This window comes from Dorea ammoniilytica (assembly GCF_025567415.1).
Taxonomy (GTDB): Bacteria; Bacillota; Clostridia; order Lachnospirales; family Lachnospiraceae; genus Claveliimonas; species Claveliimonas ammoniilytica.
Genome location: NZ_JAOQJV010000013.1, coordinates 1 through 57671 on the forward strand (window position 1 = coordinate 1; position 57671 = coordinate 57671).

Consider the following 57671-nt stretch of genomic DNA (forward strand, 5'->3'; position numbering starts at 1 on the left):
CTCTACCGTATCAGCAGCCGTAACAATTCCGATCATCCTGACACTGTGTACAAACCTTGGACTGAATCCGGTACCATACTGGTTCATCACGGTAATGGGTTACAATGCAGAGTTCCTGCTTCCTGTAAGTGTGCGTGCTATCACAGTAGGTAGTGGACTGGATGCAAGCAAGCAGATGAGATATGGTATTCCATTCGTAATTGTAAGAGCACTGCTTGCAATTATCCTTGGTTATATCTTCCTGAAATTCTGGCCAATGTTCGGACACCTGTCATACATGTAAGATATTAAAATCAGAGACAATGCATCATGTAGTTCTAAATGAACAATAAGCAATTAAAATAGTCTCCGGAAATCCCCGGTCTTTCGAAAGAAAGGTCGGGGATTTCTCTGTCTGAAGATAGAGCGTATCAACGTGCGGCATGGTATAATAAAAAATAATTGTGATGGAAAAGGGGATGGCTTATGAAGCAGTTATATACCAGATGGGGAAAGAAGATAGATCCGGAACATGTACTTTCAGAGTATCCGCGACCGTTGCTTGTCAGAGATTCATATATCAATCTGAACGGATATTGGGAGTATGCATTTACGGATGCTTTTCAGAAGCCGGAGAAATACGATGGAAAGATATTGGTGCCATTTTCACCGGAAGCAGTACTGTCAGGAGTGAATCGTCAATTGCAGCCGGAGGAATATCTGTGGTACAAGCGTACCATAGATGTGAATGAAGTACAGTTGAAGAAGCATCGTCTGATTCTTCACTTTGGAGCAGTGGACCAGGCATGTGTTGTGTATGTGAATGGACATCAGACTGGCAGACATACGGGAGGATATCTTCCGTTTGAACTGGATATTACCGATGCTGTGCATGATGGGGCAAATGAACTTACAGTAGCTGTGAAAGATCGCAGTGATACATCTTATCACGCCAAAGGAAAGCAAAAATTAAAAGCAGGTGGCATGTTTTATACGGCTCAGAGCGGTATCTGGCAGACCGTATGGATGGAATACGTACCGGAAGTATATATAACAGAACTGGAAGGAATACCAGATATAGATCGGAACGTGGTAAGAATCTGTGTTCACGCGTCTGAACCAGAGCAGAAGTGTCGGATTACAGTGCATAAAGCGGCGATTTATCCAGAGGCAATGAAATGTGCAGAAGATGTTTCCAGCCTGTTTGAAATACCTGAGACGGTGATAACAGAAACTAAAGGGAACACAAGTGCATGGATTGAGATACCTGTTCCGGATGTCAGATTATGGACATGTGAAGAACCGTATCTGTATTATTACAAAGTAACAATGGGTGAAGATCAGATAATCAGTTATTTCGCTATGCAGAAGTTTTCACTGGAGCCGGATGCAGAGACAGAAGGGTTTCCACGTATCTGTCTGAATGGAAAAGAACAGTTTCAGAATGGTGTGCTGGATCAGGGATATTGGCCGGAGGGATTGTATACACCACCGTGTGATGAGGCATTTATCTTTGATATTACAGAAATGAAAAAGACTGGATTTAACATGGTACGCAAGCATATTAAGATCGAACCGCAGAGATGGTATTATCATTGTGACCGCCTTGGCATTGTAGTATGGCAGGATATGGTAAATGGCGGGGAACGATATAAGCACTGGTTTGTGACTTACCTGGCAACGGTAATGTCGTGGCTTAAGATTCCGATGAGAGACATTTATCCGAGTCTGCTTTCCAGAAAGAATAAGGCCGGACGTCTGGAGTTTGTCCGGGAAATGCGTGAGACGGTGTATGTACTGAAAGGACATCCGAGCATCGCATCCTGGGTAATCTTTAATGAAGGCTGGGGACAGTTCCAGACGGAGGATATGACAAGGCTTCTGCGTGAAATGGATCCGGATCGTCTGATTGATCAGGCGAGCGGGTGGTTTGATCAGGGTGGCGGAGATTTCTCAAGCCTGCATAATTATTTCTTTGGGCTATTTATTCGTCCGGAAAGAAAGCGCGCATCAGCATTATCGGAATACGGAGGATACAGTTATCCGGTAAGCGGACATACGGCGTGTGAAAAACAATACGGATATGGAGCATGTAAGACCAGAGAAGAGCTAAATAAACGCTGTACAGAACGGGCAGATAAGATGCGGGAACTGATTCCAGAAGGACTTTGTGCCAGCGTTTATACGCAGTGGTCAGATATCGAAGAAGAAGTGAATGGAGTCTATACCTATGACAGGAAAATAAGGAAGATTGATCGGGTATAAAATTTCGGATATCAGATTTTAGAAAAATCAAATAAATTTATATTTGCTGTAACGAAATGCCGTGTGCGGAGTCTTATTGGCAAAGGGGGTGAGGAGATGCAATTTGAAGAAATATATGCGCGATATTATAAAGAAGTGTATTATTATCTGCTGTCATTGGATGGAAACAGAGAAACTGCGGAAGAACTGACGCAGGAAACATTCTTTCGTGCAATGAAAGCCATTCATAAGTTTAAAGGGGAATGCCAGTTGGGAACATGGCTGTGTCAGATTGCAAAACATACTTACTTTTCCTGGAAGAAAAAACATAGGCGTGAAGTCATAAGCGATAGTCCGAAAGAGCTGGAAGAGGACAGGCTTAGGAGTAATCAGTTAGAGAGAGCGTTGGATGAGCAGGTGGGGAGACGGCAGGAATCCATGGAAATCTACCGGATACTGCACGACCTGGAAGAGCCATATAAAGAAGTGTTTACTCTGCGGGTATTAGGAGAATTGTCATACCGTGAAATCGGTGAGGTGTTCGGACGAAAAGAAGGCTGGGCGAGGGTGACATTTCACAGGGCAAAGACTAAGATTCAGCAGTTGATGCAGAAAGGCGGACGGTGAATATGAAGAAGGAATGTGCGATTGTACAGGATCTGTTGGCGTTATATGAAGATGACTGCCTGCAGGAAGAGAGCAGAAAAATGGTGGAGGATCATATTGCAGAGTGCCAGGAGTGCAGATGGGTCTATGAAGCGTGTGAAAAAATGCAGGATATACAGGTGCAGGCCCAGACAGAATCAGATCTTCAGATACAGAAAAGTGCGTCTCAAATTATGAAAAAAATAAAAAGACGAACAACATTGAAAGCAGTTATCGGTATCGTATTGATTGTGGCAGTTATAATCGGTGGACATGTTTTTTGCAACCATATAACGGATAGCGAGTGGGGGTATTCAGAAATGCTCTATGGTATTGCGTCCGACGATGTAGAAGTAGCACAATTGTATCAGCTTGCAGGTGGTGATATATATTGTGTATTAAAGAGCAGTAAGAGTATTGGAATACAATCCATGACAGGGCTTCAGGATCCGTCAGAGTTAAGCGATCAGAATGAAGAACAGACGCTGGAATATCGGATGCGAGGAAGAACTTTCTGGGAGACTGTCTCTGTACCGGAGATTAAGCAGAGTACCATCATATTTCCGGTCAGATTAGAAGGAATATCAGAAGAAACCAAGCAGGAGTATACCTGTTATGCTAAACAGGTTGCATTTTATGGTAAGACAATGTCGGATAAAAAGGTGATCTGGAATGAAGGCCAGGATATTGCAAAAGCACCGGATGAAATTGAATACCGTGCAATTCGTGCATATCTGGAGAATGGCAATGTGGAAAAGGCATATGCAGAATGCGAGAGCCTGGGCTGGGACAGTGCCAAAATTATCGCAGAAATCGGGAAACAGACATCACAGGATGGAATATACGAGGACGCAGGTGTACCGATACTGGTGAATGAAGAATAGATTTGAAAGAAGCAGTCCGCAGGTGAAATAAAGAAGATTCACCTGCGGACTCTTCCGATTATTCTAAAATCTCTGTCACGCGTTCGACAGAAAGATCCAGAAGATCTGCTACCTGATCGACACTGTGAAGCTTATGGTATAACTTGCGGACAGTGTCTGCAAGATCTTGAGCATGTGTTTCAGCAGAAACTTTATTTGTAATTTGTTCAGTCAATTCTCCGGTAAGCTGTTCGGTTAATTCTTTGGTTAGCTTTTTAGTGATATCTCGCTCCCAAATGTCACAATCTAAGACAAGACCATCTTCCATCATATCGTTCAGACCTCCTTCCTGGAATTCTGGATAATGAGCATATAAATGTTGATATAACTTGTAGAGCAAACGCTGGAGACGTATGGCATCGGCAGATGTGATATTTCCAGATAAACGATTGCTTTCAATTAAGCTAAGTATATCATTTAAAATCAGATTATGCAAGGCTTCTGTATTCTCTTTGGTGCGTTTCTCTCTGATAGAATCCCGCAGAGAAAGCATCATAAAGGGAGCCAGAACGATCATTTTGTTATTATTAAGGTATGCGAGGTCGTGTTCAAGCAGCTTAAATACAGGGACGGTATAGAGAAACGTACCCTGATTTCCAAAATCAAGAGTGATTGACTTGGAGTCTGGGAGTCCTTTGTGGGCATAAAGCTGTAAAATACGCGGAGAGGGGAATATCAGGTGATCAGGATCTCTGCGGTTGTCCAGAGCATATTTGTAGCCATAATCAAAAACACGGAATTCAATCTCGTCATCCTGATACATTTGTGCTTCTATATGATAGATATAAATGTGATCGATGGTGAGTATGGTATCAGCAATTGTGCGGTTCAGGTCATCATCGGTGTGTTCGGTCCAGTGGTAGAGAACAGGAGCGTTAGTAGAAACCATAAAACGGTAAACTTTTTTCTTTAAAATTGATACGCGCGTTATGTTGCCAGTATAGCACTAAAAAACAAAAAGTCAATAGAAAATGTAAACTAAAATTCATTGTCTCAATCAGGGACATGTGTTAAAATAAGGCTAGCATTATAAGATTATAGCTTAATCATTTTGACAGAAGAGCAGGAGGTCAGTATGGAATTTCAGAAAGTTATAGAATCAAGGCGCAGCATTAGAAAGTATGACGCAGAAAAGAAAGTGTCAGAGGAACAGATCAGGGAAATGATTCAGGCAGCAATTTATGCGCCATCATGGAAGAACAGCCAGACAGCAAGATATTATTGTGTACTTTCTCAGGATATGTTTGAAAAGGTACGTACTGAGTGCCTGCCGGAATTTAATGCCAATAATGTGGAGGGAGCTTCTGCGTTGATTGTTACAGCAGTGGTTAAGAATCGCTCCGGTTATGAAAGAAGTGGAGAGCCAACGAATGAACTTGGCAATGGCTGGGGCGTCTATGATCTTGGCCTGGCGAATGAAAATCTGCTGTTGAAAGCGGCTGAGATGGGAATTGGAACGCTGGTTATGGGAATCCGCGATGAGAAGAAGCTGCATGAAATTTTGAGTATCCCGGAGGAGCAGATGGTAGTATCTGTGATCGGTGTTGGATATGGAACTGTATCACCAGATATGCCAAAGAGAAAGTCTGTGGAAGATGTGGCGGTGATTTGCTAATGAAGGAGAATAAGAACATGGCTATGTTGAAGGGGAAAACAGTAGTTCTTGGTGTAACAGGAGGTATTGCAGCATATAAGAGTGCGGCACTTACAAGCCTTCTTGTAAAAGCAGGAGCGCAGGTACAGGTAATCATGACAGAACACGCCAGACAGTTTATTGCTCCGCTGACGTTTGAGTCACTTACAGGGAGAAGATGTTTGACGGATACGTTTGACAGGAATCACGAATATAGTACGGAGCATGTAGAATTGGCTAAAGAGGCTGATGTAGTGATGATCGCGCCGGCTACGGCGAATATTATTGCGAAGATTGCACATGGTATGGCTGACGATATGCTGACTACAACTATTCTTGCCTGTGATTGTCCTAAGATTGTAGCACCGGCTATGAATACTCGCATGTATGAGAATCCGGTGACGCAGGATAATATACGTAAACTGGAAGAATATGGTATGACGATTGCATATCCGACAAGCGGACATCTTGCTTGCGGAGACATCGGTAAGGGAAAGATGCTGGAGCCAGAAGAATTATTTCAGTATATTCTGATGGCCTGTGCGTTTGAAAAAGATATGGCAGGGAAGCGTGTGCTGGTAACAGCTGGCGCAACACAGGAAGCATTGGATCCGGTACGCTATATCACCAATCATTCATCCGGTAAGATGGGATATAGTCTTGCAAAGATCAGTGCACTCAGAGGTGCGGAGGTTGTGTTGGTCAGTGGACATACGGCTCTTGCGGCACCGCTTTTTGCGGAACGGGTTAGCGTGACCAGTGCAGAAGATATGTTTCAGGCAGTTACAGAGAGAAGCGAGTGGGCAGATATTATTATCAAGGCAGCGGCGGTAGCGGATTACAGACCTGCAACTGTCAGCTCGGAAAAGATCAAGAAGTCGGATGATCAGATGTCTATCGGATTGGAACGGACACAGGATATACTTGGGTATCTCGGGGCGCACAAGAGGGATGGACAGTTTTTGTGTGGTTTTGCTATGGAAACGCAGGATCTGTTGGAGAATGCATCCCAAAAGTTAAAGAAGAAAAATGCAGATATGATCGTGGCCAATAATCTGAAGGTGACAGGAGCCGGATTTGCGGGAGATACGAATGTGGTAACGCTGATAACTGAGAATGGCGCAGAAGAGCAGGAACTCATGTCAAAAGAAGAAGTGGCAGGCGTGATACTTGATAAGATTATGGAAAAGATAGGATAGACGGGCGGCAGCGGAGCTGCTGCCGGATGGGAAGATATTCAGTCCCGCCCAGACTATTCGTAAAATCTGCCATCTAATGATGTCAGACGCAGCTACTAGCTGAATAACTGTCTGTTGAACTAAAAAAGGCTGCGTGGTTACGCAGTCTTTTAGCAATCTGGAGATTGAATGTGAACACGATTCGGGGGATGCATGAATATCATGCATTTGTGTTCATGAACAATATATCATGATATATGGTAATGGTATATATCCTTTTGCTACAGAAAATATCATTTTAATTGTGCCTCGAGCACAATTTTGATAAAATAGAAGCGATAGGATAAAAAGTGTATGATTTTATGGCGGTAAAATTGAATTTATTGACAGAAAGGGTAAGATATGGCGGTTGCATTGGAAGAACTGTATCGGGAAGTTGAGCCGATGTATGATATGCACCTGGTTACAAAGAGCTGTTTCCATAAGGTGATTGGATGGACGCACATTGTAGAAAATCCGGAGTTTATCGAATTGCTGCATGGCGATGAACTGATATTCAGTGCGGGGATTCAGTATACGTCTGAGGAATGGCTGATGGATTTTGTGCAGAGATTGATTGAGGCCGGGACAGGAGGACTGGTATTGTCGCTTCATGAAGGCAGCTGCTATCCGCAGAGGATTGTGGATTATTGTAATAGGAAAAAGTTTCCATTATTTTCAAGTGGATGGAAGACACCCTATCTTGATGTAATGCGCATATTTGCATCTATTCTTCTGGAGAATGAACAGCGGGATACGAATTTGAATGAGGCACTTAAGAATGCAATCTATTATCCTGAGCATGAGGCGGCATATTTGCATCATTTTGAGCATAATGGATTTTATCGTAATATGCATTACATTATGGCAATCCTGAGCTGTCATGCTTACCGGGAGGGGGAAGAGAATAAGCGCCTTCAGGAACTGGCAAAGCAGCTTCAGTATTCGGATTTCCGAGGCGTTGTCGTGACAGATGAGGACAGGCTTCTGATCATGGTAGCAGATAAGACAGTAAAGCAGGTTCGGCGTATATTCCAGAAGATCTGTAAGCAGGATATGCAGGTCTATGTGGGAATTGGCGATGTGGTAATGCGCCTGCAGGATCTGGAAGACAGCTACGAACATGCGATGGTGGCATATCAGCTGACAAAGACAGCGATTGCGACAAATCTGCTGGTATACGATGAACTGGGCGTATATAAAGTACTGTCAGATCTGAGACATGAAGACACCGGAGAAGCATTTATCAGAGAGGTGCTGGGTGAGCTGATAGACTATGATGAAAAAGAAAGCACAGATTATCTGGATATATTAAAAGCATTTTTTGAAAATGAATGCAGCATTGTGCATACGGCACAGGCAATGTACTGCCATAAGAATACGATGAATTATAAAATGAATAAAGTAAAAGAAATTCTGGGATACGATATAATGAGCAACGAGAATCGTACGAGGATTATGGTGGCATTGTATTTTATGAAAATGCGAGGATAGGAGGACATTATGAATAAAATGGTATCAGAGAGAAACAGAAAACTTGCTGAGAAGGTCATCAGGGGACTGGAATCCAGAAATATGGAAGGTTACTATGCGGAGACGAAGGAAGAAGCGCTTAAGATTGCACTTGCGCTGATCCCGGCTGGCAGCGGCGTTGGCTGGGGAGGATCTGTATCGATAGCAGATATCGGGCTGAAGGATGCGGTCTGTTCCGGCGATTATACGGTGTATAACAGAGATGCATGTAGTACGCCGGAAGAGAAAAGAAGCGTAGAACTTCAGTGCCTTGGGTGCGATTATTTTCTCAGCAGTACAAACGCTATTACAGAAGATGGAATACTGGTTAATATCGATGGTAAAGGCAATCGTGTGGCAGCGATTACCTGGGGGCCGGAACATGTGCTGATGATTGTTGGGATGAATAAAGTAGTTAAGGATTTGGATGATGCATGGGCGAGAGCGCGTAACCTGGCGGCACCAGTCAACGCACAGCGATTTGATATTCAGACACCGTGTAAGAAGACAGGTTCCTGCGCAGACTGCAAATCACCGGATACAATTTGCAGCCAGTTTCTGGTAACCCGTTATTCCAAGGCACCGAAACGAATCAAGGTGATTCTGGTGAATGATAATCTGGGATATTGATCAGAAGATGTATACAGGTGGTATGTAAGAATATAGAACTATGTGAAAAATACTGTATGAAAGGAAAAGACGATGGAAAAGAAATATGATGTAGCGGCCATGGGTGAGCTGTTGATAGATTTTGCAATGAATGGACAGAGTGAACAGGGAAATAACTGTTTTGAGGCATGCCCGGGAGGGGCGCCGTGTAATGTGCTTGCCATGCTTGGAAAGCTTGGCAGAAAGACAGCATTCCTTGGTAAAGTCGGAGAAGATCAGTTTGGAAAATTACTGAAAGAAACAATAGAAGAGGTGGGAGTAGATACGACAGGACTTCGGATGGATCAAGAGATTCCGACCACGCTTGCATTTGTACATACTTTCCCGGATGGAGATCGCGATTTTTCTTTCTACAGAAAGCCGGGAGCGGATATGATGCTCCGGGAAGAAGAAGTCGATTATGATGTGATCCGTCAGGCAAAGATTTTTCATTTTGGAACATTATCGATGACAGATGAGCCGGTCAGGAGCGCAACAAAAAAAGCATTAGAAGTGGCAAAAGAGGCTGGATGCTTGATTTCACTGGATCCGAATCTCAGACCACCGCTGTGGAAGTCTCTGGATGAAGCAAAGAAGATGATGGAATATGGGTTCCGATATTGTGATATATTGAAGATTTCCGATAATGAGATTCAGTTTGTGTCCGGGAAAGAAGATTATGATGAAGGAATCCAGTATCTGCAGGAGAAGTATCATATCCCGCTTATTTTCCTTACAATGGGTAAAGATGGAAGCCGTGCATACTATAAGGGTATGCGTGTAGAAAAGGCAGGATACCGGGTGGATACCGTGGAAACGACAGGTGCCGGAGATACATTCTGTGGAAGTGCATTGAATGGTGTGCTGGAAAGAGGCATTGATAATCTGACCGAGAAGGATCTGACCGAAATCCTTGATTTTGCGAATGCTGCAGCAGCGATCGTAACTACTAAAAAAGGTGCAATCCGATCCATGCCGGAGCAAGAAGAGGTCGAAGAAATGTTGACGAAATAGAAAAAGAATGGTATAATATATGAGTGTCTCGGGAAGAGCACTCATATATTGTATGGCGCCATAGCCAAGTGGTAAGGCAAAGGTCTGCAACACCTCTATCACCAGTTCAAATCTGGTTGGCGCCTTTTGAAAAAAGCTTCAGGAAGTACCTGAGGCTTTTTTTTGTGCGCCGGGCGGTTAAGTTCTTGATTTTCTCATTAAATAAAACCGACTGCAGATTGCTCTGCAGTCGGTTCATATAAGGAATGAATTAATTTCTTATTTGTCTTTTTTCGGTGGATATTCCAGACCAATACGTTTTGCCTGATTTTCCGGATCCCAGAAGAAGTTCCACTCTACGAAGTTTTTGATTCTTGCTGTATCTGCAGGTGTCCATGTTACCAGATCTCCCTTATCATACATAGCATCAATCTCTTCTTTTGTATATCCGAAGCTTTCGAGTACTTCGCGGTTGTGCTCACCGAAGCAAGGAGCAGCAGCAACGATCTGTGAAGGATGTTTCTTGAAGATGTTGGTAAGTCCGATACCTTTCATCTTACCGAAGCACTGATCTTCCCATTCAACGATGTTCTCACGTGCTTCGTACTGAGGATCGTTCTCGATATCAGCCGGTCCATATGCTCTCTGGCATGGGATAGCAGCTTTGTTGAAGATTTCTTCCAGTTCATCACATGTACGCTCAGCACAGAATTTTGCACACAGCTCATCTGCCTGTTTTCCACGTGGGTCAAACAGAGGGAATCCGGTACAGTTCTTCGGAATTCCTTTTGTGATACCAGGTTTGCCCATTCCGATGATCGGGTATCCACGTTTTACAGGTCCCTGTCCAACGATAGCTACGAACATAGCACCGCCGTCCTTGGTGTCGTAGAATGAGAAGCATGAAGCCATATCACTCTTATTACCTGTACGATATGGAACCGGCTCGCCCTGTTTCGGGTAACCTTTGTTGAACCAGTTTGCCGGGTAGTTGTCCAGCAGACGGAACATGGTATCGTACTGAGCTACGTCACAAGAATCTCCTTCGCCTGTGTTCTGTGCTCCGATATATCCTGCCATAGCAGCAATACAAGCATTGTAAGCTGTAATGTAGTCAGAAAGGTAAGGATTAACTTTCAACGGTCCTGATGTAGGAGATACACCGTTCATGTACATATATCCACCCATTGCCTGTCCGGATACGTCGTAAGACGGTTTATCTTTCGATGGTCCGAACTGTCCGTAACCAGATACGTGAACGATAGACAGCTTCTTGTTGTGCTCCCAGCAAACTTTGTCTGTCAGACCACGTTTAGCATAGGAACCCGGACGTCCGGCTTCAATCCAGATATCTGCCCATTCGATACATTTCAGGAAGATTTTCTGTCCTGATTTTTTAGCCATGTTGATTGTGATAGAATACTCATTACGATGATTCTGAGACCATGCAAGAGTACCTCTTGTCTGGCATGCAATAGAAGGTGCCTCTGCCTGAAGTACTTTAGCACCCATTTCAGCCATCAGAGAACCGGCAAAAGGTCCGGCGATATTAGTACCAGTAACGAATACCTTTACGCCCTGAAGAACACCAAATGTTGGGTATTCGTCAAATTTCTGAGTTAATTTGTTGTTAATCTCTTTCATGTTATTCATCCTTTCTTAAATTAATTGCATTAAGTGCATAATTAATTCTTAGTTATCTCCCTGAGGATACTTAGCCTGCAGTTTCTCGCCGCCCTTGATTGCGCCAGATACGCACAGGAACAGGGCGATAGCAACAAACATGTAAACAATCCATGTGATGCCGTATCCAACGATTCCCTGAATAATAGATGTCAGTACGGAACCGAATGCAGCACCGATCAGGAAGAACAGGTTAGCAAATGCATAGATAGCACCGTATTCTTTGGTTCCGAATACTTTAGACATAAGTACTGACGGAAGTACCTTAGGCAGGAACATTGCAATTGCGAAGAAGATAGAATATCCAAATGCGATTGCAGTAGTACCGGTTACAGAATATGCATATAAGCTTGCAAGTCCGATGATTACCAGAACAGCTGCGCCAAGAACTGTCTTGCGGATACCAATCTTATCCATCAGTGCACCACCTGCTACCATACCGATGATAGATACGATAGAGTATACAGAGAGGATTGTTCCCTGAAGTGATCCGCCGTCCTGAGCAACTGAAGTTACAAAGTTAGGTACATGTGTAGTTACACCGGCTGAAAGGATACCAGTGAACATTACAACACCGATTATGCAGCGCCATGCACCAGATTTGGTAGCAGTCTTCTTAGATACACCGATCCATGCGTTGGAATTCTGTGTAGCTTCTTTTTCCTTTTCTTTGCTGTCACCTGTACGATATGGCTCTGTTCCGTACTCTGCCGGTGAACGTTTTACCAGGAAGAGAGCGGTAAGAATCATAACTACAGCAACAACACCAGCGGAGAACAGCATAGCTGTCTTCCAGCCTGTACCGCTTGCAGAGATGAAGCGGGAAATTACAGGAGCCCATACAGCTCCGCCGAGTCCGCCGCCTGCGTAAGCGATAGACATCATAGTAGCACGCTTGTCTTCAAACCATGCTGTAACCAGCATAGAGATCGGAAGCTGTGTAAGACCGGCCATAAAGATGTTAGACAGCGCAAATACCAGATAGAACTGCCAGATGGCTGTGCAGAGTGTTGCTACAAACCAACAGATACATGTACCGGCTGTAACGATAACCATAGTGATTTTCATATTTTTCTTCTGATACATTCCTGCGATGACCATAGCGCCGATGGCACTTGCAAAGGATGCGATCAGGTTAACCATTGACCAGCTAGTTGTGCTGAATCCAAGGTTTTCACATACCGGAGCCATATACAGTGAGAAACAGTTGCTCATGATTCCAGTAGGTATAAATGACATGATAAAGGCTGCAGCTAAGACTCCCCAGCCTTTGAATTTTTTATTCTCCATGTTTTTCCCCTTTCGTACTTGAAGAAGAACACGTGTCCGCATGCCGTTTCAAATAGTCCTCGACCAGTTGACTGCGGACGACCTTGCCACTCTCATTCCGTGGGATGTGGTCAATGTGTTCGAATGATTTTGGTATTTTATATGGAGGCAGATAATTCAGTGCAAATTTGATCAGCGTTTTATCACTGACGAGTTCTGTTGTTTCGACAAAGGCATGAATGCGATGTCCCCATTCTTTGTCAGGAAGTCCGACGACAACAGCGTCATTTACTTTTTTATGTTTCTTTAGGACAGATTCAATCTCAGCAGCGAAGACATTCTCGCCACCAGTGACGATCATATCACTGCGTCTGTCTTTGAAATAAAGATACCCTTCATTATCTACGTATCCGATGTCACCCACACTGCGAAAGCCATTTTCATCACTTTCCAGAGGGGTTATATTCTTATATGTAACTTTTGGTTTGTTCGGCCCCCAGGACATGAAAATCTCCCCAGTTTCGCCGATTGGAAGATTGTGACCTTCGCTGTCGCGGATCGCAATTTCTCCGCATGGCATTCGACCTACACTACCCTCGTGAGCCAGCCACTCATCGCCCCGGATAGATGTCATACCGACACATTCTGTCATAGAGTAAATCTCATAGATCTTTTCCGGGGGAAGGATGTCAAACCACTTCCGTTTTAAGTCTGCGGAACAGACGCCACCGGTGTGACAGAATACTTCGAGGCTCTGCAGATCCTCCGGGTTGAAATCCGGAAGACGGATAATTCTCTGCATGAGAGTAGGAACCATCTGTACATATTCGATTTTATATTTTTTGATCAATGCTACAATTGCTTTTGCGTCAAAGCAGGAAGGAATATATAATGTATTGCCACAATATAATCCGTTAAATGCTACAGAATGCGGTGCACCATGAAATAATGGACCGGCAAGTAACTGGCGCATTTCAAAACGCATACCGGAGATTGCAAACCAGGTTTTGAGACCTTCATCGCTTTCACCGGCTGCCATATCCTGCTCGATAACTTTTGTCTTGCCAGAAGTACCACCTGAGCAGTTAGCAAGATTTGGAACCGCCATAATGTCCGGAGGCATATGCTCCGGGTAATCTTCGCTGATCGTCTTGAGTTCGGAAGAACTGAGACTTAAGCATCCTTCTGGTTTCCAACGATTGGTGATAACCAGTGATGGAGATACACATTCGCATATTTCTATCATATTTTTGCGGGGTACTCGCGGAGAAACCGGTACATAGCATCCACCTGCCTTCCAGATTCCAAAAGCAAGAGCAATGTGGGTGGGAATGTTGGGCAGAGCGACAATGACGCTCTTGCCCGGCTTGATTCCCTGTTCCAGCAGATACCACGCGATACGATTGGAGAGCACTTCGAGAGAATGCCAGGTCATGACAGACTCTTTGTTCTCCGGATTAATATATACGATGGCCGGAGCATCCGGTTTGACTCTTGCTATATTAGCTAATTGTACTCCCGGTGTAAAAAAACTGCTTTCGCCAGTATTAAATATATTAAAGTGCTTGGTACTCACAATGACGTCTCCTTTGTGTATCTGCTTAAATTCAAATTTGGCTTAATTCAGCTTAGCCTGCTGTGTTGTGTGGAACATATCCACCGTCTACCTGCAGTGTAACACCTGTGATATACTGTGCTGCGCTTGAAGACAGGAACAGGATCGCATTTGCAATTTCCTGTGGTGCTCCAATATATCCAAGAGGAATCTGTTTTGCAAGGTTCTTCTTAGCGAATGGAGGAACTGTTGCAAGCAGGTTGGTATCGATAACACCAGGAGCTACTGCGTTGCAGCGGATTCCGGCGTATGCCTGCTCCCAAGCCATAGACTTAGTGAAAGCAATAACACCACCCTTAGAAGCTGGGTATGGGCATCCGCATCCTGCACCGTAGATACCGGCAACGGATGCTGTGTTAACGATACATCCTTTTGTCTTCTTAAGGTACTTGATAGCGTATTTTGTAAGGTTGAACATTCCCTTAAGGTTAACGTTCATGACGTAATCCCACTGAGACTGTTTCATCTTGTGGATCGGTAAACTGCTGTCTACACCAGCGTTGTTAACCAGAACATCCAGACGACCCCATTTTTCTTCAATCTCAGCGTAGAGTGCCTGAGCTGCTTTGTAATCGCAAAGGTCGATTGTGTTTGACGCAAAGTCGTAATCAGGATTGATGGCTTTCAGCTCTTCTGTCTGTTTTGTTAAATCCTCACCTGGTTTTCCTAAGAAGTATACTTTAGCTCCGGTTGCAAGGAATGATTTAACGGTTGCATAACCAATACCTGTGCTTCCGCCTGTTACTAATACAACTTTTCCTTCGAATTCTTTTTCAAACATTTGAATGAATCCCCTTTCTTTTTCTTGATATTCTCTTTGGTTTTTTGTTGTTTTCCGAAAGTTTCCCGTTCCTTCGAAAATTTACTACCGATACGTCATATCAATGACTGATAATATTTTAACAGCAAAACCAGGCTTTAAACGGTATCAGAGTGTAAATTTTATTCAGAACAAACGGACAAAAAATTAACATTTATAATCAAAGCGGGTGACAAAGTGAAAAAAGATAAATCTATCTGTAGAAAATGGTTAAAATATCGGAAATAAAAGAGAAAGGCTTGGTTATAATTAACAAATAACGAAAACCTTTCTCAAATAATTGACTTTGTTAAAGAAATTACTTTTTTTCTTTATTATGTGTCGTGCTTGATGCAAAATATGCTTTTGGCATCTGATCTGTGATGATTCCGAGAAAATTCATCATATAACAGAAGCAGAGCTGGATACGGTCTGCCGAATCATTCATGGCTTCGTGCAGCAGTCCGTCCATAGATTCATTGGCAATTTCAGCCGACAGACCTTTAAGATATACAACCGGAGGCTGAGACGGAACAGTCAGCTGCTCACATTTCATGTAAGGATTAGCGATCATATATACATAAGTGGAACTGTTCATACGTGCTTCTGCAATTTCCAGGGGAGTCCCTTTGGATGGCAGAAAACGGTAACGGTGAAATGGACCGAGATTGATCAGCGTATTGGGTCTCAAGTTATATTCCAGACCGTTGATCAATGCTTTTCCCTTGCCGGAGCGGACAAGAATAAATGTCTGATCCCGGTTGTTGGCATAAGAGGTGGGAGTCTGATAACGGCTCACATGTGCCTGAATCGTATCAGGCAGGACATTATTTACAAAGTAGTCATGGGCGCCGGAAAAAACGGCGCGCCCGGGAGTCTTTGGCTCATCAGGGTCAACAGACTGTGGTGTATCTTTCTGCATAGTTTATCGCCTTCCTGTGTATAGTTTGAGTGTAATCTTATAGGTCAGACGCAGATGCTGGCTATTTACCGGCTTTTTGAGGGAGCTTTCTGGCTTTGCGGAATTCTCCCGGAGATATGCCGTTTATATTATAAAATACCCGCGCCATAGTGCGGTCTGAGCCGAAGCCGGATTCGATAGCAATATCTACTGTCGGCAGTGAAGTTGTAGTGAGCAGTGCTTCAGCATAACGCACGCGGAACTGGGACAGCACCTGTTTGTAACTGGAATTCAGACGGTTCTTAAACTGGACACGCAGAATATTCTCTGAAGTGTACAGCTCTTTAGTAAGAGTTTCGGCGTCAATAGGATCTGTCATGTTCTCGTACAGATAGCTGATCGCGGAGATCAGAGTTTCGTTCATAATAGTAGTGCGGTATACAGGGTGATGCTTTCCGTCGCTGAGCGTCCTTTTCATATAAGTCTGCGGTGTCATACCGATCAGAGATTTGAAACGGCGGAAGAATGTAATCTCCATATTAAATCCTGATATCGAGGATATGTAATCAAACGGAAGACTGTCATAGAGAAAATACGACATTGCATGCGCAATCCGCAGCCGGTTCAGATATTGATTAAAATTCAGACCTGTTGCAACAAGGAGTGCATGATTCAGGGCTGATTCGCTGATAGATGGCGCAATTGCTTTCACTACATCTGCACAGGTCAGTGCAGTTGTGCTGTGCACTGCAATATACAGACTGACCTTGCGGCTCAGCGGCAGGTTGCTGAATTTGTAATGGGACTTCATACTTTTGGCAAACCGGTTATATAAAAGTTCAATTCTGCGAAGATAGGAACTTCGAATAATTGCAGAGCCGTGAGAATGTCTTTTGGAAAGCTTCCGATATTGATGGAATAAGTGGACAATCTCTTTTACCTCATCACCATCAGGACCGATTACCGGAAGATTATTGACGATCTCAAGTTCTCTGGTTGGAGCAATATTGCTAAATGAGTAATAGCTCAGAAGCTGGTAGTCGTAAGGACAGATCCAAAGTACGAGATTATTTCCAAAATCAGGACAGACAGTGAGTACCTGAGAGCACTGGATCCAGGATACGCAACCAGGTTCGATGGAAAATTCTTCTCCGTTGATCACAAAATTACCATGTCCTTCTTTTACCAATATAAAGTAACTGTCGTATTCCATCACCGGAAACATCTCGCTGGTTATGGTGTGCTCCTGTAATGTGAGATATTTGTCAGGACCGCAGAATATGCCGTCGCGCGGTGTCTCACATAAAGGGCGGATTCTGTTTTTCAATATGGCTCACTCCCTCGAAAATTGTACAAAAAATACAAACATTTATACAAACATTTGATTTAAGACTATCACATAATAAAATCGAAGTCAACGGAGAATGTCAAAACTTTGACAGGACAAAAAATGAAAATTTACAACATGTCGAAAAAGAGGTAAAAAAAGATTGCAGACACTGAAAAAAGCATCTGCAATCTTAATAAAAGTATGAGGGAAATATGTTTTATTAAATCTCGTATCCGGCGAAGTATCCTTCATGAAGAGCTTTACTTGCAAGACCTGTTCTTACAGCATCTCCGATAACTCTTACTTCCGGTACGAACTTCTTCAGTTCTTCAGAGAATGGATCGTAATTTCTGGAGCCCATTCCGACTACGATATGGTCGAAACCTCTCAGCCATTCTTCTCTTCCGTCTGTTGTGTACTGGATCTTAACATCGTGATCAGTAACTTCCAGAACCTTAGCGTTAACATAGCTCTTAACACCTGATCTGTGAAGGCTGTCCATCAGTACATTACGGTTCGGCAGACATACATTTGTCATAAGCTGTGGCATCATTTCTACCAGAGTTACTTCTACATCACCGATGCTTCCTGTTTTTACAAAGGAAGCCGGACGAGCGTCTGTCATCAGCATTTCAGCTGTCTCGCAGGCAACTTCTCCACCACCGAGGATACATACAGTTCCCTTCGGTACAGTCACCTTACGGCTCAGGATATCATGAGTAGTAGTTACAGGGTAATCGGTCAAACCTTTGATGAATGGTGGAACAAACGGTCTTGCACCGGTAGCTACGATAACTGCATCAGGAGCAAATTCCTTAATATCATCTACAGTAGCTTCTTTGTTGAATTCAAATGTAACACCTGCTTTGTTAGCACGGTATGTAAGGTGTGATAACCATTTACACATTTCCTGCTTACCAGGAGTAACAACAGCCAGTGCAAGCTGTCCGCCGACCTGACAATTCTTCTCCCATACAGTTACGTGATGTCCACGCTCTGCTGCGATTACGGCTGCGTACATTCCGCCAGGACCTGCTCCGACAACCAGTACGTTCTTCGGAGTATCAACCGGGTTAAATGGATAATCGTATTCGTGACCAACCAATGGGTTGATGTGACACTGACATACCGGATGCTGTGGATCCTTAGGAGTTACACAACGTCCGCCGCATGAAGCACATGGTGTGATGTCATCAAAACGGTTCTCACGGGCTTTGTTCGGAAGATCAGGATCTGCAAGTAACGGACGTCCGAGAGAAACACCGTCTACCAGTCCACGCTCTACGATATCTGCAGCATAGCGGATGTCGTTGATCTTACCAACAACGAATACAGGGATATTAACAACTTTCTTAATCTCAGAAGCTTCGTATACGTTACGTCCGATCTTCTTGCTGTGTGATGGGATGATATCCTGCATATCTTCGTACTGAACACCACCGGATACTTCTAACATATTAACGCCGGCTGCCTCGAACTTCGGAGCAAGGTATAACATTTCTTCCAGACTGTTACCACCTTCGATACGCTCTGAACCAGAGATACGAAGGATGATCGGGAAGTCTTCGCTTACGTTTTTACGACATTCTTCAATGATCTCAAGGATCAGACGAGCACGGTTATCGATTGTTCCGCCGTATTCATCCATACGTTTGTTACGCAGTGGAGAAAGGAATGCACCTGGAAGCATGTAAGCATGTGCTGCGTGTAATGCGATACCGCCGCATCCTGCTTCTTCTGCACGGCGTGCAGCTTTTCCATACTGTTTGATGATCTTCTGGATCTCTTTAATAGTAGCCGGTCTTGAAACATCACCATTTGCATTTGTATTTATAGATGGTCCGATCGGAGTAATACCTTTCATAGCGCAGATAGATTCCGGACCCGGGTGAATGATCTGTGGGATCAGTTCGCTTCCTGCATCTTTTACACGAGTTGCGAATCTCTTGAACTGAGGAACCAGAGAGTCCTTATCAAGAGCAGTAGTCTTTCCAATATACCAATATTTGTGGTCAACAGTTACAGCGTCGATTACTACGTATCCTGCGCCGCCTTCTGCACGACGGACGAAGATGTCTGCCAACTGTTTTGGTACAGTTCCGTTAGTTGCTTCATAATGCATGCTCATTGGAGCCATTGCAATACGGTTTTTTAAAGTTGTTCTTCCAAGCTGAAGAGGCTGGAAGATCTTTGCATCTTTCATATCTGTGATCATTTTGTTCCCTCCTGAACATATCGAAAATTTATCTGTTGAGCATAGTATAAACGAATCTCGAAGACGGTGTTTCACATTTTTTTGTTAAATAATCTACATTTTTCGAAAAAATCATGACAATTCACTTCTGCAAATGCAGACAAAAAATGCAAAAACACTACAAGCATAAAAAAGAAAAAATGATTAATTAGAAAAATGTGATAGGAAAAATTGATTTTTTGTACATTGCTTGTGCACTATATTTGGGAATTTGTTCCGACACATAGTATGTGCTCGTGTTAAAATTTAGACAAGCTTTTAAAGGGAAGGTAAAGCTAGAGATACTATTTACTACCGTATAACGAACAGCTTCCGATTATATATTCAGACAAGTGATTCCCGTACCGGTCTGGATCGTATGGCGGAACGATGACTCCTGTTAACCTAGTTAACCTATTTAATAATGAAAGAAAAGAGGACGATTTCAAAATGAGTTATGATGCATTGTTTTCTCCAATTAAATTGAGAGGTCTTGAACTGAAGAACAGAATTGTACTTCCTGGTATGAATACCAAGATGGTTAAGGACAAACATCACGTAGCAGATGATATGATTCAGTACCACGCAGCACGTGCAGCAGGTGGATGCGGACTGAACATTGTAGAGCTGGTATCTATTTGTAAAGAATGTCATGCGTATTTATATTTCGGACTGTATAGTGAAGCAGACAGAGATGAACTGAAGAAAGTAACTGAAGCAATCCATGAAAATGGTGGTAAGGCAGCTGTTCAGATCTGGCACGGAGGATTCGTACCGGCTGACTTCTTTGACAAGACAAACGTAGAAGAGACACCGGATACAGTTACAGTAGAGCGTATCCATGAGATCATTAAGCAGTTCGGAGAGTCTGCTAAACTGGCTGTAGAAGCTGGATTTGATGCACTGGAGTTCCATGGAGCACATACATATCTTCCACACGAATTTATGAATCCGTCTCTGAACAACCGTACAGATGAGTATGGTAACCAGAGCCTGGAGAATCGTTGCCGCTTCAATCTGGAAGTTATCCGCGAGATGCGTGCTAACATGCCAGAGGATATGCCACTGCTTATGCGTCTGGATGCAGTAGATGAGTTACTTCCTAAGAATACAACTGTAGAAGAGACTATCCAGTTCGTTAACTGGGCAGAAGAAGCAGGTGTAGATGCAATCGACCTTTCAAGAGGTAATGCACGAAGCCTTGCAACAGTATACGAAGTACCGCCATATAACCTTGAGCCAGGTTTCAATATGGAAAACATCGCTAAGATCAAGAAAGCAGTTAACATCCCGGTAATCGGTGTTGGACGTGTTAACATGCCAGCACTTGCTAACAAGCTGATCGAAGACGGCGAGATCGACATGATCGCTATCGGACGTGCACAGCTGGCTGATCCAGAGTGGTGTAATAAAGCAAGAGAAGGTCGTGAGGATGAGATCCGTCGTTGTATCGGATGTACAGAAGGATGCTACGACAAGGTTATCGATCCAAAGGCTACACATATCACATGTACACGTAACCCAATGCTCTGCCTGGAATACAAAGGTATGCCAAAGGCTGAAAAGGCTAAGAATGTTATGGTCATCGGTGGAGGTATCGGTGGTCTGGTAACAGCAGAGATCCTGAAGAAACGTGGACACAATCCGACAATCTACGAAGCATCTGAGAGAGCAGGCGGAAGATTCAGATTAGCTGGTAAAGCTCCTAAGAAACAGGAATTTGAAGCAGCTGTTGACTGGGAGATCAAAGAATGTGAAAGACTTGGCATCGAGATCAAGACAAATACAACTGTTACACCAGAGATGATCGCTGAGATCAAACCGGATCATGTAGTAGTAGCTATCGGTTCTGAGTTCGCTACACCGGATCTTCCGGGCGTAGATGGAGCTGACATTGTTACAGCAGAGGATGTTCTGGCTGGTAAGGCAGAAGCCAAAGGTGAGATCCTGATCCTTGGTGGTGGTCTGGTAGGATGCGAGACAGCAACATACCTGATCAACAAGGGTGAGAAGAATGTTCGTATCATGGACAGCAGACGTGTTGGTAAAGCAATGGGTATGCTTCGTAGCATGTTCCTTGATATCGAATATCCTGGAAAGACAATCCAGAAGAGCAACCGCAGCAAGGTTACAGCAATTGGTGATCACACAGTAGATTACAAGTTCACAGATAAATTCAAGAAGACAAGCAATAAGTCACGTAGCTTCGATACATTAGTACTTGCTACAGGAGCTAAGTCTCGTCCGACAGCAGACCTGACAGCTAAATGTGATGAGCTTGGAATCGCTTACAATGTAATCGGCGATGCTAAGAAAGTACGTATGGGTATTGACGCAACAGCTGATGCATATAAAGTAGGTATGGAGGTATAAAAATGACAGTAGAAGAACGCCTTGAGGCTTTGGAAAAAGAATTACAGCAGATTAAAGATGTACAGGCAATTAAAGAACTGAAGAGTAAATATTTCCAGGCTCTTGATACAAAGAACTGGGATGAACTTGAGACTACAATGGCGCCGGATATCGAGACTGCATATTCTAATGGCAAGCTGGTATTCCACGGACCAAAGGAAATCACAGATTACTTCAAGAAATCTATGCCTAAGACAGAGATTACACTTCATCAGGGACATAACCCACAGGTATGGTTTGAGAGCGACACAGTTGCTTACGGAAAATGGTATCTGGAAGACAGACTGATCTTCGCTAAGGGTGATCCATATGAAGGACTTCAGGTAGAAGGATCTGCAATCTACACAGATAAATATGTTAAGATCGATGGTGAATGGCTGATCCAGGATACAGGATATATCCGTATCTATGAAGAGCAGTTCATGCGTGATGAGACACATCGTATCCGCAAGAACATGTTCGCACCAAAGAAAAAGAAAGTCGTTAAGAAAAAGAAGACAGCTGCTGTAAAGAAAGAGCAGTAAAGTAAAGCGAGAGATGCCGCTGTGCCAGTCTGGCATGGCGGCATTTATCATGCCAGGAGGAAAGTAAAGTGCTGCGCAAATATCTTAGAAAATTTCATTATAAATACCGTTTCGTACCGTGGTACCGCAAAGCGTACTATTATAAATGTAAAAAGGATAAAATGGATGAAATCATTGCTAAATATAAGGAGCCGGAGGAACTTGCCGATCCGAAATATGTGAAAAAATTAAAGAGGGATATGATCCGCTGCCTGTTTAAATATGGTTCTTATTACAGTGAGTATTTTACATTTGGATATGAGGGGCAGGATGCAGAGTATCGTAATTCATTCATTACAGAGGGCATCCGTTTGAGTTATTATCCGCGCATGAATCAGCGAAAGAATACCGATCTCCTGGAGAACAAGTACCGGACCTACAAGAAATTCAAAGATATGTATAAGCGGGAAGTTATCCGCATTTTGAAAAATGAAAAACCGACCGAAGAGAATCTGGCAAAACTTCGCGAATTTGCGGAGCGGCATGAGAACTATGTGGTGAAACCGGTGTATGCAGCTTTTGGCAACGGTGTCAGAGTAGAGAATCTTGGTATGTATGATTCTGTAGAAGAGGCACATCAGGAGTACAGTAAGAGCGGCGCTGTCATTGAAGAAGTGATCGTACAGGGTGAAGCGCTGTCGAAGATTCATGCAGGATCCGTGAATACTCTGCGTATTCCAACCGCCATCATTAAGAATGAAGAGGGCGAACCGGAGATAAAATTATTCCATCCATCGATCCGAATGGGCCGGGGAGACAGCTTTGTGGATAATTTTAGTGCGGGAGGAGTCAGTGCACTCATTGACGCAGAGACAGGAGTCATTTATACTGATGGAGCGGACAAAAAAGGACACACGTATGAGTGTCATCCGGACAGTGGTATCAGATTTAAGGGATTCCAGATTCCGAAGTGGGATGAGGCAGTCTCTATGGTCAAAGAAGCAGCTATGATGATCCCGGACAATCATTATTGCGGATGGGATCTGGCTTACAGCAGAGACCACGGCTGGTGCATGGTGGAAGCTAACTGTACGGCACAGATGGGTGCAATGCAGATGGTGACAAAGACCGGAAGAAAGTACGAACTGGAAGAGCTGATAAAGCAAATGTAACGATGAATTAGAAAGAGGATACATATGGGACAGACAAATAGTTTTACAAGACTTATCAATTCGAGAAAGCATATCAGATTATATGCCAGAGAATATGCCGAAGAGCATGGACTGAATGCATCTGAAGTAGAGAAGGATATTATACAGGCCAAGAAATACAATCACATTTCTTTTGGCGAATATGCATGGACCGGATTCTATGATCTGACACAGGAACAGAAGAAGACGGTATCTACACTCTGGTCCCGTATGGAATTTCGTAAGAAATTTACAGACCGACGTTATATCGGTATGTTGATGAATAAATATATATTTTCCAAAGTATTTGATGAATTTTATGGAAGAAAATGTGTGCAGGCTTCCGATGTGACGGAGGATGGACTGAAAGAGCTGGCGGAAGGAACCGGCAAGGTTGTATATAAGCCAAACTGCAAGGGGATGGGCAAGGGTGTCCGTGTCCTGCCGGTAACCTGTGCAGAAGATATAAAAGATGCACTTGACCACATTCGGAATGGCGGCAACGGAATCATAGAAGAATACATCTGCCAGGATGATGTGCTGAGTGAACTGAATCCAAGTGCAGTGAGTGTGGTGCGATTTTATTCGGTAACGTCTCCATACGGAACCCATCTGTTTGCGCCGGTGCTGACTTCAGCACTGCACAAAGATATCGCCAATGGCTGCCAGGATGCGCTGACTGCGGTAGTGGATATCCGTACGGGAAAAGTGCTCACAGATGCTGTGGATCAGAACAAGATGGAAGAATATACGGTGCATCCGATGACAGGCGTGGCTTTCAAGGGGCTGCAGCTAAATCATTGGGATAAAACACTGGAAATGCTGAAGCGGGCTGTGCCGCTTGGCAAGAAGATCTCTAATATCGGCTGGGATGTGGCAATCACAAAGGATGGACCGGTATTGATCGAGGCCAATACCATTCCGGGGTTTAATACCGCTCAGTATGCGGGATATGGATGGATCACAGATGGTTATGGGTATCAGCCGCTGTTTGATGCGGTCAATGACATTCCGTTTGCAGATGACGGAAGATATGAACGAGTAGTTATGAGATTGGAATAGAAAGATAGTAGAGGAATTACAGATGCCGGACAAGATTAAGATGTATTATTCGAAATTGCGGAATATGGGAGACTGTCTGAATGAGCTGATCGTAAAGGAATGCTTTGGATATGAGGCAGAACGCCATTCTTTTCTGGATGGGGAGATCTGCGGGATCGGAAGCTGTCTGGGACAGTATACGCTGCATGGTTCGGCAATGATGCGTCTGCAGCAGCGGATCAACGGGATCCGTAAGCCCCATGTGTATGTGTGGGGGACCGGTTTTATCAATTATTCGGATGCGGATGGGAAGTTTTTTAAGCGGAATATGGAATTCTGCGCCGTTAGAGGAGAGCTTACCAGAAAGAATGTAGAGCGCATGACGGGAAAGAAAATGGACATTCCGATGGCAGATGCCGGAATTCTGGCGTCAGAGTTATTGAAAGAACGGCCGGAGGTATGTTATGATGTGGGCGTTGTACCTCATCTGTGTGATCTGAAGGACCCGGCGGTGGAGAAGCTGCTGGCATCCTATGATAACGCAAAGTTTATTAATGTAAAAGATGATCCTTTACAGGTAGTGAAGGAGATTGCAGAGTGCAGATACATTATTTCCAGCAGCCTGCATGGACTGATCGTTGCAGACAGTCTGGGAATCCCGAATATGTATCTGGTATTTGGAGACCGTCTGTTAGGAGACGGTTATAAATTTGAAGATTATTATTCGGCGTACGGTGTGGAAGCGCAGCCAAGAGATCTGCGCACAGAGAAGGCGCCGGAGTTAACAGAGATAGAAGAACAGTATCAGATCTTACCGGAGATGGTGGAGGAGAAGAAACGGCAGATGAAGGCAGCATTTCCATATCCGGTAAAAAACAGGTAATAAAACGGAAAGATACAGAAGGATATATCTAATGGAAGCGAAGAAGATTTCGGTAATTATTCCCACATATAATAGAAAAGAAAAGCTGCCGGCCTGCGTGGACAGTGTGCTTGCGCAGACCTATCAGAATATCGAAGTGCTGGTAGTGGATGATGCTTCGACGGATGGGACAGAAGAATTATTCCGTGAGATCAGCGATCCTAGAGTGAAGTATCTGAGATATGAAGAGAATCATGGCGCGTGTTATGCGAGAAATTATGGCGCGGTACGCTCGGATGGTGAACTGATCGCATTTCAGGACAGTGACGACACCTGGCATCCGGACAAGCTGGAGAAGCAGGTGCGCTTTCTGGAAGAGACACAGGTGGATATGTGTTTCTGCGGAATGAACCGGATAGCGACAAATGGCAATCAGTTTCATTTTCCGGTGCATGATTTTCATAAGGAACATGCGGTGGAAGAATTCCTCGCGGAGAACAGAGCCAGTACGCAGACCATGCTGATGAAGCGGGAGGTTTGGGAGACACTGCGCTTTGATGAGAATATCAAGCGGTATCAGGATTGGGATTTTGGTATCCGTGCTGCGAATACATTTGATCTGGGGTATATGCCGGAGGCATTGGTAGAATCGGAAGTGGGTGCAGACAGTATTTCGGCGCGAGTTGCGTCTTATCAGCATCTGCTGCATTTATATAAGAAACATCAGGATCTGTATGAACAGTATCCGAAGAGTATGGCAGTGATGAACCGGAGAATGGGTAAGCGTGTACATCCGACAGATCCGGCGCTTGCTGCAAAGCATTTTAAAAAGAGCCTGAAATTAAGTAAGAATCCATATGATCTGAAATATTGGATCATGGACAGCATAAGAAGCAGTGTGAACGGAAGAGAAAGGAAGGTTTCGGAATGATAGCATTTGTAATCCTGCACTATCGTGCAGCGGATATGACCAGAAAATGCGTGGAACGAATCAAGGCACTGGAAGGCGACAAGAAGATCGTGATCGTGGACAATGCATCGCCGAATGGAACAGGACAGGAACTGTTGGACGAATATGCAGAAGATTCAGAGATTAAAGTCATTCTGAATCCGGAAAATTCCGGCTTTGCAAAAGGTAATAATATGGGAGTGCGCTGGGTACAGGAGAATGTGCCGGCGGATTTCGTGGTGGTACTTAACAATGACGTGGAGATCTTGCAGAAAGATTTCTGCCCGAAGGTGGAAGCAATCTATCGCAGACATTCGTTTGATGTGCTGGGACCGGATATTATCTCAGTGTTTTCCGGTATTCACCAGAATCCGAAGAGCCTTCACGGATATTCACTGGAATCCGTAAGAAAGAAACGGGAAAAGGTAGCGCGTACAAAGAACCCGATCCTGCTGTTACTCAGCAGCGGAGAAAAGAACAGCCCGGCAATCTGGAAGAGAGTACAGCGCAGAAGAAGAGCAAAACAGTGTATCGACAGCAGTATCCCTACGGAGGGAAGTGTACTGCATGGTTCCTGCGTGATTTTTTCCAAACGCTATCTGAAAAAGCATCCGGAGCCATTTTATCCGAAGACCTATATGTATTTTGAGATGGAGATTCTGGACTGGCTGTGCAGAAAAGATAAAAGTGTGGTGCGTTATGATCCTTCAATTGAAGTGCTGCATTACCAGTATGTGTCCTCCAAGCAGGAATACCGTTCGATCGTAAAACGGTCAAAGTTCGTGATCGACTGTCTGCTTGATTCTCTGACAGCAGCAGAAGAACTGATCCTGGAAAGTGAGGCAGAGGCATGAAAAAGAAGAAGATAAGCAAAGCGTCCAAGGCTTTTTACATAACGCTTTCCTATCTGTCTCCGAGATTGAATACGAAGTTATTATTTTTGAAAAAATTTGGACGTTTCCCGGATCTGAAGGATCCAAAGACATTAAATGAAAAGATCCTGAAGCTAAAGCTTGAGACTTATGGCAGGGATCCACTGGTGAGACAGTGCGCAGACAAATACTGCGTCCGGGAATACATTGATAACTGTGGACTGGAGCATTGCCTGAACAAGCTGATCGCAGTTTATGACACACCGGAAGAGATCGAATGGGACAAACTTCCGGAGCAGTTTGCCATGAAATGGAACTTTGGATGTGGATATAACATCATCTGTCAGTCTAAGAAGGAATTGGATATTCCGGCGACGGTAGAGAAGCTCCGCAAATGGGGCAAGGAACCATTCTGGGCGTATTTTTCAGAGCTTCAGTACCGGAAGATTGAGAAAAAGATCATTGTAGAAGAATATATCGGCGGATCAGACGGATCACTTCCGGAGGATTACAAATTCTACTGCTTTCATGGAAAAGCGTACTGTGTGATGGTATGCGCAGGCAGAGAAGAAGGCTGGCCGAAGTTCTATTTCTTTGACCGGGATTTTAAGTTGATGCGTATTAACAGAGATTCGAAAAATGCACCGGAAGGCTTTGCGCTTCCCAGACCTGCGGGACTGGAAGAAGCCTTTCAGACAGCGGACCGGCTGAGTGAAGGATTTCCATTTGTCAGAGTGGATCTGTACCTGACAGAGAAAGGAGTCCGATTCGGGGAAATGACATTCACGCCGGCTGCAGCATTGGATAATAAACGACTTCCGGAGACAGATCTTCTCTTTGGAAGCATGATGTAGGAGAGGGATATGAGAGTAGCAATTGTAGGAGCGGGCAATACCGGATGTGCGATTGGAGCAGACTATGCCGGTAAAGGTCATGAGGTGACGCTGATCAAGACATCGCATGCCATGCATGATGATAACTTTCGGTATCTGTCTGAGAATCAGGGCAGGATGGTGCTGGATGAATTTGGGGAAGAAAAAGTAAGTCACATTGCCCATGTGACGAGAGAGATAGAAACAGTAAAAGGACAGGATGTGGTCTTTGTCTGCGTGCAGACAGGCTATCATCAGGATGTATTGGCAAAGATACTCCCGCATCTGGAAGCGGGGCAGATTGTGGTAGTGAACCCTGGATATCTGTCAACGGCCTATGCCATTGGAATTGGCATTCCGGAAGGCGTGATCATCGCAGAGGCAGAGAGCAGCTTCATCGATGGACGGATCATGGAACCGGGAAGATTTAAGGTGGGATTTCGCAATGTAAGGAATCCGATCGGTATCTATCCGATGCACCAGAAAGATTATGCTGTTTCCAAATTAGATCAGCTCGGCACGCCGTTTGCCTATGCAGACAGCGTGATCGAGACGGCGCTTCACAATCCGAACATGATTGTTCACACAGTTGGGGCAGTCATGAGTATTCCGCGGATTGAAGCGACTGGTGGTGATTATTGTATGTACCATGAAGTATTTACTCCGTCAGCGTGGAAGATACTGGAAGCACTGGATCAGGAGAAAATGAATATCTTAGAACATCTTGGACTGGAGCCGGTTCCATATGTGGAAATGTGCAAATACCGCAACAGTCTGGACGATGAGAGTGATGCGAAGGAAGTATTCTTTGCGTATGCGGCAATGCCGGAGCGTGCAAAGGGACCAACATCCGTGAATTCCAGATATATTACGGAAGACATTCCACAGGGACTGGTGTTGATGGAATCACTGGGACATGTGCTGGATATTCCGGTTCCGGTGTGTACATCATTGATCGAGATCGCATCGGCAGCACTGGGTACGGATTTCCGTGCCGGTGGCCGTACCCTGGAACGTCTGGGAGAAGAGAATGTGCAGCAGATATTGAAGGAACGGAAAGGCGAGTAACGGACATGTCACAGTGGAATGCTGTTAAGAAAACATGGAAGATGGCAGAGAGTCTCCGCAGACAGCGGGGAGGGCTTGCGATGCGGTATTTTCTGGATGCCATAGGCTGTGGCTATCGGCACGGCGCATCGCCTGAGAATTATCTGGTACTGCGCTTCTATGAGCTGAAAGATGCAGAGCGTTATCAGTATCTGACTTCCGGCAGGTCATCCAAGGCAGACCGGGAGCTGAACCGGCGGCTGCCAAAGGAAGATGCCAGGATCATGGCACAGAAGCATCTGTTTTACCGACAGTTTGAAGGACTGGTAAAGCGGGAATATCGATATGTGCCGGATACGGAACCGGCAGATTTTGAGGCATTTCTGAAGGGTCATGAATGCATCATATGCAAGCCGAGCCGGGGAATCATGGGGCATGGGATCCGTAAGATCCATACAAAAGAAATAGAAGATATTCCGTCATTCTATGAGGAATGCAGGAAAAATAATATGCTGGTCGAAGAATGTATCGTGCAGCATGAAGTACTGGAACACGTCCGTCCGGGATGTGTGAATTCCATTCGGATCAACGCAGCCAGAGACCAGAAAGGTCAGATACATCTGATCGGTGCCTGTCTGAAATGTGGCGGTGCAGGAGCAGTGGCGGATAATTTTCACTCCGGCGGTATCGCATATCCGCTGGATCTTGACAGAGGATGCGTATCGGGACCTGGAAGAAATAATACAGAGATCCGGGATTACGACAGACATCCGGGAACCGATTATTATATGCCTGGACTGCAGATTCCACACTGGGAGCAGATCAGGGCATTGGTAAATGAAGCAATGGAAAGAATGCCGGGAATTGGCTACGTGGGATGGGACATTGCAGTGACACCGGATGGTTGTGAACTGATCGAAGGGAACTGTCACTGGCCTGGCGGCAATATTATACAGTTAGATGGGATTGGAAAATATCCACAGATACAAAAGTGTTTAGAGGGAGCAGCAGAGGAAGATGGAAAAGAAGAAAAACATATTATTGGATAATTATCTTGTGAAGAATCTCAGAGCATATCCGGTTCTGAAGAAGAAATTCATGCATTATATAGAAGGGACAAAGGAACTGCCGGAAGGATTTACCAAGCGTAAGTTATTCCATGATTATCTGAAGGTGCGCAGAAACAATCCGGAAAAACGAGTGTCTCAGTCAGAGTATATGATCTTCGGCTTCTATGGCTTAAGTCCGGAAGAACAGAAAAGATATCTGACAGATATCGAGGCGACCAGACTGATGCGTCCATATAATAACGAATCTGAAAAATATCTGAAAGACAAATTAAGCTTTTTGAAGAATTTTACACAGTTTGTCAGCAGGGGATGGCTCTATGTGCCGGAAGCAAGCTATGAAGAGTTCGATGCATTTGTGCACAAGTATCATGTGGTTGCGCTGAAGCCACAGTATTCTAGCTGGGGAATCGGATTTATCCGTCTGACAGAGGCAGAGTTTGACGCGAAAGAAGATAAAGAAGAATTCTATCAGAAGATGATCAAGGGAAGATATCTGGCAGAAGAGTTTGTGGAGTCTCATGAATCACTGGCAGTATTCCATCCATCATCACTGAACACGCTGCGCGTGATCACATTCCGTAACGAGGATCGGTTTGAAGTATTCGGATGTGGATTACGTGTGGGCAATAACGGACTCCATGTGGATAACGCTCACGGAGGCGGAATTTTCTGCGAGATCGATCCGAAGACCGGTATTATCAACACAGATGGAATCGATGAATGTGCCAATACCTATATCGCACATCCAATGACCGGTATGCAATTCCGAGGTGTGCAGATTCCATTCTGGGAGGAAATCTGTGCGCTGTGTAAGGAAGCGTCACAGGCACTTCCGTGTCTGCGTGTGGTAGGCTGGGATGTGGCAATCCTTTCCGATGGAAGACTGGAGCTGATCGAGGGCAATCACAGTCCGGGAATGAATATCGTACAGGCACCGGCAAAGCACGGTGTGCATGATAAATTTGAATCTATGCTTTTGGATTACTATGGTGATCCGGAACAGTATATATAAGATACAAGGGAGGATTCCGTCTGGTGGCGGGATCCTTTTGCTTGCACAGAAATCAACTATGGAAAGTTCTGCTATGAGTTCATAGAGTATATTGTATGAATAATACTGGCTGTGGTAAAATGGTTAAAAATAAAATGTATTAATCTCTATTTGGAAAGGAAAGCATATGGCATTAGAAAATAAGCTTAATATTACAGATTCCACAGAACTTGCGAGAATGGAAGAAAAGATAAGCAAGAAAAAAGCAGTAGAGCTATTTGAAAATGGATATTTGGATAACTATAAAGCAGGAAGTTTTGAGATGCTTGCGGCCATTCATAAATATCTATTTGGAGAAATATACGATTTTGCGGGAGAGGTGAGATGTGTAAATATTTCGAAAGGAAACTTTCGATTTGCTCCTGTTATGTATTTGCAAGCTGCAATTGATAATATTGAGAAGATGCCGCAGTCAACATTTGATGAAATTATTGAAAAATATGTTGAAATGAATATAGCTCATTCGTTTCGTGAAGGGAACGGCCGAAGCACCAGAATATGGCTGGATATAATTATGAAAAGAGAGTTGAACAAAGTTATTGACTGGAGTGTTGTGGATAAAGAAGATTATCTGTTGGCGATGGAAAGAAGTCCGATCAAAGATATCGAGATAAAATATATCTTAAAACAGGCTTTGACAGAAAAGATTAACGATAGAAAAGTTTATATGAAAGGTATAGACCATAGCTATTACTATGAGGGCTATGTGGTGTACAAGGCGGAAGAACTGTAGATATGTCATGTTCCAATTATTACAGAACCGTAAAGCTATTTCTGTTGGAAGATCCAGGCAAGTCCAGAGTATATGATTATACGGAATCTGTTCCGGTACACATATATCAGGAAGACTGCCGGATCTCACTTGATGAGCTGTTTCATTAAAAGTATCGTCCGCCACCGGTTCCCGGACCACCGCAGCAGACGCTTCCGCCGCAACAGAGGTTGCATACCAGATTGGCAATGCAAAGCTTCATGCAGTAATCGCTGCCGCCCATCGAGTAAGGACGATAAGGATTCTGCCTGGTCTGATACCAGCTGCCGCCACTCTGCAGACGCTGTAAGAGTACCTGATACTGCATATTATTCGGGTTCATCTGATAAGCAGTCTTGGCGTGTTCCAGTGCAGCTACATTATTACCAAGTCCGGAATTCGCCATAGCGCTGTAGTAGTACCACTGTGCGCTGCGGTCTTTCATATCATTCAGCACATTCAGTGCTTCTTGATAGTGACCGCTGCCTATAAAGTTGGCAGCAGCACGCAGATGTAAGACATCTTCGTTATCCGTAGCTTCGGGACCGGCCTGCTGTCTGTAGCCACCGCCGAAGTCGCCCCAGAAGCCTCCGAATGGATCGCCACTCTGGCCGCTACCGTAGCTTCCGTATCCGCCGGAAGTACCGTAACCGCCTGCTCCATAGCTGCCGGAAGAGCCGTATTCACGTTCTTTCATAATCTGCTGGTAAGCCTGCTGTACTTCTTTGAATTTGGCTTCTGCCTGGTCTTTGTTAGGGTTATTGATATTCGCATCCGGGTGGTACTTGCGGCTCAGCGTACGATAAGCCTTCTTGATCTCGTCGTCACTGGCATCTCTGGATACCCCCAGAATCTGATATGGATCGGTCATGATTTGTTCTCCTGATTATTAACTGATTGGCGCTTTTCACAGATTGCCTCAAATCGGCACCATACGCCGGAATAGAGAATGTTGCGAAGAATCTCAGCATGAGTGAGGATCGGTAACTTCTCAAACTCACGAGAACATTCAGCAATCATCATCGTAAGGATCTGCTTGCAGTAATCATCAAAATCTTCGCGTTCTCTGAAGCGCATAAAAGGATTATAACACGCATTTGCAATATCGTCATCTATATCCTCATAAGCATCCATCAGATAAATGAATTTGCCCAGGAAAAATCCCATTCGGTGAAGGGAGTCCTTCCATATATCCTGCTTCCAGACGAAGATTTCAGCCATGATCTCACCGAACAGACCGGCCATCTTGTCCAGATCCTGCTCATTCGCTTTTTCACAGGAAGAGATTTGGGCGAGCATATCGCGGATGAGCTTAACTTTTTCCGGGTAAGTCTTTTCAATCTGCTTCACCTTGGAACGAAGAAGCCTGGAATTGATCCAGGCTTTTTTCTTATGTTCGTCTGTCCAGTCGTCCAGACATTTATAATAAGAGAGAACAATATTCATATCTGCGGCGTACTGCGTGATCTCATTGGTGCGTGCGGCATGCTTCTGAAATGGATGTGCCACACAGTTACGGATCGAATCCTCTGCCGGCGGCTCGTATAAGCCGGAAAGCAGGATAATGAGAAATGTCATATCATAGGATAATGTAATCTGACCGCTTCGGCCGTAACGTTCCTTTAAGTCTTTGCAGAGTCCACAGTAATAAGCATGATAAATGTCAAAATCGCGGAATTTCATTTCCGCTTTATTAATTGCAATGTATCCGAACATGGGATGACTCCTTAGCTCTTTTTGATAAATGTGGTGTTACACTTTGGACAGCGGATCTCAATCTTGCCCTTGCCCCTTGGTACACGGATCTTCTGCTTGCAGGATGGACAACGGTAAATATGGTGTGTCTTTCTCTGACCAAACAGGATTTTCTGGGTGTAGAACCAGTGACGGATCTTATATGTCTTGTTCAGAAACACCTGATTCTCGGAAGATCTCTTATATACATTGCGGGAGAACATCCGGTAATATGCCAGAATCAGAAGAATCCACACCAGTAGATTAATAATCCGGCTGGTAAAAATGTAGTTGATAACAACTAAAAAAAGTGCCAGTCCGATGGTAAAACGTCCCATGGTATCCATACCATATCGACCAGCCATGAAGCGTGCAAACTTTTCACGCATGATTTCACGTCCTTTCGTAGAGACTCTTTTAAGAGTCTGCCCTCATATAAATTTTCTATTTTAAAATGATACGCCGAATCTGCGGAAAGTCAATAAACTTCCTCTTAAAAATCTATAAAAAATGAAGCAGATGTGTTATTCTAAAAGAACACTGAGAGCGTAAGGAGGGGTATGTATGGAAGAACTGACCAGACTGATCCGTGAGGACATGAAACCGGCATTGGGAGTAACGGAACCGGGTGCGATCGCATTTGCGACAGCACGGGCGAAAGCAGAGATCGTGGGAGAAGTGCTGCGTGTGGATGTGGCATTGAATTCCGGCATGTATAAGAATGCATATACCTGTGGTATACCAGGCTCAGATGCGTATGGGAATCTCCAGGCGGCAGCCTTGGGTGTAGTAGCGGCAGACCCGACGAAAGGGCTGGAGTCATTGGATGGTATTACAGATGCAGATAATGAAGCTGCGGCGAAGATGGTTCGGGATGGCAGGGTGCATGTTGCACTGGATCATATGGGATCAGAGATTACCATTGATGCGACGGTGTGCACAGAGACCGATACCTGCAGTGTCCATATCAGGGGAACACACACGCATATCCAGTGGATAGAGAAGAATGGCGAGATCGTATTTGGAGAAAAGACAGAGCAGCAGGAAGAATCAGAGGAAGCAGAGACACCGGTCATTCACCGTTATACTTTGCAACAGATTCTGGAATACGTGAAACAGGTGCCGACGAAGGAGATCAGCTTCATCAGAGAAGCATTTTCCATGAATATCGAGCTTCTGGAAGAAGGGATCCATTCTAAGAAAACGACGATCGGTCCGATGCTTCTTCGTGCCAATGATGGTAAGATCATATCCGAAGATGCCCGCAAGACAGCACAGCTGATGTGTAATGGTGCGATCGAGGCGCGGGTACTGGGGTTATCCAGCCCTGCTATGAGTATTACCGGAAGCGGAGCACATGGTATTATCGCAACCATGCCATTATTTGCCTATTATGAGGTGAATTATGAAGTGATCGATGATGATGTTCTTCTTCGGGCAACGGCACTCAGTTACCTTATTACCATGTACATTAAAGAATATTCCGGAAGACTGTCTGCCTTTTGTGGATGTGGCATCGCAGCGGGCACCGGGATGGCATGTGGACTGGGATATTTGCGTGGTGCATCGGAAGCACAGCAGACGATGATCATCCAGAATATGGCATCGGGACTCACCGGTATGATCTGTGACGGCGGTAATCAGGGATGCGCGATGAAAGGCATGGTGGCTGTGGACGCGGCATTTCGTTCAGTGGATATGGCAATGCAGAATGTCTGTATTGATGCGATTCATGGCATTAACGGGCGGACGCCGGAAGATACCATGCGTAATATGGGCAGGATCGCGTCACCTGGAATGGTAAAGACAGAAGAAGTAATCGTAGATATCATGAAGAATAAGTGAGATTCTGAAAAATAGCAGAAATAAAGGGAGAACTGACATGGGGGAGAGAAAGAACTATCACCGCGGACGCAGGAAAAAGAAAAAGGGCGGCATCATAAGTACACTGATATTGATCATTGCGATTGCTGTGTTCTGCGTGTCAGGTTATCAGCTATATAAGCTATTCGGTGGATATCATCAGGGTAAATCCGAATACGACAAGGTTCGGGAAGTGGCGGTACATGGCGATGACAAGGATGAAGATGAATTCGTGGTAGATTTTGATGAATTGAAGAAGATCAATGCAGATACAGTGGGATGGATCCGCTTCTATCCGGAGCCGTCGCAGATCAGTTATCCGCTGGTGCAGACAACGGACAACGATCTGTATCTGAATCGGACATTTTCAGCGAATGAGAATACAGTAGGCGCGATCTTTGTAAATTGTGACAACGCAGCGGATTTCAGTGACCGTAATACGATCATTTACGGACACCGTATGAAGGATCATTCCATGTTCCATGATCTGGAGAAATACGAGGATGAATCTTTCTGGAAAGAGAATCCGTATTTTTATATTTATACACCGGATGGGCGTAAGCTGTCCTGCCATATCTATTCGGCAGGGATTGTGAAGGATACATCCAGTACGTACCTGACGCAGTTTGCATCTGATGAAGAATATCAGGCATTTCTGGATGATACGAAGCGCGCCGGAGCGTATCATACAGGTGTGGAGGTTACGACCGATCAGCGCGTGGTCACATTGTCTACCTGTACGGCGGCAAGCGATGATAACCGTATGGTGGTAAGAGGTGTGATCGAATCTGAAGATGTGGTAAAAAAGTAATGAAGAAAAGATGGAAATGAGGAATATTCATGGGATATACATATGAAGTCGGAGATATTGTAAAACTGAAAAAGAAGCATCCGTGTGGCAGTTTCGAGTGGGAGATTCTGCGTGTGGGCGCAGATTTTCGTCTGAAATGCACCGGATGCGGACATCAGATTATGACACCGCGTAAGATGGTGGAAAAGAATACGAAGGGACTTCGCAAACCAGAGTAAAAAAGGTAAGGTAAAAAAGAAGAAAGTGCTTGCATTATAGCTGGTTATATGGTATCATTCTAACTCGTGATATATTGTTTTGCCCAATTACAGGGCTATCCTTGCTCCTGGGAAGAAACAGGGGCCAAAAGACCAGAAGGAGGTGCACACTACATGAATAAGTATGAATTAACTGTTGTAGTCAATGCAAAAATCGAAGATGACGAAAGAGCACAGGTAATCGAAAAGGTAAAAGATTTAGTTACTCGTTTCGGTGGTAATGTGACAGACGTTGATGAATGGGGTAAGAGAAGACTCGCTTACGAAATTCAGAAGATGAAAGAAGCATATTATTACTTCATCCACTTCGAATCTGACGCTACAGTTCCAGGCGAAGTTGAAGAAAGAATTCGCATCATGGACAACGTACTCAGATATTTATGCGTAAAAGACGAGGCATAGAAGAAGAGAGGTAAAAGAATGAATAAAGTAATTTTGATGGGACGCCTGACCAGAGATCCAGAGGTACGCTACTCAGCAGGTGAGAATTCAACGGCAGTTGCAAGATACACACTTGCAGTTGACAGAAGATTCAGAAGAAATAATGACGGTGAACAGACAGCAGACTTCATCGGATGCGTAGCATTCGGCAGAAGCGCAGAGTTCGCAGAGAAGTATTTCCGCCAGGGTCTTAAGGTGATCGTTACAGGTCGTATTCAGACCGGAAGTTATACGAACAAAGATGGTCAGAGAGTTTACACAACAGACGTTGTAGTAGAAGATCAGGAATTCGCGGAGAGCAAAGCAGCAAGCGAGTCTCACATGAACAGCGGTTTCCAGGCGGCTCCAGCACCGGCACCTAGCGCACCGGCTGGTGACGGCTTCATGAACATTCCAGACGGAATTGATGAAGAATTACCGTTTAACTAGGCTGAATATATTTTCGGCAAATTATTTTTCAGGAGGTAATAATCATGGCTTACGATAAAAGCAATCGTCCAGAAGGCGGCTTCAAGAGAAGAGGCGGCGGACGCAGAAGAAAAAAAGTATGTGTATTCTGTGGTAAAGAGAATAACGAAATCGATTACAAGGATGTAGCAAAACTGAGAAAGTACATCTCTGAGAGAGGTAAAATTCTTCCTAGAAGAATCACAGGAAACTGTGCAAAGCATCAGAGAGCACTTACAGTTGCAGTTAAGAGAGCAAGACACATTGCACTGATGCCATACGTTCAGGACTAATTGAGATGATGAGAGGAAACCGGAGACGGTTTCCTTTTTTTGTTAAGGCGTCAGAACCTATTTCCTGCATTCGTAAAATCTGTCATCTGCGATGCCAGGCGCAGCAAAGCTGCTGATTATTTTACTCATGAAGGAAGGGCAGCTCTAGTCAGAGCTGTTATGGAATAAAACATACATTTGTTTATGTGCAAGCACAACACAATGTAGTTTTATTCCATAAGTTCTGACTGGCAGTCCGATTGTGCAAAGTTTTAGACAAATGTGTCATTGCGGGGGATATGTGGTCGTGCTATACTTGGAATAGCAGGGTTGAAAGGAGATATGACATGAACTCTATTGACATTCAGAACAAAGACGGTAAATATATTGCAAATACATACAAGCGTTTTCCGGTCACTCTGACAGAGGGATGCGGAGCGATCGCGAAAGACCCGGAAGGAAAGGAGTACATTGATTTCACAAGTGGAATCGGTGTGAACTGCCTGGGCTACGCAGATAAGGGGTGGGCAGATGCAGTGTCTGAACAGGCACACAAGCTGCAGCACACATCGAATCTGTACAGTACACAGCCGGATGTAGAGGTGGCTGAGAAGCTGTGCGAGTACACAGGATTTTCCAAAGTATTCTTTGGCAACTCCGGCGCAGAGGCGAATGAAGGTGCTGTAAAGGTGGCTAGAAAGTACGGTATGGAGAAGCATGGAAGCCAGTGTAATACGATCATTTCACTGAATAATTCTTTCCACGGACGTACGATCACTACACTTTCAGCGACAGGACAGGATGTGTTTCATCAGTTCTTCTTCCCATTTACAGAGGGATTCCGTTTTGTAGATGCAGGAGATATCGAAGGATTGAAGAAAGCTGTTGATGATACGGTCTGTGGTATTATGATCGAGCTGATCCAGGGAGAAGGCGGAGTAGTTCCGGTAGATTCTGAGTTTGTGAAAGAGATCGCACACATCTGTGAAGAGAAGGATCTGGTATTTGTAGTAGACGAGATCCAGACAGGCGTGAGCCGTACAGGTACATTTTTCTGCTATGAGCAGTTTGGAGTACATCCAGATGTAGTAACTATGGCAAAAGGTATCGGTGGCGGACTTCCGATGGGCGCAGTACTGATGAATGAGAAGACATCCGGAGTGCTGGGATTTGGTCAGCATGGTTCTACATTTGGCGGTAATCCGGTAGCATGTGCAGGTGCCAAATATGTGCTGGATCATGTTATGGATGAGACATTTTTAAAAGCAGTTAATGAAAAGTCTGCATACATGATTGAGAAGCTGAATGCGATGCCTCAGATCAAGTCAGTGACAGGTCTGGGTCTGATGCTTGGCGCAGAACTTCCGGAGGATATGACGGCCGGAGAAGTAGCAGCGAAATGTGCAGAGAAGGGACTGTTGGTACTGACAGCGAAGACAAAGCTCAGATTCCTTCCGCCGCTTACCATCGGCAAAGAGGAAATTGACCGCGGTATGGTGATCCTTGCAGAAGTGCTGCGCGGTTAAATGGATAGATATAAGAATAAAAGGATATGGAGGAAGCAACTATGGACAAACCAGTATTGGTAATTATGGCAGCGGGTATGGGAAGCCGTTACGGTGGCCTGAAACAGATCGACCCGGTGGATGCAGAAGGACACATTATTGTGGATTTCTCACTGTATGATGCAAAAAGAGCGGGATTCGAGAAAGCAATTTTTATTATTAAAGAGGAAAATGAGCAGGCATTTCGTGAAGCAATCGGAGACCGTGTGTCGGAATACATGGAAGTATCTTATGCTTATCAGAAGCTTGATAATCTTCCGGACGGATACAGCGTGCCGGAGGGCAGAGTGAAGCCATGGGGAACGGCACATGCAGTACTTAGCTGCATCGATCAGGTGAATGGACCATTTGCAGTCATCAATGCGGATGATTATTACGGGGTAGAGGCATTCCAGCTGATCTATGATTACCTGACAACACATCAGGATGATGATAAATTCCGCTATACCATGGTAGGCTATATTCTTGGTAATACCGTTACCGACAATGGTCATGTATCTCGTGGTGTATGTACGACTAACGATCAGCATGAACTGGTAGAGGTTACTGAGCGTACCAAGATCGAGAAGAGAAATGGCGGTATCGCATTTACGGAGGATGACGGCGAGACCTGGACAGAGCTTCCGGCAGATACGATCGTATCTATGAATATGTGGGGATTCACCCGCAGCATTCTGGATGAGATCAAGGCAGGATTCCCGGCTTTCCTTGACAAGGGCATCAAAGAGAATTCAATGAAGTGCGAGTATTTCCTTCCGGCGGTAGTCAGCAGACTGTTAGAGGAAGACCGTGCAACCGTATCGGTACTTAAGTCTCATGATAAATGGTATGGAATTACCTACAAAGAGGATAAGCCGGTTGTAGTAGAAGCAATGCAGAAGATGAAAGATAACGGAGTATATCCGCAGCATTTGTGGAAGTAAGATAAGGAGGATCAAACCTATGAGTATATTAATTACAGGAGGCGCAGGTTACATCGGAAGCCATACGGCTCTGGAACTGTTAAATGACGGCTATTCCGTAGTGGTATATGATAATCTGTGCAACTCTTCCAGAGAGTCACTGAAGAGAGTGGAAGAACTGACAGGCAAGAAGATTACATTTTATGAAGGGGATATCCTGGATGAAGAAGCATTGAAAGCGATGTTTGCAGCAGAGGAAATTGAGGCAGTTATCCACTGTGCGGCATTGAAGGCGGTTGGAGAATCGGTAAAGAAGCCGCTGGAATATTACCAGAATAATATTACAGGAACATTGACACTTTTGAAGGTTATGGACGAAGTAGGAGTCAAGAATATCGTATTCAGTTCGTCTGCTACCGTATATGGTGATCCGGAAGTGATTCCGATCACAGAGTCTTGCCAGAAGGGACAGTGTACCAATCCGTATGGCTGGACCAAGTCTATGATGGAACAGATTATGACAGACCTGCAGAAAGCACATCCGGAATGGAACGTGATCCTGCTTCGCTATTTTAATCCGGTAGGCGCACACGAGAGCGGACGCATCGGTGAGGATCCGAAGGGTATTCCGAACAATCTGATGCCTTATATTTCACAGGTGGCGGTCGGCAAGCGTGAGAAACTTGGTGTGTTTGGCAATGACTATGACACACCGGACGGAACCGGCGTGCGTGATTACATCCATGTAGTGGATCTGGCAATCGGTCATGTAAAGGCAATTCATTATATCTTTACCAAACCGGGACTGGACATCATCAATCTGGGAACAGGAAGAGGATATTCTGTACTTGAGATGGCAAAGGCATTTGGCGAAGCCTGCGGCAAAGAGATTCCATATGAGATCCAGCCGAGAAGAGAAGGCGATATCGCAACATGCTATGCAGATCCTGCCAAGGCATGGAAGGTGCTTGGATGGAAGGCAGAGCGTGGTCTGAAGGAGATGTGTGAGGATGCCTGGAGATGGCAGTCTCAGAATCCGGACGGATACAATGCATAATCTATATTGTTAAGAATTTAAAGACGCTGTGAAAGCTTGATCATAAGACTTTCACAGCGCCTTTTTTGGAGGGATAGAAGATATCAATATCCTTGATTTATTTATTCTGTGCTGACAGCTTCAGCCGGTCAGCAGCCGTTTCTCTATAGAATTTCATCAATGACGTTTCCAGTAACAGGGTGAAACGTTCGTCATCATCTTCCCTTAATGCTTTCAGAAGTTCCGGTTGTTCCATAAGAGCGCCGATGATCTCACTGACGATCGGAGCCGATACCTGATCCGGGTCATTTTCCGGAATAAAGGTTACGATTGCGCCAAGAATAATCCGCGCATTCTCATAAATTGGTGGTTCCAGGTGAACATAGCCAAAACATGGATGCATGATATCCGGACTTTTGCCATGCAGGAGCAGAGCATGGAACGGCTTCATATATGTGTCGGCAATCTGATCTCGTTTTTTCATAATCTCATAAAAATGCGATTCCATTTCCGGAGTATCAGAAAACAGTGATGCGGCATATGCAAGTATCTCCTGACGTTCCTGAAGCACCGGTGCACGCCCGATTCGTATGTGATCCAGCAGATACTCGATCTCTGTGCCTGTGCGGGAGACAAAATGAATATCCTTGCGTGTAAAAGAGGTCTCCGGTACTTTTTTCTCTGCGCGCGGTCTGCGATCATTTTTCTGCGACAGGATCAACTGGAACTTGGAGTCTAACAGCATCCGATCCTGACGGTTCAGCAGTGGGCTGACATAGATATAGCGATAAGTGGTATCTAATCTAACCGTAGAAATAATCAGATCAATACCGTTTTGCGCCAGTTCTTCCGGTTCGATATGGAACGCGGATGTGGTGCCATGGATATCCAGATCAGGATAAGCCTTGTGCAGATTCTCGGCAAGCAGTCTGGAGCTTCCGATACCGGTCGGGCATACGATGATAACCGAGATACGCCTGGCAAGCTTCGCCCGTCTGTCCAGTGCCATGGAGAAATAAATGGATATGAATCCGACTTCGCTTGGCGGAAAAGACGGAAGTCCATAGCTTGTGGAAAGCGCGATACATCCGGCGGTACATGCCTGATATACTTCATCATAGCGGTTCTGTATCTCTTCTAACAGCGGATTCTCAATCGGGATGCCGGCGCGGATACGTCCAATGGCCGGCTGGATGTGCATGCCAAGTTCTCTGGCGAGCTGCGGATCGTTGCCAAAATCAATATCCAGAATGTCGCTGACATTTTGGATAAGGGCAAGGGTGATCTGGTGTACGTCAAAGTCGCGCTTACTGGTCAGATCTCGTTGCTCCGCTGACCAGATCCGGATTCCGGTAAGGAAGATGGCAAGATATCTGGTCTCGCTCTCGATGATCGGCAGCCGAAACGTCTGTCGTAGCTTCTGCATCAGATATTCTGCCACAGCAAATTCCGGTTCCATGGTCAGGTCTTCAAAAGCGGCTTCCTCTGCGGTAATATATTCTCCCTGACGAATTCGGCAGACACTGTAGGACAGATAAATGTTGAGCCGAAGATAGCCGTTGTCAGACAGATTCAGATGCAATGTGCGTGCTCCGTCGCTGACGATTTGCGCCACGCTGTCAGTAATGGATTCGGAAATCTCAGCTTCCGGAATTGCTTTCTGATCTTTTAAATGTGAAGTAACGGCCTGGCGTCTGGCAGTCTCGCTGCCTGTAAGAAAGATGCCAAGCCCCTGCCTGCGTACCAGTCGCAGATGATATTTGTCAAACCATTTTTCAATCTGATTCAGGTCGCTGGTAAGTGTGCCTTCGGAGATGCCGAACTGATCCATAAAAGTCAGAGACTTGACCGGTTCTCTGGCAAATAACAGGGCGTGCAGTAATTGTCGCTGACGGTTGTGTCTGTCGTCAGCGGATGGAATATCAGTGCCCGTGGCATCCAGCAGAGTAAGAAGCTCTCTCCTTCGGTCGTCTGGTTCGTCTAAAAACAGGCCTACACTGCGCTTACGGACAAAACGGAAACCCTTAGCGGTGAGCCATTTTTCCACAGTGGGGAGTTCCCTCTGGATGGAACGGCTGCTGATATGAAGTTCATCGGAGATGATCGCGGTTGTGATCGGCTTGTCCTGTGGAAAGCGGATCAGTACCCGGATGATATCCCCGGAACGCTTGGTGAGCAGCATAACGAAAGTCCTCCTCATTTCATTCCTTAGTTTTGTTCTTTCATTCGTTACATATAGTATAACCTATAACCGACATAATGACAAAGCAAAAAAGGCAGTTTGTCACAAAGTGTTTGCGCCAAAGTTGCAATATCATTTGTTTGAAAATAACGCAGAGGTATTTTAATATAAAAGCATAGAAACAAGATGTTATCTGTTTATGGAATGAAAGGAGACTGTAACTATGAAAAACAAAATCCAACGTTTTGGAAAATTCCTGAGCGCAATGGTAATGCCGAATATCGGAGCATTCATCGCATGGGGATTTATCACAGCACTTTTTATTGAAGCTGGATGGCTGCCGAATGCAAAGCTGGCAGCACTGAACGGACCAATGTTAAATTACCTTCTGCCGATCCTGGTAGCTTATCAGGGTGGTAAGCTGGTCGGAGGAGACCGTGGTGGTGTTATCGGCGGCATCGCTGTTATTGGTGTTATCGTAGGTGCACCGGATTATCCGATGCTGATGGGTGCTATGGTAATGGGACCTGTTGGCGGATGGGTGATCAAGAAATTCGACAAAGCAATGGAAGGCCATATGCCTGCAGGATTTGAGATGCTGATCAATAACTTCTCAATCGGTATACTTGGTATGATCCTTGCAATCATCGGTTCTTATGTGATCGGACCATTCATGGCTGGTGTGCTGGTTGTACTGACAGCCGGAGTTGACGTACTGGTTAATCACGGATTACTTCCGTTAGCAGCAATCTTTATTGAACCTGCAAAGGTTCTGTTCCTGAACAATGCGATCAACCATGGTATCTTTACACCAATCGCAACACTTCAGGCAGAACAGGCCGGAAAGTCAATCATGTATATGCTGGAAGCTAATCCGGGACCGGGACTTGGAGTTCTGCTTGCATACTGGGCATTCAGCAAAGATAAAGCAACAAAAGATTCCGCACCGGGAGCAATCATCATTCACTTCCTGGGTGGTATCCACGAAATTTACTTCCCATACATCCTGATGAATCCGGTTGTGATCATCGCACCAATCGTAGGTAATATCTGTGCCATTACATTCTACACAATTACAGGTGCCGGACTGGTTGGACCTGCATCACCGGGATCCATCATTGCATTCATGTCAATGGCTCCAAAGGGAATGGGCATGGTTATCACATTCCTCGGAGTAGCAATTGCAACAGCAGTATCTTTCCTGATCGCATCACCAATCGTTAAGATGGCAGATCACAAGAGTCTGGAAGATGCACAGGCAAAGAAGGACAGCATGAAAGCAGAAGCGAAGGGACTTACAACAGTATCCGGAGCTGATGTACAGGCAAAAGATATCAAGAAAATCGTATTTGCATGTGATGCAGGTATGGGATCATCCGCAATGGGAGCTACCAAGTTCAGAAACAGAATTAAAGATCTGAATCTTGGCATTACCGTAACTAACACATCTGTAGACAATGTACCGGCAGACGCTAACGTAGTTGTATGCCAGGAGATCCTCAAGGATCGTGCAGCTAAGAGTGCACCGCAGGCAAGACTGATCACTCTGGAGAACTTCCTTGCAGATCCACATCTGGATGCATTGTATGCAGAACTGGAAACACTGACAACAGGTAAGACAGCAGAAGCAGATAAGACAGAAGCACCTGCTGAAGAAAAGAAAGAGACAAAAGCAGGAATCCTTGTTCCGGAAGGAATCAAGACAGGATGTGCAAGCGTAGATAAAGAAACAGCAATCCGTGCAGCAGGACAGCTCCTGTGTGACCTGGGATATGTAGATGCTAATTATATCGATGCAATGGTAGAGCGTGAGAAGATCGTTACTACATACATGGGAATGGGCGTAGCAATTCCACATGGTACATCTGATGCAAAAGAGACCGTTAAGAAATCTGGTATCGTAGTTATGCAGTATCCGGATGGAGTATCTTTCGGAGATGAAAAGGCTAACCTGATCATTGGTATCGCAGGTGTAGGCGACGAACATCTGGAAATCCTTGCAAATATCGCAGGAAGTCTGGAAGATGAAGCACTTCTTGAGAACCTGAAGAAGAACGCAGACGCAGACACAATTATGAAAACATTTGGCTAATGCCACAATCGGGGGCTTTTGCCCCCAGCATCATATATAAAAAGAAGGAGAGAGCATCATGAAAAAAGCAGTACAGTTTGGTGCCGGCAATATCGGACGTGGATTTATCGGAGCATTACTCAGCCAGTCAGGATATCAGGTAGTATTTGCCGACGTAGCAGAAGCAATCATTGACAAGATCAACGAGGATAAGACTTATACCGTTCATGTTATGGACGTAGATTGTAAAGATCAGAAAATCGAAAATATCAGCGGTGTGAATTCTACAAAGCCAGAGGCGATTGATGAGATCGCATCCGCAGATCTGGTAACTACGGCAGTAGGTCTTGTGATTCTTCCGCGCATCGCACCGACGATCGCGCAGGCTATTGAGAAACGTATGGAAAATGGCGTGAAAGAGCCTATGAACATGATCGCCTGCGAGAATGCCATTCGTGGAACCTCTCAGCTGAAAAAAGCAGTATATGAGAATCTTAGCGATGCCGGAAAAGCATACGCTGATGAGTATGTAGGATTCGCTGACTGTGCAGTAGACCGTATTGTGCCGCCGGTTAAGAGTGAGAACTTTATCGACGTAGTAGTAGAAGAATACTTTGAGTGGGACGTAGAAAAGTCAGGGTTGAAGGGAGAATTTCCGCAGATCAAAGGTATGACACTGGTCGATGACCTGATGGCATACATTGAGCGTAAGCTTTTCACACTGAATACAGGACACTGCATCACCGCATATCTTGGAAATCTGCGTGGAATTCCGACCATCGATAAAGCAATCGCAGATGAAGAAATCTTCGGAATCGTGTCAGCAGCTATGAAAGAAAGCGGAGACGGACTGATCAAGAAGTACGGATTCGATCCAGAGAAGCATGCAGCATATATTAAGAAGATTATCAGCAGATTCAAGAATCCATATCTGCAGGATGATGTAACAAGAGTAGGTCGTGAGCCGCTTCGTAAGCTGAGCCCGACAGACCGTCTGATCAAGCCTATGATGACAGCAGCAGGATACGGACTTCCGGTAGATCATCTGGTAATCGGTGCAGGTGCAGCATTGCACTATGATAATCCGAACGACAAGCAGAGCGTAGAACTTCAGGAGAAGATAGGGGCACAGGGCGTACGTGCCGCTGCGGCAGAGATCACAGGACTGACAGATGAAGGACTGCTTGACGCAATTGTAGCAGAATACGAAAAACTGAATTAATAAAAGGATGGAAGAATAGTCCTTGACCAGAAATCGCCAGTAATCGGCTTAGCCGATGCTGGCGATTTTTTTCGCCATTGACAAATGACTGGAAGTAATGGTACGGTTATATAGTTACAAGAAAAGTATGGAGACATTTTTGTTGTCTCTGAATGATTAAAAAGTTTAATACCGAGGTGCGAAAGATGAGTGTACAGGAAATGAAACCGATCAAAGAAGGAAAAGTCAGAGAGATCTATGATAATGGTGATACTATGATTATGGTTGCTACAGACCGAATCAGCTGCTTTGATGTAATTCTTCACAATACCGTAACCCAAAAAGGAACCGTACTTACTCAGATGTCCAAATTCTGGTTTGATCTGACACAGGACATTCTGCCAAATCACATGATTTCTGTAGATGTTAAGGATATGCCTGAATATTTCCAGCAGGAGAGATTCGATGGTAACAGCATGCTTTGTAAGAAGCTGAATATGTTGCCGGTAGAGTGTATCGTGCGTGGTTACATTACAGGAAGCGGATGGGCGAGCTACAAAGAGACTGGAAAGGTATGTGGTATCGAGCTGCCAGAAGGACTGAAAGAGTCTGACAAGCTGCCGGAGCCAATCTACACACCATCTACAAAAGCAGAACTCGGTGATCACGATGAGAATATATCATTTGAAGAGAGTATCGAGTATCTGGAGAAACGCTTCCCTGGCAAAGGTGAAGAATACGCAACCAAGTTAAAAGAGTATACCATTGCGCTGTATAAGAAGTGTGCAGAGTATGCACTGAGTCGTGGAATCATTATCGCAGATACCAAGTTTGAATTTGGTCTGGATGAGGATGGCAATATCATCATCGGCGATGAGATGCTTACACCGGACAGCTCAAGATTCTGGCCATTAGAAGGGTATGAGCCGGGACACGGTCAGCCATCATTTGACAAGCAGTTCGCAAGAGACTGGCTCAAGTCTAATCCACATGATGACTGGACACTGCCACAGGATATCGTAGATAAGACCATTGGCAAATATCTTCAGGCATATGAATTGCTGACCGGCAAATCCCTCGCATAAGGAGAACTCTATGGAGAAAAAATCAATTGAAGAAATGGCTGCGGACATCAAGGTGATCCGTGAACTTGCATCCAGTGGAACGATGCTTCAGGATATTAAGAATCAGCTGGGTGTATCAGAAGAATATGTAAGTGCTATCATGCTCTGCCTGCAGGGTTATCAGGAAGATGATGACATGGCTGTAGCAAGGCTGGTAGAAATGAGTTTATAAGAGTATTGAAGTGAAATGAGACTCCCCTGTGGACTGAAAAGTCTGCAGGGGAGTCTTTTACATATGAAAGTACCGCTTTGCTTCGTCAAGTCTTCCGTGGAATGCTTCATAGAAGTCTTCGCAAGGCGCGAGGTAGAACTGTTGCAGTACATACATACAGATGGAACGTATCTGCGCCTGATCCTCCATTCCGGCAATCCGTTCCTGGAGTGCTTTGAGGAAATAGTGCCAGTCACTGATGAACTGCTCGTAGGTGCGTATATCATCGGTATCCAGCCATTTATAGACTTTGATCTTGGCTTTGGACGGCTTCGGACATTCATGCACCTGCAGGAAATACCGGAAGCTGTCATTTTCGTAGAAGCGTCCCAGAGGGAAGAGTCTGCAGATGCCGGGCCGGTATGCGTGGATGCTGCAACGACCCTGCTCGTTTAAGAATGGACAGGCATCAGCGCTTTCGGTCATCTTGAGGTTGGGGAGGATTAATCCGTCTACGACATTCAGTTCTATATGCTGGGATAAAAGTGCTTCAAACGGAACACCAAGCCCTGTGGTAAGACGGTGAACATCCAGCGGATCGAGGACGATAGACTTACCCATGCCCCGGCAGCAGGCGGAACATCCATCGCAGCCCTTGCAGTCAGCCTTTACCATATCATTCGCGTCATATAATTTGCCGTCGGAGATCTCCGACAGATCTACATTTCTTAACATAGTACTCCTTTACATGAATACAGACCTCAGACGAACACTGAGGCCTGTTTTTCTTCTTTGAAATTGCAATGCCCATATCGCATTAAAACCGGCATTGCTTAATGTTTTTACAAATGATCGCCGCGCTTCACATAACCCGGATTCTCCGGTGTGCCTTTCACTTCTTTGATGTGATTGATACGTACATGCTTATCTACGACTACATTCTCCAGAACGGTATCCTCGCCGATGACTACATCCGGAAGGATTACGCAGTTCTTCACTACGGCACCTTTCTTGATGATACATCCACGGCTCAGAATGGAGTGGTCAATCGTGCCTTCGATGCGGCATCCGTTGGAAATAACAGATGCTTTGACGTCTGCGCCCTCCAGATACTGTGTCGGGCAGCTGTCGCTCGTACGTGTGTAAATCGGCCAATCCGGATCGAACAGGCTGCGGGCAGTCTTCAGATCGATCAGAGACATACTGGTGTCATAGTAACTTTTGAAATTAGTAATAGATCCAAAGTAACCACGATGAGCCACGCCACGGATATCCATCTCACTGCACATGAGATTCACCCAATCCATCAGAGAGTACATGGCAGATGTGTTATGAGCTTTCTTGATCATATCGATGAACAGGTCACGTCTCATGACATAGGTTCCAGTGAAAATCTGGCGGTTCTTTGCGGTTCCGCGGTTTGGTGTAATGGAAAGTACACCTTTTTGGCGATTCAGCTCCAGTGTCTGACAGGTTAAGAATTGTTCCTTTGCATTATCGGTAGAGTGATACAGCAGAGTAATGTCTGCGCCGGACTCGATATGCTGGTCAAGCAGTTCTTTGAAATCCTGCTTAAAGATCATACAGCTGGAGGTAACGATCACATAATCATGGCAGGAATTCTCGATGACTTCGATATTATCCATGTAAGCAGAGATATCATTGCTATACAGACTGTCCAGTTCATCCTCTGCAAAAAGCAGATGCAGTCTGCCACGCTTGGAGTTGATATTATATTGACGTCCGGTTCCCAGATGCTCCGCAAGTGAGCGAGGTTTCCAACGAGTGTATACGTGGATGTTCTCCATGCCGCTGTTACTGAAGTTGGAGATTGGGAAATCGATCACACGGTATCTGCCCAGGAAAGAGATAGCTCCGACAGACCGGTAATCCTGCAGACCGGTTACTTTTGTAAGATTGCTGGCAAAATTAATAATACCCAGTGCACTGTTCATATTATTCTTCCCCCTTTACACGTTTTGCTATTAATTCGATGTGTTCGCTGTCAGGAGAACCTACAACTGCACCGGCACCGATCCGTACGCCGTCAGCAATCAGAGCGCGGGTGACTACGGCACCTTCTTCTACGATAACATTCGGCATCAGAACCGAATCAATGATCTTAGCTTCCGGGGCAATGCGTGCGCCTGTAAAGAGCACGGAATTCTTGACCTCTCCCTCGATCACGCAGCCCTGGTTGATATACGCATGGCTGATCTTGGCATCCTCACCGATATACTGTGGCAGAGAATTGGTATCCTCTGTGTAGATCTTCCAGATCGGATCACTCAGATCCAGCGGACTTGGAGTCTCCATGAGATCCATGTTGGCTTCCCAGAGAGAATCGATCGTACCAACATCCTTCCAATATCCTTTGAACTTATAAGCCATCAGCTTACGCTCGTCTGCCAGAAGTGCCGGAATGATATCCTTACCAAAATCATGGTTAGATTCGGCATTCTTCATATCAGCTACCAGCATCTTGCGAAGCTGCTTCCAGTTGAATATGTAGATACCCATCGAAGCCAGATTACTCTTCGGCTGCGGCGGCTTCTCTTCAAACTCAACAATGCGTCCATCTTCATCCGTATTCATAATACCGAAACGGCTGGCTTCCTTCATAGGAACTTCAATAACCGCGATGGTCGCATCGGCATTATGCTCTTTGTGATAAGAAAGCATCTTGTCATAATCCATCTTGTAAATGTGGTCGCCTGAGAGCACTAGCAGATATTCCGGACCGAAACCGTCGATGAAGTCGATGTTCTGGGAAATCGCGTCGGCCGTACCTCTGTATACATCCAGGTTGGCATCCGCTTTCTCGCGTGGCGGCAATACGAAGACGCCGCTGTCCTTGGCATCCAGTCCCCAACGACCGCCTGCAGCCACATAACTGTTCAGGATAACGGATTCATACTGTGTTAACACTCCCACTACATCAATACCGCTGTTGGCACAATTACTAATCGGGAAATCAATGATTCTATACTTTCCTCCGTAGCCTACTGCGGGTTTGGCAACTTTATTCGTAAGTTCGTGCAAGCGAGAACCACGGCCGCCGGCTAGGATCATCGCTAACATTTCGTTGTGCTTCATAAAAAAACCCCCTTTCCTTTCAATAATATTATAGAAATATTATACAACTTTCTGAGCTTTATTTCTATAGAAATTGTGAAATAAAACCATTAAATTTAAGGGGGGGAAATATTTACATATCAAAAAATGACAAAGAATATATAAAGATCGTGTTAAATGGTAAAAAAAGTCGGCCTGATATTGCCTCTATATTTGATGTTAGCTTATTGTCAGTGCAACAATGGATTTGTAATTATGAATCTATGCCAGTACCCCTGGCATTGAACTTTGAAAAGTAAATATTATTGTTGAATGCAAAAATGATTGCAAGAAATAAACATAACTGTTGCTGTGCTTCAAAAAATGGAATATAATAATCTACAAGGTTATGCTACATCCAAAATCAACTTTTTCATGCTTGTTAGAGCGTTCGGCAGAAGTTCTTGCATTGTATTCCGGTTTCCAGTCATTACTGCTTTTTAGTGGATTATTAAATAACCTTGGATTATCTTCAGAATCAGAGGGATTGAGAAAGTTCGCAGAGTGATATAAGGAGTTTTATCAGGTATAGATAAAGGTAAAGGCTTGAGAAAAGAGGTATTCTAATGAAAATTGCAGTAGCCGGAACCGGTTATGTGGGATTATCAATAGCGACGTTACTAGCGCAGCATCACGAGGTAATGGCAGTTGATATCGTTCCAGAGAAAGTAGAGAAGATTAATAATAAGATCAGTCCGATACAGGACGAATATATTGAGCAATATCTGGCAGAAAAGGATTTGAATCTGACAGCAACACTGGATGCAGAAGCAGCATATAAGGATGCGGATTTTGTAGTAATTGCTGCACCGACGAACTATGACAGTAAGAAGAATTTCTTCGATACATCAGCGGTAGAGTCTGTGATTGAGCTGGTTATCAAGTACAATCCGGATGCAGTCATGGTGATTAAGTCTACAATTCCGGTTGGTTACACCGCAAGTGTTCGTGCAAAATTCCACTGTGACAATATTATTTTCAGTCCGGAGTTTCTGCGAGAGTCCAAAGCGTTGTATGATAATCTGTATCCGTCCAGAATTATCGTGGGAACAGATGTAGAGAATGCACGTCTGGTGAAAGCGGCTCACACATTTGCCGGGCTGTTGCAGGAAGGTGCGATCAAAGAAGATATCGATACGTTGATCATGGGATTCACCGAGGCAGAGGCTGTGAAGTTATTTGCCAATACATATCTGGCACTTCGCGTGTCCTATTTCAATGAGCTGGATACGTATGCGGAGATGAAAGGTCTGAATACACAGCAGATTATCAATGGTGTATGTCTGGATCCGCGTATTGGAACACATTATAATAATCCATCATTTGGTTATGGTGGATATTGCTTGCCGAAGGATACCAAGCAGCTGTTGGCTAATTATGAAGACGTGCCACAGAATATGATTAATGCAATCGTGGAGTCCAATCGGACAAGAAAAGATTTTATTGCGGATCGAGTGTTGCAGAAAGCTGGATACTATGCATATGGCGATGAAAATACATATGATGCATCTATGGAGAAGAATGTAGTGATTGGCGTATATCGCCTGACCATGAAGTCCAACTCCGATAACTTCCGTCAGTCATCGATTCAGGGAGTAATGAAGCGTATCAAAGCCAAAGGTGCAACAGTGATCATTTACGAACCGACATTGGAAGATGGCAGTACATTTTTTGGCAGTGAGGTAGTGAATGATCTGGATAAGTTCAAAGAACAGAGCCAGGCGATCATTGCCAATCGATACGATAGCTGTCTGGATGATGTGAAGGATAGGGTATATACAAGAGATTTGTATGGTAGAGATTAGAAGATAGAAAGCAGATCTGTTTTCGGATTTGTGAAGGAAGCTACGGGAGACCGTGGCTTCTGTGTTTATTTATATAGAATGTTCACGATTCCACTGGCGGATAAATTGTAGTTGTTCCTCGTCACTTGTGTACAGATCATAGAGGGTATTCGTCTTTATGGCACAATATAATAGGAAAAGAAATGATATAGGATTGTATAAAAACAGTTAGTGCCTTTTCAAATTATGACGGCACTATAAGATAACGGAGGATTAAAATTATGTTATTTATCGTATATGGAGCGACTCTCGATCTGGGATATGAGACGCGGGAAATTTTCCGAAAAAAAGGATTTTCCATTATCTCAAAATACAATTATGTGCGGGATGATGCTAAAGTAGACAAGAAGAATTATGAAAATACGGCTGACAGTAATGAATGGTTTCAGAAGTGGTATGACGACAAAGTTTACATTTCTGAGGAAGAACTGGAAATGCTGGATTTTACATATGGACTGGATGGCGTGTGTGTCGGGTTTAATCAGAAGCAGATTGTCGATGCGGTTAGAGGCGTGACAGATTCGTTAATCACATTAGGGGCTTCTTCGCTTGGGTTCATCGCCGAGTTGAAAGCTGCGTACGGAGATTATGTGACGGTTATTCATTTGTTTGAAGATGTGCTTACGGTGGAGCAGAGCGTTGTGAAATACGGTGTATTCTCCGAGTCGGAGAAAGTGACCAGAGTTGCAGCGAATAAGAAGATGCAGAAAATGTATCTGGATAACAAAGAAATCTTTGACGAGATTGTGTTGTATACCGGAGAGGATTCGGTATATGATCTGAAAGCTTTGGATATGCAATACGAACAGATCATCGAGAAGCGTGGGGAGATTCAGAAGCGTCTGAATAATAACAAATATGTATCGCTGCCTTATAACGGAGCAGATCCGTACATTTTCGTCAGTTATGCACATGCTGACAGAGAAGAAGTGTATAAGGTACTGTATTTTCTTCAAAGGCAGACTTACCGCATCTGGTATGATGATGGTATTACCTGGGGTGCCAATTGGTCTAAGATGTTAAAAGACAAGATCGCAAATGCGGAGTGCGTGATGTTGTTTAGTTCGGAAGCAGCGGTGAATTCTGAATTTGTGCAGGATGAACTGTTGGATGCGTGGACGAATGGAAAGCAGATTTTTAATATTCAGCTGGACGATGCCAGATTTATACCGATGTTTGAAAAGAGATTAGCGGATAATCAGAGAATCTCGATTGATAGCTATCAGGAGAAAATTGTAAGTGCATTGCCGATGTGCACGAGAAACGACAAGACAGAGATGTAATTATTATTCGGTGAAGGAGACAGGTCATGGATATTTATACAAAAGTAGCGGGAATTACACAGGAGTCGGTAAAGGATTACAAGCATCATACATTGCCCAATCATGTATTGAGCCGTCAGGAGATGAAAACAAAGCAGATTGAGAATGCGCTTCGGGGATTTGCAACAGGGTGTGCGGAGGAGGATATAGAGGCTTATTGCAATACAGGTGCATTTTCAAATAGAAAAAAAGGGTTCCTGTTTTCGAAAAAAGGGCTATATGGCAGCATGTTTGATTATTTGAGAAAGAAAAATCCAATCCCGCAGCCGATATGCTATGATGAATTGAGCGATGTATCTGTCGCAGAGGATTCGGCAGATTATATGTGCTTATGTTATAAAGGTGGACGCAGAGAGAGCGTGTGTGTGTCTATTTATACAGGATTTCTGGTGACTGCATTGAAGCTTATATTGGGAACCGGGGAGGAGAATTTATCTGCTCCAAGTACAGACGGGATGTTGACAAATGATAAAAGCAGTGAATCAGAATATTCGTATGAGACTGCCCGGAGATGTCTGAAAGAAGGATTAGATGCCTTGGAAGAGAAAAATGAATTCGCAAAGGTTCATTATTATTATCAGGCAGCTAAAGAGGGAAACCCAGTGGCTATGGAAGCGATGGCACTATGCTATGCACAGGGAAAAGAGGTGCCACAGAGTTATGAAAAGGCGCTCTACTGGATCGGAAAGGGGATGAAGGATGACCCGGAACATCTGGCGGAGACTGCGGAGCAGATTAAAAACGATGCGAAAGAGGAAGCATTTATCCGTAATAATCCGTACATTCCTGAGTTGGGAAAAGTCATTTATATACGTGACAGTGCCTTTTTAGTATTATCTCGCAAATTAGTGAAAAACGTGCCGGGGCGAAGATGGGTGGAAATGTTTGTGCGTGAACTTGAAACTAGCGAGTCTGGTATATTGACGGTCGGATGGAATCCGCAGGATGAAAAGCTGACCTTTGTTTCTTCTTATTTTTCAGGTTACTGGCCGGAGAAAGAAGACTTTGAATTCCCGGAGCAAAAAGTGATCGCAGAAAGATATGCGGATCGTCAGATAAAAGGTCCGGATCAAGCGGAGCGTTATCTTGATCTGCAGTGCACTGCGTATAATATAGCGTATACAGGCTCTGATTGCGAGTTAAGGCTGTGTTATTTCGAGAGCATTGACACATTTCAGGATTGGAAGACGTACGAGCTGTATAAGATTCCGATATTTGGGTCGAATGTGACAGAACTGGACGAGTTGCGTTCTGAAGCTCCGGTTGAGGTATGTTTATGGCAGGGGAAAGCATATTTTGCAGCAACGATGGAGCGTCGTGTCATAGAAGAATTATTGGATGATGAGATAATATTTACGAAGTGGGATCCGGAATTAGTGGATGTCTTTATAGAAGATGTGGGTAGAGCCTGGGAATTAGTGGAATTTTCATTTTTCTCAAAATATGCAAATCCGTTATATCCGGAGGAGACATGCTCACCATTGGGGATGATCGTAGGAAAATTTCATATGTAATTAAAACGCCGGATGATATTGATATGTACCCTCCTTACTGGTTGTCCAGTAAAGAGGGTACATATCATATTCCGGCGTATTTCATTGTAGCCACGGCACCTTATGCCCGACCATAATCTTTTCTATTATTTTTAAATTCTCATCGGAATGTTCGATTTCTCTGGAGTATCGATATAACAATTCGATTTTTTCTTCTTCGGAAATGACATTCCCATTTTCAATGTAGCGTGCGAGCCACAGGTCGAAGATCTGTCCGGTGCAGACGGCGGACATCTGTGCTTTGGCGAGGACTTCACCGTCATATACAGCTCCATAGAAATAGGTGGAGATGAAGTATACAAGAATCTGTTCGAGCTGGATCAGGACTTTGTTATCCAGAAATGCGCGACAGGCTTTTTTGTAATGTCCGGTTCCGTTCATGTAGAGGATGGCTTCAGTTTCTAACAGAAGATCCGGCCAGTGTTCGTTTAATACTTCTAATCGGTGAAGTGATTTTAACATACTGTGCTGGAAAGAGAATGCAGCTTCGCCAAAGTGAATGGAGGCTGCTTTTTTTGCAGCACCCGGATTCTGATAGCGGGTCAATACGTTCTGGCAGTCGAATACATTTTCCTGATCAATACGTGTCTGGATATCGTGTGTCATTCCGAGGATAAGTACGGTTCTTGTCCGGAGGGAAAGAGAACGATCCTGCAAAATGCGATACATTTCTTCGCGGCAGTCTAACAGCATGGAGTAGAGAAATGGATCGAAGTTATCGTATTCTTCCGTGCCTGGCTTCTCATAGGTGAGGAAGTGAACCGGTTCTGTTTTGGACAACAGAATCCTTGCTGCCTCCGGACAGGAAACGGACAGCGTGATCTCGCGTACATCCTCAAATTCTTCAATGTGTCTTGGATAATTCTTGCATGTCTTGCAAAGCGCAGATTCCCCAAGATTCGAATACAGATTACACAAATTGTTCTCATTTAAAAAGAAACAGCGTTTTTCCTCTTTTTGACGGAATGCACCGTGGAGAAAATCAATTCCACGAAGCAGTGTCCATCTGTATGGACTTTTCGTGTGGATATATTTCTTAAGGGATTTCTTATCGATCATAATCTGCCAGCCGGCGCAGCAGGTTTCTTCGCATTGGTCGGCGATGCAGTGAAATTCTTTATAATAATCAGGGATGCTGTATTGCATGTGTGCTCCTTTGTTGTCAGGCAAAATGGTATGCCTGATAGATGTTAGTGTTTATATGATGTGTCGATATGGAGTATAGCACTCTGGATAGTGGAGTGCAATGAAGAGATGAAAATTATAAAACATATGGATTTGCCGGATGGACAGGAAAAGATGGAATAGAAAGGATTGCGTCTCCCTATGCTTTTATGGTAAATTATATTGTGAAAAAATGTTACTGCTTCAGCAGAGAGGAGATAATATGTCAAAGAGAGAAGATATTAAGAAAGTACTGATTATTGGTTCCGGCCCGATCATCATCGGTCAGGCGTGCGAGTTCGATTATTCTGGAACACAGGCTTGTAAGGCCCTTCGGAAACTGGGATATGAGATTGTGCTGGTGAATTCTAAT

General features: G+C 44.5%; 54 protein-coding genes, 1 tRNA gene and 1 pseudogene (1 of these 56 running past the window's edge). 40 read left to right on the forward strand and 16 right to left on the reverse strand.

The features are described from left to right. The 4 genes and pseudogenes from OCV65_RS09680 to OCV65_RS09695 form a co-directional block, all read left to right on the forward strand. Nucleotides 1–283: pseudogene (locus OCV65_RS09680) on the forward strand (SLC13 family permease); the annotation flags it as partial. Nucleotides 284–465: 182 nt separating this feature from the next. Continuing rightward, nucleotides 466–2244 (forward strand): glycoside hydrolase family 2 protein, encoded by a 1779-nt coding sequence (locus OCV65_RS09685; protein ID WP_262581858.1) that lies wholly within the window; start codon nt 466–468, stop codon nt 2242–2244. A gap of 96 nt (nt 2245–2340) precedes the next feature. Continuing rightward, nucleotides 2341–2850 carry an RNA polymerase sigma factor gene (locus OCV65_RS09690; RefSeq protein WP_262581859.1) on the forward strand — a complete coding sequence of 170 codons (510 nt, stop codon included), beginning with the start codon at nt 2341–2343 and terminating at the stop codon, nt 2848–2850. 2 nt (nt 2851–2852) lie between these two features. Next, the gene (locus OCV65_RS09695; protein WP_262581860.1) at nt 2853–3752 is read left to right on the forward strand and encodes a zf-HC2 domain-containing protein; all 900 of its coding nucleotides are present in this window, start codon (nt 2853–2855) and stop codon (nt 3750–3752) included. Between the two features lie 58 nt (nt 3753–3810). Here OCV65_RS09695 and OCV65_RS09700 read toward each other — a convergent pair whose 3' ends face one another. Then, nucleotides 3811–4680 (reverse strand): hypothetical protein, encoded by an 870-nt coding sequence (locus OCV65_RS09700; protein WP_262581861.1) that lies wholly within the window; start codon nt 4678–4680, stop codon nt 3811–3813. A 186-nt stretch (nt 4681–4866) separates the two neighbouring features. Between OCV65_RS09700 and OCV65_RS09705 the strand changes: the two genes are divergently transcribed. The 6 genes from OCV65_RS09705 (at nt 4867) to OCV65_RS09730 (ending at nt 9940) form a co-directional block, all read left to right on the forward strand. Further along, a complete protein-coding gene (locus OCV65_RS09705) occupies nt 4867–5406 on the forward strand; it encodes a nitroreductase family protein (protein ID WP_262581862.1) in 540 nt (179 codons plus the stop codon). 23 nt (nt 5407–5429) lie between these two features. Next, nucleotides 5430–6623, forward strand: a complete 1194-nt coding sequence (coaBC, locus tag OCV65_RS09710) for a bifunctional phosphopantothenoylcysteine decarboxylase/phosphopantothenate--cysteine ligase CoaBC (RefSeq protein ID WP_262581900.1) — start codon at nt 5430–5432, stop codon at nt 6621–6623. A 381-nt stretch (nt 6624–7004) separates the two neighbouring features. Then, nucleotides 7005–8135, forward strand: coding sequence for a PucR family transcriptional regulator (locus tag OCV65_RS09715; protein WP_262581863.1), 1131 nt, complete (start codon nt 7005–7007; stop codon nt 8133–8135). Nucleotides 8136–8144: 9 nt separating this feature from the next. Then, a complete protein-coding gene (locus tag OCV65_RS09720; RefSeq protein WP_262581864.1) occupies nt 8145–8783 on the forward strand; it encodes a lactate utilization protein in 639 nt (212 codons plus the stop codon). Between the two features lie 72 nt (nt 8784–8855). Then, nucleotides 8856–9815 carry a carbohydrate kinase family protein gene (locus OCV65_RS09725; protein WP_118452486.1) on the forward strand — a complete coding sequence of 320 codons (960 nt, stop codon included), beginning with the start codon at nt 8856–8858 and terminating at the stop codon, nt 9813–9815. A gap of 54 nt (nt 9816–9869) precedes the next feature. Continuing rightward, a tRNA-Cys gene (locus tag OCV65_RS09730) sits at nt 9870–9940 on the forward strand. Between the two features lie 133 nt (nt 9941–10073). On the opposite strand, the gene OCV65_RS09735 is transcribed toward OCV65_RS09730, so the two are convergent. The 7 genes from OCV65_RS09735 to OCV65_RS09765 form a co-directional block, all read right to left on the reverse strand. Beyond that, nucleotides 10074–11438, reverse strand: a complete 1365-nt coding sequence (locus tag OCV65_RS09735) for a CaiB/BaiF CoA transferase family protein (RefSeq protein WP_262581865.1) — start codon at nt 11436–11438, stop codon at nt 10074–10076. 48 nt (nt 11439–11486) lie between these two features. After that, nucleotides 11487–12767, reverse strand: a complete 1281-nt coding sequence (locus OCV65_RS09740; protein ID WP_262581866.1) for an MFS transporter — start codon at nt 12765–12767, stop codon at nt 11487–11489. Continuing rightward, the gene (baiB, locus tag OCV65_RS09745; protein WP_262581867.1) at nt 12757–14322 is read right to left on the reverse strand and encodes a bile acid--CoA ligase BaiB; all 1566 of its coding nucleotides are present in this window, start codon (nt 14320–14322) and stop codon (nt 12757–12759) included. Before baiB ends, OCV65_RS09740 begins: the two co-directional genes overlap by 11 nt. A 52-nt stretch (nt 14323–14374) precedes the next feature. Further along, nucleotides 14375–15142, reverse strand: coding sequence for an SDR family NAD(P)-dependent oxidoreductase (locus OCV65_RS09750; RefSeq protein ID WP_262581868.1), 768 nt, complete (start codon nt 15140–15142; stop codon nt 14375–14377). 337 nt (nt 15143–15479) lie between these two features. Next, on the reverse strand, nt 15480–16082 hold the full coding sequence (locus OCV65_RS09755) for a hypothetical protein (RefSeq protein WP_262581869.1): 603 nt from the start codon (nt 16080–16082) through the stop codon (nt 15480–15482). Nucleotides 16083–16143: 61 nt separating this feature from the next. Next, nucleotides 16144–17388, reverse strand: a complete 1245-nt coding sequence (locus OCV65_RS09760) for an AraC family transcriptional regulator (RefSeq protein ID WP_262581870.1) — start codon at nt 17386–17388, stop codon at nt 16144–16146. 223 nt (nt 17389–17611) lie between these two features. Further along, nucleotides 17612–19606 carry an oxidoreductase gene (locus tag OCV65_RS09765; protein ID WP_118383054.1) on the reverse strand — a complete coding sequence of 665 codons (1995 nt, stop codon included), beginning with the start codon at nt 19604–19606 and terminating at the stop codon, nt 17612–17614. A gap of 468 nt (nt 19607–20074) precedes the next feature. On the opposite strand from OCV65_RS09765, the gene OCV65_RS09770 reads away from it, so the two are divergent. The 13 genes from OCV65_RS09770 (at nt 20075) to OCV65_RS09830 (ending at nt 32375) form a co-directional block, all read left to right on the forward strand. Further along, nucleotides 20075–21997, forward strand: a complete 1923-nt coding sequence (locus OCV65_RS09770) for an oxidoreductase (protein WP_262581871.1) — start codon at nt 20075–20077, stop codon at nt 21995–21997. A 2-nt stretch (nt 21998–21999) separates the two neighbouring features. After that, nucleotides 22000–22560, forward strand: coding sequence for a nuclear transport factor 2 family protein (locus tag OCV65_RS09775; protein WP_118383052.1), 561 nt, complete (start codon nt 22000–22002; stop codon nt 22558–22560). A gap of 68 nt (nt 22561–22628) precedes the next feature. Further along, nucleotides 22629–23711, forward strand: coding sequence for a sugar-transfer associated ATP-grasp domain-containing protein (locus OCV65_RS09780; RefSeq protein WP_118452491.1), 1083 nt, complete (start codon nt 22629–22631; stop codon nt 23709–23711). Nucleotides 23712–23735: 24 nt separating this feature from the next. Continuing rightward, nucleotides 23736–24791, forward strand: coding sequence for a sugar-transfer associated ATP-grasp domain-containing protein (locus OCV65_RS09785; RefSeq protein WP_262581872.1), 1056 nt, complete (start codon nt 23736–23738; stop codon nt 24789–24791). Between the two features lie 22 nt (nt 24792–24813). Continuing rightward, nucleotides 24814–25653: a polysaccharide pyruvyl transferase family protein gene (locus OCV65_RS09790; protein ID WP_118452493.1), complete on the forward strand. Its 840-nt coding sequence runs from the start codon at nt 24814–24816 to the stop codon at nt 25651–25653. A gap of 31 nt (nt 25654–25684) precedes the next feature. Continuing rightward, complete coding sequence (locus tag OCV65_RS09795) at nt 25685–26563, forward strand: glycosyltransferase family 2 protein (RefSeq protein WP_262581873.1); 879 nt, start codon at nt 25685–25687, stop codon at nt 26561–26563. Beyond that, a complete protein-coding gene (locus OCV65_RS09800) occupies nt 26560–27435 on the forward strand; it encodes a glycosyltransferase family 2 protein (RefSeq protein ID WP_262581874.1) in 876 nt (291 codons plus the stop codon). The genes OCV65_RS09795 and OCV65_RS09800 overlap by 4 nt, the downstream gene beginning before the upstream one ends. Next, on the forward strand, nt 27432–28307 hold the full coding sequence (locus OCV65_RS09805; protein ID WP_262581875.1) for an ATP-grasp fold amidoligase family protein: 876 nt from the start codon (nt 27432–27434) through the stop codon (nt 28305–28307). Before OCV65_RS09800 ends, OCV65_RS09805 begins: the two co-directional genes overlap by 4 nt. A 9-nt stretch (nt 28308–28316) precedes the next feature. Continuing rightward, nucleotides 28317–29393 (forward strand): NAD/NADP octopine/nopaline dehydrogenase family protein, encoded by a 1077-nt coding sequence (locus tag OCV65_RS09810; protein WP_262581876.1) that lies wholly within the window; start codon nt 28317–28319, stop codon nt 29391–29393. Nucleotides 29394–29398: 5 nt separating this feature from the next. Continuing rightward, the gene (locus OCV65_RS09815; protein ID WP_262581877.1) at nt 29399–30421 is read left to right on the forward strand and encodes a sugar-transfer associated ATP-grasp domain-containing protein; all 1023 of its coding nucleotides are present in this window, start codon (nt 29399–29401) and stop codon (nt 30419–30421) included. Beyond that, entirely contained in the window at nt 30390–31454 is a 1065-nt protein-coding gene (locus tag OCV65_RS09820; RefSeq protein ID WP_118383041.1) for a sugar-transfer associated ATP-grasp domain-containing protein, read from the forward strand. The genes OCV65_RS09815 and OCV65_RS09820 overlap by 32 nt, the downstream gene beginning before the upstream one ends. Nucleotides 31455–31620: 166 nt before the next feature. Then, nucleotides 31621–32226, forward strand: coding sequence for a protein adenylyltransferase Fic (gene fic / locus OCV65_RS09825; RefSeq protein ID WP_262581878.1), 606 nt, complete (start codon nt 31621–31623; stop codon nt 32224–32226). A 2-nt stretch (nt 32227–32228) separates the two neighbouring features. Next, nucleotides 32229–32375: a hypothetical protein gene (locus tag OCV65_RS09830; protein ID WP_158567092.1), complete on the forward strand. Its 147-nt coding sequence runs from the start codon at nt 32229–32231 to the stop codon at nt 32373–32375. Here the strand turns inward: OCV65_RS09830 and OCV65_RS09835 are convergent. Genes OCV65_RS09835 through OCV65_RS09845 form a run of 3 tightly spaced genes read right to left on the reverse strand, consistent with a single transcriptional unit; the run spans nt 32372 to nt 34367 of the window. Then, on the reverse strand, nt 32372–33115 hold the full coding sequence (locus OCV65_RS09835; RefSeq protein WP_262581879.1) for a DnaJ domain-containing protein: 744 nt from the start codon (nt 33113–33115) through the stop codon (nt 32372–32374). The genes OCV65_RS09830 and OCV65_RS09835 overlap by 4 nt on opposite strands. Next, complete coding sequence (locus OCV65_RS09840; RefSeq protein ID WP_118452501.1) at nt 33112–33960, reverse strand: DUF5685 family protein; 849 nt, start codon at nt 33958–33960, stop codon at nt 33112–33114. Before OCV65_RS09840 ends, OCV65_RS09835 begins: the two co-directional genes overlap by 4 nt. 11 nt (nt 33961–33971) lie before the next feature. Next, on the reverse strand, nt 33972–34367 hold the full coding sequence (locus OCV65_RS09845; protein WP_118452502.1) for a zinc ribbon domain-containing protein: 396 nt from the start codon (nt 34365–34367) through the stop codon (nt 33972–33974). Nucleotides 34368–34542: 175 nt separating this feature from the next. Between OCV65_RS09845 and OCV65_RS09850 the strand changes: the two genes are divergently transcribed. The 9 genes from OCV65_RS09850 to galE all read left to right on the forward strand — a co-directional run bounded on the left by OCV65_RS09850 (nt 34543) and on the right by galE (nt 41593). After that, nucleotides 34543–35823, forward strand: coding sequence for an L-cysteine desulfidase family protein (locus OCV65_RS09850; RefSeq protein ID WP_262581880.1), 1281 nt, complete (start codon nt 34543–34545; stop codon nt 35821–35823). A 37-nt stretch (nt 35824–35860) separates the two neighbouring features. Then, a complete protein-coding gene (gene srtB, locus OCV65_RS09855; protein ID WP_262581881.1) occupies nt 35861–36652 on the forward strand; it encodes a class B sortase in 792 nt (263 codons plus the stop codon). A 29-nt stretch (nt 36653–36681) separates the two neighbouring features. Then, nucleotides 36682–36870 (forward strand): DUF951 domain-containing protein, encoded by a 189-nt coding sequence (locus OCV65_RS09860; protein ID WP_262581882.1) that lies wholly within the window; start codon nt 36682–36684, stop codon nt 36868–36870. Nucleotides 36871–37023: 153 nt separating this feature from the next. Then, a complete protein-coding gene (gene rpsF / locus OCV65_RS09865) occupies nt 37024–37311 on the forward strand; it encodes a 30S ribosomal protein S6 (RefSeq protein ID WP_118383034.1) in 288 nt (95 codons plus the stop codon). Between the two features lie 18 nt (nt 37312–37329). After that, a complete protein-coding gene (locus OCV65_RS09870; RefSeq protein WP_262581883.1) occupies nt 37330–37779 on the forward strand; it encodes a single-stranded DNA-binding protein in 450 nt (149 codons plus the stop codon). Between the two features lie 44 nt (nt 37780–37823). Then, the gene (gene rpsR, locus OCV65_RS09875) at nt 37824–38090 is read left to right on the forward strand and encodes a 30S ribosomal protein S18 (RefSeq protein ID WP_118383032.1); all 267 of its coding nucleotides are present in this window, start codon (nt 37824–37826) and stop codon (nt 38088–38090) included. Nucleotides 38091–38416: 326 nt separating this feature from the next. Continuing rightward, nucleotides 38417–39595 carry an aspartate aminotransferase family protein gene (locus tag OCV65_RS09880; RefSeq protein WP_262581884.1) on the forward strand — a complete coding sequence of 393 codons (1179 nt, stop codon included), beginning with the start codon at nt 38417–38419 and terminating at the stop codon, nt 39593–39595. A 41-nt stretch (nt 39596–39636) separates the two neighbouring features. Next, nucleotides 39637–40557, forward strand: coding sequence for a sugar phosphate nucleotidyltransferase (locus tag OCV65_RS09885; RefSeq protein WP_262581885.1), 921 nt, complete (start codon nt 39637–39639; stop codon nt 40555–40557). A gap of 19 nt (nt 40558–40576) precedes the next feature. Beyond that, on the forward strand, nt 40577–41593 hold the full coding sequence (gene galE, locus OCV65_RS09890; protein ID WP_262581886.1) for a UDP-glucose 4-epimerase GalE: 1017 nt from the start codon (nt 40577–40579) through the stop codon (nt 41591–41593). Between the two features lie 97 nt (nt 41594–41690). On the opposite strand, the gene OCV65_RS09895 is transcribed toward galE, so the two are convergent. After that, the gene (locus OCV65_RS09895) at nt 41691–43754 is read right to left on the reverse strand and encodes a PRD domain-containing protein (protein WP_262581887.1); all 2064 of its coding nucleotides are present in this window, start codon (nt 43752–43754) and stop codon (nt 41691–41693) included. 223 nt (nt 43755–43977) lie between these two features. Here OCV65_RS09895 and OCV65_RS09900 point away from each other — a divergent pair, with 223 nt between their 5' ends. The 4 genes from OCV65_RS09900 to OCV65_RS09915 all read left to right on the forward strand — a co-directional run bounded on the left by OCV65_RS09900 (nt 43978) and on the right by OCV65_RS09915 (nt 48322). Further along, nucleotides 43978–45846, forward strand: a complete 1869-nt coding sequence (locus OCV65_RS09900; RefSeq protein WP_262581888.1) for a PTS mannitol transporter subunit IICBA — start codon at nt 43978–43980, stop codon at nt 45844–45846. A 58-nt stretch (nt 45847–45904) separates the two neighbouring features. Further along, nucleotides 45905–47047 (forward strand): mannitol-1-phosphate 5-dehydrogenase, encoded by a 1143-nt coding sequence (locus tag OCV65_RS09905; protein ID WP_262581889.1) that lies wholly within the window; start codon nt 45905–45907, stop codon nt 47045–47047. 185 nt (nt 47048–47232) lie between these two features. Next, a complete protein-coding gene (locus tag OCV65_RS09910; RefSeq protein ID WP_262581890.1) occupies nt 47233–48111 on the forward strand; it encodes a phosphoribosylaminoimidazolesuccinocarboxamide synthase in 879 nt (292 codons plus the stop codon). Nucleotides 48112–48121: 10 nt separating this feature from the next. Beyond that, nucleotides 48122–48322 carry a hypothetical protein gene (locus OCV65_RS09915; protein WP_118384539.1) on the forward strand — a complete coding sequence of 67 codons (201 nt, stop codon included), beginning with the start codon at nt 48122–48124 and terminating at the stop codon, nt 48320–48322. A gap of 57 nt (nt 48323–48379) precedes the next feature. Here the strand turns inward: OCV65_RS09915 and OCV65_RS09920 are convergent, their stop codons facing one another. The 3 genes from OCV65_RS09920 to OCV65_RS09930 all read right to left on the reverse strand — a co-directional run bounded on the left by OCV65_RS09920 (nt 48380) and on the right by OCV65_RS09930 (nt 51397). Beyond that, entirely contained in the window at nt 48380–49036 is a 657-nt protein-coding gene (locus tag OCV65_RS09920; RefSeq protein ID WP_262581891.1) for a YkgJ family cysteine cluster protein, read from the reverse strand. A gap of 107 nt (nt 49037–49143) precedes the next feature. Further along, a complete protein-coding gene (glgD, locus tag OCV65_RS09925) occupies nt 49144–50256 on the reverse strand; it encodes a glucose-1-phosphate adenylyltransferase subunit GlgD (protein WP_262581892.1) in 1113 nt (370 codons plus the stop codon). Nucleotide 50257: 1 nt separating this feature from the next. Next, the gene (locus tag OCV65_RS09930; RefSeq protein ID WP_262581893.1) at nt 50258–51397 is read right to left on the reverse strand and encodes a glucose-1-phosphate adenylyltransferase; all 1140 of its coding nucleotides are present in this window, start codon (nt 51395–51397) and stop codon (nt 50258–50260) included. A gap of 584 nt (nt 51398–51981) precedes the next feature. Here OCV65_RS09930 and OCV65_RS09935 point away from each other — a divergent pair. The 3 genes from OCV65_RS09935 (at nt 51982) to OCV65_RS09945 (ending at nt 56095) form a co-directional block, all read left to right on the forward strand. Further along, the gene (locus tag OCV65_RS09935) at nt 51982–53220 is read left to right on the forward strand and encodes a nucleotide sugar dehydrogenase (RefSeq protein ID WP_262581894.1); all 1239 of its coding nucleotides are present in this window, start codon (nt 51982–51984) and stop codon (nt 53218–53220) included. A 260-nt stretch (nt 53221–53480) separates the two neighbouring features. Beyond that, a complete protein-coding gene (locus OCV65_RS09940; RefSeq protein ID WP_262581895.1) occupies nt 53481–54542 on the forward strand; it encodes a toll/interleukin-1 receptor domain-containing protein in 1062 nt (353 codons plus the stop codon). Nucleotides 54543–54568: 26 nt separating this feature from the next. Then, nucleotides 54569–56095, forward strand: coding sequence for an SEL1-like repeat protein (locus tag OCV65_RS09945; protein WP_262581896.1), 1527 nt, complete (start codon nt 54569–54571; stop codon nt 56093–56095). Between the two features lie 81 nt (nt 56096–56176). On the opposite strand, the gene fliB is transcribed toward OCV65_RS09945, so the two are convergent. Next, the gene (fliB, locus tag OCV65_RS09950; protein WP_262581897.1) at nt 56177–57280 is read right to left on the reverse strand and encodes a flagellin lysine-N-methylase; all 1104 of its coding nucleotides are present in this window, start codon (nt 57278–57280) and stop codon (nt 56177–56179) included. A gap of 241 nt (nt 57281–57521) precedes the next feature. Between fliB and carB the strand changes: the two genes are divergently transcribed. After that, a protein-coding gene (gene carB / locus OCV65_RS09955; RefSeq protein WP_262581898.1) for a carbamoyl-phosphate synthase large subunit crosses the window boundary here: on the forward strand, nt 57522–57671 show its 5' end (the start). The gene runs 3066 nt beyond the window's last position; only the first 150 of its 3216 coding nucleotides appear in the window; its start codon is at nt 57522–57524; its stop codon lies beyond the right edge, outside the window.

Bases quoted from the DNA above. Each gene is read 5' to 3' on its own strand.
- OCV65_RS09685 (WP_262581858.1), top strand. From the start codon at position 466: ATGAAGCAGTTATATACCAGATGGGGAAAGAAGATAGATCCGGAACAT.
- OCV65_RS09690 (WP_262581859.1), top strand. From the start codon at position 2,341: ATGCAATTTGAAGAAATATATGCGCGATATTATAAAGAAGTGTATTAT.
- OCV65_RS09695 (WP_262581860.1), top strand. From the start codon at position 2,853: ATGAAGAAGGAATGTGCGATTGTACAGGATCTGTTGGCGTTATATGAA.
- OCV65_RS09700 (WP_262581861.1), bottom strand. From the start codon at position 4,680: ATGGTTTCTACTAACGCTCCTGTTCTCTACCACTGGACCGAACACACC.
- OCV65_RS09705 (WP_262581862.1), top strand. From the start codon at position 4,867: ATGGAATTTCAGAAAGTTATAGAATCAAGGCGCAGCATTAGAAAGTAT.
- coaBC (WP_262581900.1), top strand. From the start codon at position 5,430: ATGTTGAAGGGGAAAACAGTAGTTCTTGGTGTAACAGGAGGTATTGCA.
- OCV65_RS09715 (WP_262581863.1), top strand. From the start codon at position 7,005: ATGGCGGTTGCATTGGAAGAACTGTATCGGGAAGTTGAGCCGATGTAT.
- OCV65_RS09720 (WP_262581864.1), top strand. From the start codon at position 8,145: ATGAATAAAATGGTATCAGAGAGAAACAGAAAACTTGCTGAGAAGGTC.
- OCV65_RS09725 (WP_118452486.1), top strand. From the start codon at position 8,856: ATGGAAAAGAAATATGATGTAGCGGCCATGGGTGAGCTGTTGATAGAT.
- OCV65_RS09735 (WP_262581865.1), bottom strand. From the start codon at position 11,438: ATGAAAGAGATTAACAACAAATTAACTCAGAAATTTGACGAATACCCA.
- OCV65_RS09740 (WP_262581866.1), bottom strand. From the start codon at position 12,767: ATGGAGAATAAAAAATTCAAAGGCTGGGGAGTCTTAGCTGCAGCCTTT.
- OCV65_RS09750 (WP_262581868.1), bottom strand. From the start codon at position 15,142: ATGTTTGAAAAAGAATTCGAAGGAAAAGTTGTATTAGTAACAGGCGGA.
- OCV65_RS09755 (WP_262581869.1), bottom strand. From the start codon at position 16,082: ATGCAGAAAGATACACCACAGTCTGTTGACCCTGATGAGCCAAAGACT.
- OCV65_RS09765 (WP_118383054.1), bottom strand. From the start codon at position 19,606: ATGATCACAGATATGAAAGATGCAAAGATCTTCCAGCCTCTTCAGCTT.
- OCV65_RS09770 (WP_262581871.1), top strand. From the start codon at position 20,075: ATGAGTTATGATGCATTGTTTTCTCCAATTAAATTGAGAGGTCTTGAA.
- OCV65_RS09775 (WP_118383052.1), top strand. From the start codon at position 22,000: ATGACAGTAGAAGAACGCCTTGAGGCTTTGGAAAAAGAATTACAGCAG.
- OCV65_RS09785 (WP_262581872.1), top strand. From the start codon at position 23,736: ATGGGACAGACAAATAGTTTTACAAGACTTATCAATTCGAGAAAGCAT.
- OCV65_RS09790 (WP_118452493.1), top strand. From the start codon at position 24,814: ATGCCGGACAAGATTAAGATGTATTATTCGAAATTGCGGAATATGGGA.
- OCV65_RS09795 (WP_262581873.1), top strand. From the start codon at position 25,685: ATGGAAGCGAAGAAGATTTCGGTAATTATTCCCACATATAATAGAAAA.
- OCV65_RS09800 (WP_262581874.1), top strand. From the start codon at position 26,560: ATGATAGCATTTGTAATCCTGCACTATCGTGCAGCGGATATGACCAGA.
- OCV65_RS09805 (WP_262581875.1), top strand. From the start codon at position 27,432: ATGAAAAAGAAGAAGATAAGCAAAGCGTCCAAGGCTTTTTACATAACG.
- OCV65_RS09810 (WP_262581876.1), top strand. From the start codon at position 28,317: ATGAGAGTAGCAATTGTAGGAGCGGGCAATACCGGATGTGCGATTGGA.
- OCV65_RS09815 (WP_262581877.1), top strand. From the start codon at position 29,399: ATGTCACAGTGGAATGCTGTTAAGAAAACATGGAAGATGGCAGAGAGT.
- OCV65_RS09820 (WP_118383041.1), top strand. From the start codon at position 30,390: ATGGAAAAGAAGAAAAACATATTATTGGATAATTATCTTGTGAAGAAT.
- fic (WP_262581878.1), top strand. From the start codon at position 31,621: ATGGCATTAGAAAATAAGCTTAATATTACAGATTCCACAGAACTTGCG.
- OCV65_RS09830 (WP_158567092.1), top strand. From the start codon at position 32,229: ATGTCATGTTCCAATTATTACAGAACCGTAAAGCTATTTCTGTTGGAA.
- OCV65_RS09835 (WP_262581879.1), bottom strand. From the start codon at position 33,115: ATGACCGATCCATATCAGATTCTGGGGGTATCCAGAGATGCCAGTGAC.
- OCV65_RS09840 (WP_118452501.1), bottom strand. From the start codon at position 33,960: ATGTTCGGATACATTGCAATTAATAAAGCGGAAATGAAATTCCGCGAT.
- OCV65_RS09845 (WP_118452502.1), bottom strand. From the start codon at position 34,367: ATGCGTGAAAAGTTTGCACGCTTCATGGCTGGTCGATATGGTATGGAT.
- OCV65_RS09850 (WP_262581880.1), top strand. From the start codon at position 34,543: ATGGAAGAACTGACCAGACTGATCCGTGAGGACATGAAACCGGCATTG.
- srtB (WP_262581881.1), top strand. From the start codon at position 35,861: ATGGGGGAGAGAAAGAACTATCACCGCGGACGCAGGAAAAAGAAAAAG.
- OCV65_RS09860 (WP_262581882.1), top strand. From the start codon at position 36,682: ATGGGATATACATATGAAGTCGGAGATATTGTAAAACTGAAAAAGAAG.
- rpsF (WP_118383034.1), top strand. From the start codon at position 37,024: ATGAATAAGTATGAATTAACTGTTGTAGTCAATGCAAAAATCGAAGAT.
- OCV65_RS09870 (WP_262581883.1), top strand. From the start codon at position 37,330: ATGAATAAAGTAATTTTGATGGGACGCCTGACCAGAGATCCAGAGGTA.
- rpsR (WP_118383032.1), top strand. From the start codon at position 37,824: ATGGCTTACGATAAAAGCAATCGTCCAGAAGGCGGCTTCAAGAGAAGA.
- OCV65_RS09880 (WP_262581884.1), top strand. From the start codon at position 38,417: ATGAACTCTATTGACATTCAGAACAAAGACGGTAAATATATTGCAAAT.
- OCV65_RS09885 (WP_262581885.1), top strand. From the start codon at position 39,637: ATGGACAAACCAGTATTGGTAATTATGGCAGCGGGTATGGGAAGCCGT.
- galE (WP_262581886.1), top strand. From the start codon at position 40,577: ATGAGTATATTAATTACAGGAGGCGCAGGTTACATCGGAAGCCATACG.
- OCV65_RS09895 (WP_262581887.1), bottom strand. From the start codon at position 43,754: ATGCTGCTCACCAAGCGTTCCGGGGATATCATCCGGGTACTGATCCGC.
- OCV65_RS09900 (WP_262581888.1), top strand. From the start codon at position 43,978: ATGAAAAACAAAATCCAACGTTTTGGAAAATTCCTGAGCGCAATGGTA.
- OCV65_RS09905 (WP_262581889.1), top strand. From the start codon at position 45,905: ATGAAAAAAGCAGTACAGTTTGGTGCCGGCAATATCGGACGTGGATTT.
- OCV65_RS09910 (WP_262581890.1), top strand. From the start codon at position 47,233: ATGAGTGTACAGGAAATGAAACCGATCAAAGAAGGAAAAGTCAGAGAG.
- OCV65_RS09915 (WP_118384539.1), top strand. From the start codon at position 48,122: ATGGAGAAAAAATCAATTGAAGAAATGGCTGCGGACATCAAGGTGATC.
- OCV65_RS09920 (WP_262581891.1), bottom strand. From the start codon at position 49,036: ATGTTAAGAAATGTAGATCTGTCGGAGATCTCCGACGGCAAATTATAT.
- glgD (WP_262581892.1), bottom strand. From the start codon at position 50,256: ATGAACAGTGCACTGGGTATTATTAATTTTGCCAGCAATCTTACAAAA.
- OCV65_RS09930 (WP_262581893.1), bottom strand. From the start codon at position 51,397: ATGAAGCACAACGAAATGTTAGCGATGATCCTAGCCGGCGGCCGTGGT.
- OCV65_RS09935 (WP_262581894.1), top strand. From the start codon at position 51,982: ATGAAAATTGCAGTAGCCGGAACCGGTTATGTGGGATTATCAATAGCG.
- OCV65_RS09940 (WP_262581895.1), top strand. From the start codon at position 53,481: ATGTTATTTATCGTATATGGAGCGACTCTCGATCTGGGATATGAGACG.
- OCV65_RS09945 (WP_262581896.1), top strand. From the start codon at position 54,569: ATGGATATTTATACAAAAGTAGCGGGAATTACACAGGAGTCGGTAAAG.
- fliB (WP_262581897.1), bottom strand. From the start codon at position 57,280: ATGCAATACAGCATCCCTGATTATTATAAAGAATTTCACTGCATCGCC.